The following is a 57,671-nucleotide window of genomic DNA, read 5'->3' on the forward strand; positions in this document are numbered from 1 at the left end:
CAACTTGCTCGACAACCGACAATTTAAAAGCGAGTGAGTAATCCTTTTGAGTTCGTTTAGTGGTTGATTTCATGATGCTCTCCAATTCATTGATTGAAAAGTGTCAACCTTATTTAGGACGGGTCATTGACAAGCAAAAAAGGGTTAACTGTTGTTAACCCTTTTTTATTATAAAAAATTTAAATCTTTAGTTTAAAACTTGCTTTGCTGAGCTGATAAATTAAGTAGCTGAGCAAGGTCAAAATAACGCGGCTTTTGAGTCGATAATTTTATGCTACCACCTTGCTGATTGAACTTAGCAACACCTTCTTTATACCAAGTGGCCAAGCCAGGCGGTAAAAACTTGTCTGCTTGTAAACCAAGCATAACTAATGCTTGTACTGGCATACTCAGCATTAATAAAAATACCGTTAATGCCTGCGCTAAAATTTCGTAACTGCCCAGATAAAGCTGGAAAATCAGGGTTACTAAAGCAACTGCCGGCATATGGCGGCATACTAAACGGCTGGTTTGAATGGTTCGATACTCGGCGAAGTAATTGGCTAGCTCTGCCCTTTCAGGCCAAAGCTTTTGATATTTCCTGCCAAACTTAATCAACTGTACAACATTTAACTTCATAAATTGAATATAGCAAGGATTGCCAGTGGATAAAAGTTTGAACGACAAATAGCGCGAAAATGATCATTTAATGATCGAAGACAAAAGCCAACGATCGTCACTCTATTTACTTTATAAGATCAATAAACTTTTAATAAAATCGTTAATATTAGCGAGATAATTAATTCTTAAAGCATACTTGAATCACAAACTTGATGAGTTAAAGATATTCATTAATTTGTTGATTTTTGTACAAGCGATAAAATGTGACAAAAAACAACCTATCAAATATTTTTATAAATTTTAACAACTTAAACATATACACAAGTATTGCTAACAAGGTTATCCACAGCTTTTGTGGATAGTCGACCTCTAAAACATGTTAGTTTTAGTAATAACTAGACAAGTAAACCATAGTTTTTAAGTGATTTAACATGAATTTTATAATAAACACTTAAAAATTAAAATTTCATTAGTTTTACCTTGATTACAGAGTACTAGTGCTAGAGTTAAGTTTATGAAAACGATATAGTTATCAACTTATTACTATAAGGTTGGTAAAAGATGGCAAAACTCACGTTAAAATTACTCGATGAAACCTTTGCAATTCACAGCTTGGCGGTCAATAGCCCCCTGCCACAAGCAGTGCTAGACGCACCAATATACTTTATTGCAAAAACGTATGAAGAAGTCTCTATTGTCGCCCCTGAGCATGTTAAAATTAACAGCGACGATGTAGAACCGGGTTGGCAAGCGCTAGAAGTTGTTGGGCCATTAGACTTTACCCTAACCGGCATACTTGCCAGTATTTCAACAATACTGGCAAACGCGAAAATTAGTATCTTCGCAATTTCAACCTTTGACACTGACTACATCTTAGTGAAGCGTGAGAATATTGATAACGCGATTTCAGTGCTCAAAAACAATGATTACCAGGTTATTCAGTAAATGGGAATTACTACTATACCCAAGTATCCTAAAGTGGCTGGGTATAGCTCCAGATACGGCTAACAAAAAACAATAATTCTATAGAGTGAACTATGACGACTATTTACGGTATTAAAAACTGTGACACTGTTAAAAAAGCGCTGAAATGGCTTGACCAAGCAGGTGTTAATTACACCTTTCACGACTTTCGCGTACAAGGCTTTGACCAAGTACTATGGCAAGAGTTTACTGCTAAAATCGATTGGCAAAACCTGATTAACAAACGCAGCACCAGTTACCGAAATTTGGACGATGAAATTAAGCAAAACCTCAATATCGACAACGCAACCGAAGCAGTGCTTGAACAACCAACCTTGATCAAACGTCCAGTGCTGATTCACAACGCTCAATTACACCTTGGCTTTAAAGCTGCTGACTATCAGGCGATTTTTGCCTGAGTTGTTTAATTTTCTATTTAATCAAAGAGTATTATCATGACTTCACCCGTGCTCAAACTTGCCAAAGAACTTATTAGTCGTCAGTCTGTAACCCCCGAAGATGCAGACTGCCAACTGCTGATGTCTGAGCGTTTAGCCAAGCTAGGTTTTGCCAATGAGACCATGGTGTTTGAAGATACCACGAATATGTGGTCAAGACGCGGGACAGAAAAGCCAGTGTTTTGCTTTGCCGGTCACACTGATGTTGTACCCGCAGGTGACTTGAGTTTGTGGCAAACACCACCGTTTGAACCAACCGAAATCGATGGCATGTTGTACGGCCGCGGCGCAGCCGATATGAAAGGCAGCTTAGCGGCAATGATCGTTGCAACAGAGAAGTTTGTAAACAATCATCCAAACCACATTGGCTCAATCGCATATTTGATCACTAGTGATGAAGAAGGCCCATTTATCAATGGTACCACGCGTGTTATCGATACCTTAGAAGCCCGTCAGGAAAAAATCGACTATTGTATCGTTGGTGAACCGTCAAGTTCTCACCTAATCGCGGATGTTGTCAAAAATGGCCGTCGAGGTTCTATCTCTGGTGAGTTAAAAATCATTGGTAAACAAGGCCACGTCGCCTACCCTGATCACGTTAAAAATCCAATTCACTTTGCTATGCCAGCGTTGGCAGAACTGAGTCAGCAAGTTTGGGATCAAGGCAACCAGTATTTTCCACCAACCAGCTTTCAGCTCACTAATATTCACGCTGGCACCGGTGCTACCAACGTTGTTCCCGGTACTATTACCGCATGGTTTAACCTCCGTTACAGCTCAGATTTAAACGATCAAGTTATCGTCGAAAGAGTCGAAGCTATTTTAGCCAAGCACGAACTCAACTACGAAATTGAATGGACCTATAACGGTAAGCCATTTATTACCGAGCCTGGCGTATTACTTGACGCGGTCACTCAAGCGATTCTCAGCACCACTGGCCGAGAGACCGAGTTGTCGACTTCTGGCGGCACTTCTGATGGTCGTTTTATCGCGCCAACCGGCGCTGAAGTGATTGAATTAGGGCCGAGTAATAAAACAATTCACCAAGTCAATGAGTGTGTATCAATAGCAGACTTAGAGCAGCTTGTTGATATTTACTATCAGGCCATGGTCAATTTACTATGCCCGACATCAGCATAGAAATATTGTGCGGTCAGACGACTCAGCACCTGAGTGCAATCGACCAACGTCATGCGATGCACCCAGAAGCACTGGCTGCTTATCAAAACATGCAAGCGGCGGCAGAAAAAGACGGCATTGATTTAGCACTAGCCAGTAGCTTTCGAGATTTTAGTCGCCAACTCGCTATTTTTTCTGGTAAAGCAAACGGTAACATTGCAGTTAAAGACCAAGCGAACCAAGTTGTTCCCTTATCTGAGCTGTCTGATTGGCAAAAGTTACAAGCTATTTTGCTATTCTCAGCGTTGCCCGGTACCAGCCGACATCACTGGGGTACTGATATTGATGTTTACCAACCCTCTGCTCTAGGCCAAAATCAGCTACAACTAGAGCCTTGGGAATACCAAAAAGGTGGTCCATTTGTTCAATTGAGCGAATGGCTGGGTGACAATAGTAAATCATTTGGCTTTTATCTTCCCTACGACCAGTATCGCGGAGGGGTTGCAGAAGAGCCTTGGCACTTGTCTTATTATCCAGTTTCAGAGCAATATCAAGCTCAACTGACGATTGAGCGTTACATAAAGGTTATTCAAGAGCTGCACTTGCCGTTAAAAAAGACTATCGTCAGCCATATAGAAGAAATATTTCAACGCTACGTCACTAATGTAGGACGTTTTGAACACTGAGGAAACAGTAAGACATGAGTACAGAGACTATTGCGATTATTATCGTTGTTGTCATTATTCTTTTTCTTATTGGCAATTTTAGCACGGTACAAAAGTCCGCTAAAAACCCAATGAGAAAACAAGGTTTAAATGATCTAAAAGAAACCCTCCCCCGAACCAACAAAACCAAGCACCAGTTACCCACTGTCGATAAAAAACGCTAACTAACCTGAGTTTTGGTTAAGAGATGAGTTAAGTGATTGATTTTAAATAAAACTAATACTTGGTCTCTTTACAGTTAGAAATTTTCTTTGATAACAAGGCAAATTTACGCGTCAATAGCTTGTCTATTGCAAGTGAATTTAACGCTGTTAGCGATGAAAATAGCTACTGTAAAGCCATTTATTATCCAAAACTCAGGTTAAAAATGTCTTTCGCCCATAAAAAAAGCCTACAGTAAACACTGTAGGCTTGAACTCAAATGGGGATTGAGAAGCAGAAATTGGTTAACGCTTAGCTGTTAATGCGTTTTTGAGCTGCAGTTGTTAATTCGTCAGCCGTGATTGTTGATAACAAGCTTTCAACTTTTTTCTTTGGCAATTTGTTAATCATTAACGTGCCAGTTTTAACAGCACTGCGGCTAGCAGCAAAAGCAAGCAAGTTTTGACCGTTACACTTAACACCATCGAAAATAGAACGAATTTTTAACTTGTTGCTTTTTAAATACGTACGAAGACGTTTTTTGTCATCAACAGCAACATATTCACAGATTGCTTGCGCTGAATCAGCGGCTTGGGCAGCTGGCGCAATAGTTGATACAGATAAAAGTGCAAAAGTTAATGCAGCGTGAAATTTTTTCATGGTAGTGACTCAAGTCTCAAGTTAGTAAATAAATTGGTTGAATTTAAAAGCTAATTGCGAGGTCACAAATGAGGCATACGAATGTATAAAACCTATCACAGGTAACTCCGCTGTCATAGGCTTATGCCCTTAGACCGGTAGCTTTGCGTAACACCCTTTCGAATGTCTTGCCTTTATCTGGTTGAGAATTATACAGGAGCAAATATGACGAAACAATGACAAGACGAAAATAATTTGCATAAATATTATTCGGCTGTCATAACTTCAAGCTATAAAATCAATTTTTTTAATCGTATTACTCTATAATAAAGCAACGGCTGCCAAATAAATGCTTCTTGATAACAAATTCAGTTAAACTACACCTCCATTAATAAAGCCAATAACATTAGAAACCATGACCGAACAAAGCATGCACTATTTGGTTGAAATCGAAAACCAACCAATTGAACTATACAAACTGCTAAAAATCGCGAACCTAGTCGCAGGTGGTGGTGAAGCCAAAATAGTGATTAGTGAAGGTTATGTTTATCTCAACGATGAAATTGAAACGCAAAAACGGAAAAAGGTCTATTCGGGCGATCTTATTGCATTTAATGGCGATTTCGTCGAAGTACTTTGTCATAACCCACCTCAAGAGCAACAGAAGAAAGCTGTAGTGCCAAGTGAGTCAAGCAACTCAAGTACTATGGATAAGTCTGAAAAAAGCACAGGACGAGTCAATACATCAAATAAAGGTCGAACCGCTAATAACAAGCGCATTGGTAAGCCAAACTACAATAAAAATAAAAAACAGAATACTCAACGTAAAAAAGCGACGTCAGATAACGCGCAGAGCCAGAATGTGGGTAAACGCCGTCCGATTAATTTCTAAATAAAAGTTGTATCACGATGAAAAGCAAAGCCATTACTAAACATCTAACGTCAATCCCAGTCGCTTTAATACTCTTGTTTTCGACACTCACGAGTACCATCGCCGAACCGACAAGCAGCCATTCAAAGTCTGCCTCGGCACTCATGCAATTGCCTGAGCCGGTTAGTAATAACGCTGTTGCGCACATCAAGCTCAACCAACAAGACTACTTATTGTCATTCTCTGGTCTTGGCCAAAACAAAACTTTCCGTGATGTACACAACAAAGCATTTGCCTATCACTGGCAAGGCAATCGTTGGCAAACTATTGAATCGGTGCCTATCGCTAAGCCGGTCAATGGTCTAATTGGCAGGCTTGCCAGCACTGCAGTAGGCATAGGCGAACACGCATATGTGTTCGGCGGTTACACTGTTGCCAAAGACCATTCAGAAGTCTCTGTACCTGACGTATATCGCTACGAGCTCAGCACAAATAGTTACCAGACGTTAGCACCAATGCCGGTGCCCGTTGACGACAGCACTGCGCTTGCATACAAAAATCGGTATATCTACTTAGTGAGCGGCTGGCACAACGATGGCAACGTTAATTTAGTGCAAGTCTACGACAGCCAAACCGATACTTGGCAACAAGCCAGCCCTTTTCCGGGTGCTTCTGTATTTGGTCAAGCAGGGGCTATTGTTGACAACAAAATAGTAGTTTGCGACGGCGTCAAAGTTGACTATCACACTAACAAGCGCCGAACCTTTAGCGCTGAAGCCGCTTGTTATATTGGCACAATTAACCGCGATAACGTCGCTAAAATCGACTGGCGCAAACTGAAACACCCAACCGGTGTTGCTCGCTACCGAATGGCCAGTGCTGGACTTCAAAACGCAATGATTTTTGTTGGCGGCAGCGACAATCCATACAACTACAATGGCATTGGCTACAACGGTGAGCCTAGTACTGCCAGTAACCAGCTGTGGCGCTTGAATTTAAAAACCCTTAACTGGCAAGTAAAAGAGCTACCAATTGCGACAATGGATCACCGAGGTTTGCTGATTATTGACGATGCAGCAGTCACCCTTGGCGGTATGGACTCCAGCCAAAAAGTGTTATCGAGCATTAATGTTTACCCAAGTATCATCAACTAACGCTTTTACCGATTGGATTTTATTTAAGAGCTGAGGGCGTTTCGCATCAAAATTGCGCAGTTTTCAATAGTAGGTAAAGCTTGGAGTCATCAAAACAATATTTATCTAAATATCAACATCTAGCGCTTTTACCGACTACTCTGCCCTGTTAGAATGTCGCGTCAAAATTTAAAATTAGAATTTTTGTTAGTAACAAATCAACGGAATTAATCATCAATGCGTACAAGTCAATACTTAGTATCTACTTTGAAAGAAACCCCAGCTAACGCCGAAGTTGTCAGCCACCAATTTATGCTGCGCGCCGGCCTTATTCGTCACTTAGCATCAGGTTTATACACTTGGTTGCCGACGGGCTTAAAAGTATTGAAAAAAGTTGAAAATATTGTCCGCGAAGAAATGGAACGCGCTGGTGCTATTGAGGTACTGATGCCAATGGTGCAACCGGCAGATTTATGGCAAGAGTCTGGCCGCTGGGAAGATTACGGCCCAGAGCTGCTGCGCTTAAACGACCGTCATCAACGTCCATTCGTGCTTGGCCCAACTCACGAAGAAGTCATCACTAAGCTAATCAGCCATGAACTGAGTAGTTACAAACAGTTGCCGATGAATGTCTTTCAAATTCAAAGCAAATTCCGCGATGAAATCAGACCTCGCTTTGGCGTTATGCGCGGCCGTGAATTTTTAATGAAAGATGCCTACTCATTCCACTTAGGCGAAGAGTGCTTACAAAAAACTTACCAAGTGATGTTCGACGCTTACTGCCGTATTTTCGAACGCTTGGGTTTAGACTACCGTCCAGTACTTGCCGATACCGGCTCAATCGGTGGCGACGCTTCTCACGAATTCCACGTATTAGCTGAGTCAGGTGAAGACGATATCGTTTTCAGTGATGGCAGCGACTTTGCCGCTAACATTGAGAAAGCTGAAGCGCTAGCACCACAAGGCGAGCGCCCGGCAGCAACACAAACACTTGAAAAAGTGTCAACACCAAACGCCAAAACCATTGAGCAAGTTGCTGAATCTTTAAATATTCCGGCAACTCAAACGGTAAAAACACTTTTAGTTCAAGGTATTGCTGAAGAAGGTCAAGCGGCGCCAATTATCGCATTAGTGCTACGTGGTGATCACCAGCTCAACGAGATAAAAGCAGAAAAACTACCACTTGTCGCAAGCCCACTAACTATGGCAACCGATGAGCAAGTGTTAGCCGCAAGTGGTGCTAATCCGGGTTCTGTTGGTGTAGTCGGTATAGATATTCCAGTGATAGTTGATCGCAGCGCGGCGCACCTAGCTGATTTTGTTTGTGGTGCTAACGAAAACGACTTCCACTTCACTGGTGTTAACTGGGACCGCGACTGCACTAACTATCAAGTAGAAGATATTCGCAACGTGGTCGCTGGCGACCCAAGTCCTTGTGGCCAAGGTAAGCTTGAAATTAAACGCGGTATTGAAGTTGGTCATATTTTCCAGCTTGGTAAAAAATACGCAGAAGCAATGAATTGTGGTGTCTTAACTGAGTCTGGCAAGCACGAAGTACTCAACATGGGTTGTTACGGTATTGGCGTATCTCGTATCGTTGCCGCGGCAATTGAGCAAAACCATGACAAATATGGTATCAAATGGCCAGAAGCAATCGCACCTTTCCAAGTTGCTATTGTACCAATGAACATGCACAAGTCGGCACGTGTTCAAGAAACTGCAGAAGCACTCTACAGCGAATTACAACAAGCTGGTGTTGAAGTGCTATTTGATGATCGCAAAGAGCGCCCAGGTGTTATGTTTGCCGACCACGAGTTAATGGGCACGCCACTGTTATTAGTTGTTGGTGAGCGCAACTTAGACAATCAAGAAGTCGAACTTAAAAACCGTCAAACTGGCGAGAAATCGATGATTGCCATTAAAGATGTACTGAGCTTGTTTGACAAGTAAGCTCTTACCTAACACTACCAAAAAGCCGCGTTAAAACGCGGCTTCTTTAATGACTTAACTACATTGCCTAAGCGTTACCTTAAAACTAGCAAACTGACTGCTAGGAAATTTGTTAGTGAGTAAGTCAACGTATATGATTTTTCGAGCCATTAACTCAGATTTTAATACTTCACTGATGCAAATATAGTGTTTGGACAAGTTAACGTATTTAGCTTTTTGCACTTGATAGTCATCGGCAGACTTATCAATACCTTCGATGGCGATATCAAGAAATACTCCGGTTGTTTTGACATCAATGTAGACTAAACTGGATATTTCTGGCTGGTCAGCTGCAATCAATTGCATATCGTTTTGCAACTGGCCTTGATTCGACATCGAATTAACAACGCCATAGATAGTTGTCGCCATAAATAAAACAGCCGCAATTAAAATTCTGTACTCTTTTATTGACCTTTTTTCACTTTGCATTGTTAAATCCGAATATATATTGTCTAGTTCAAAGTGTAAGTATGCTCATCAAGACAAACTAAATGTTACAGATAAAAAAAATACCGAGTAGTAACCTACTCGGTATTTTATGTATAAAGACTAAAACTGCTATTCAGCCAGTTCTTTTAGTACGTCATCTTTTAATTCTGACCACAATTTACCAGACTCAATACCGTAATTGCGGACCGCAAAAACCGCTTCGTCAAACTTGCCCGCTTCGGCAAGTTCAATCAAGCTTTCGTAATACTGGCGAGAAATTTCACGACCTTTAGGATGAGCAAAGTAGAGGGTACCTAAACGAGAATACAAACCTCTAAAGCCGTTAAGCACCAACAAATAAATAGGATTACCCGATGCAACAACTAGCTCTTTGTTAAGTCTGTAGTCAAACTCAGCAAAGGCTTCGCCAGTATCTTCAGTATCGCGGTAAGCGTTCAACAGTTCAATGGTCTTTTCTGGGTTGTTTTTAATCGCACCACGCACGTAAATTGCGCTGATATTAGTGCGTGCTGACATTAAGTTATCAACTAAGTCTGGAATGCCATCTTGATCAAGCTGTGCCAATGTTTCAAGAATGTTGAGGCTAGAAGTGTCCCAAAAATCATTCACCTTGGTCGGCTTGCCGTGTTTAATGGTTAACCACCCGTCGCGCGCTAGACGCTGCAGTACTTCGCGCAAGGTGGTACGAGTAACACCGATAAGCTCTGATAATTCACGCTCAGCTGGCAAAATTGACCCAGGAGGAAAGCCGCCATTCCAGATAGATTCAACAATATATTGTTCAGCAAATCCCGCTGGACTTTGTGCTTTAATAACCATAGCGCCCCAATAATTTATCATTCGATGGTAGTGTTACAACTGATTGTACCAGAAGAATACGCGGGTACAACTAAAGAAAAAACTAATCATTAAAATTTTTTACAGTAAGCGCTTAAAACTGCTGGAAATATTGTGCTATATTGCTGAGCGCAGATATTTAGAGATTGTCATATTCGATATCAAATCTGAACTTGAACAATTATCACACACTAATGGATAAAGGTTAGTTATGCAGCAATCATTTGTGAGCGCTTTTTATAAAAACTTCCTTGGCAACTCGCCAGAGTGGTACAAATTAGCAATTATTGCTTTTTTAGTTATCAACCCGCTGATTTTCTTTTTTGTCAGCCCTTACGTCGCCGGTTGGGCACTCGTGTTAGAGTTTATTTTCACCTTGGCAATGGCATTAAAATGTTACCCTTTACAACCAGGTGGTTTACTAGCGATAGAGGCCATCGCAATAGGCATGACCTCGCCCAAGCAAGTAATGCACGAAGTTGCGATTAACATTGAAGTTATTTTACTGCTCGTGTTTATGGTAGCCGGCATCTACTTTATGAAGAATCTGCTGCTGTTTTTATTCACTAAAATCATCACCAAAGTCAGATCAAAAACCACCGTTTCAGTGCTATTTTGTTTCGCCAGTGCCTTTTTATCGGCATTCTTAGATGCGTTAACCGTTATCGCGGTTATTATCAGCGTAGCCGTTGGCTTTTACTCTGTGTACCACAAAGTTGCTTCAGGTAAGCATATTAACCACGATCACGATCACACCTGTGATAGCGGCGTTGCCGAGTACTCACGCGATGAGTTAGAAGCATTTCGCGCCTACCTTCGCAACTTATTGATGCACGCTGGTATCGGTACTGCTTTAGGCGGCGTTTGTACCATCGTTGGTGAGCCACAAAACTTAATTATTGGTCAGCAAGCCAACTGGCAGTTTGTCGAATTTGCCATCCGTATGGCACCAGTCACTGTCCCAGTGTTAATTGCCGGCTTGTTCACTTGTTTCTTACTAGAAAAAGTAAAATGGTTTGGTTACGGCGCTGAATTACCAGAAAACGTCCGTCAAATCTTAATTGATTTCGACAAAGACCAAACGTCGAAGCGCACTAAAAAAGACAACGTCAAGCTTGTTATGCAAGGTCTTGTCGGTATTTGGTTAATTATTGCTTTAGCGATGCACTTAGCCGCTGTTGGCTTAATTGGTTTGAGTGTTATCATTTTGGCGACATCATTTACCGGTGTCACTGACGAGCATCAACTTGGCCATGCCTTCGAAGAAGCCCTGCCATTTACCGCCCTACTGACGGTTTTCTTCGCGGTAGTTGCCGTTATTATCGACCAACAACTATTTACGCCGGTAATCAACTGGGTACTGACTTACGAAGGCAATATGCAGTTAGTGATGTTCTACTTGGCTAATGGCTTCCTTTCTATGGTGTCAGACAACGTCTTTGTTGGTACCGTTTACATCACCGAAGTCAAAAAAGCGCTATTGGCAGGCCAAATTACTCGCGACCAATTTGACTTATTGGCGGTTGCCATCAACACAGGTACTAACTTACCGAGTGTCGCAACACCAAATGGCCAAGCTGCATTCTTGTTCTTATTAACCTCGGCCTTGGCACCGTTAATTCGCTTGTCATACGGTCGCATGGTAGTAATGGCCTTCCCATACACTATAGTCCTAACCATTGTTGGTCTAATTTCAATTTATTCAGGCCTACTTGAGTCTAAGACACAAGACTTATACGAGGCTGGCTTAATTCACCACCATAAAGTGATTGAAGGCAACGACGCCGAAGGCCATCATTAACCCTGAAAAATAAATAAAAAGGCACCTCAGGGTGCCTTTTTCGATTCACCACTTCAAATAGAGTAACAATATTTTGAAATTCATCAGTCAACTCGCCGTATCACCCAGAGCTTGGTTACTACTTGCGATTAGCGCGCTGGGATTAGAGCTTGCCGCGCTATACTTTCAGTACGCAATGGACTTAGCGCCATGTATTATGTGTATCTACCAACGCGTTGCGATCTGGGCAATATTTTTTGCCGGCGTCACGGGTTATTTTACTTCAGGACTTATCATTGGCCGCATTGTCGCGTTTGGCTTGTGGGCGGTTGGTGCCATTTGGGGCTTAATCATCGCCTTAGAGCACGTAGAGATGCAATCGGCCAACCAAGGGCCGCTGTCATTTTTATTTAGTTGTGACATTGTGCCTAACTTCCCGAGTTGGGCGCCGTTACACGAATGGATTCCTGCGCTGTTTGAAGCTTCAGGTGATTGCGGTGAAATTAGTTGGCAGTTTTTGGGTCATAGTATGCCCGAGTGGATGGTTGTCGTTTACAGTGTTTACACAGCACTTTTTGCTGCAGTGCTTGTTGCTCGCCTAGTGGCGACTAAAAAGCCATAAAGGCTAATAGCGGTTAAACGAGTATCCATTCAGCCAACAACAAATTCATTAATTCAGCGCAAAGCGGTAAAATAAAATTTAAGATAAACGAGGCAACAGAGCTTTTTCTCACCTTAGGCATGTTATTGTCTCGTTTTTTGTAGATTAAAAAGCGTAAAAGTTAGAACGTTTAAATATTAGAAAGCCCAGAGAACAAAATGACCAAGACAATTTCGGTCGCAGCTGTCCAGCAAGCTAACACCAGTAATTCGCAAGATAATTTTAATCACAGCTGCCAACAAATTGTTCGCGCAGCTGAGCAAGGCGCGCAATTAGTGGTATTACAAGAGTTGCACAAGTCACTGTATTTTTGTCAGCAAGAAGACACCGACCAATTTGACTTGGCTGAAACCATCCCGGGCCCGAGTACTGAGGCCCTATCTGCGCTTGCCAGTAAGCACAATATTGTTATTGTTGCCTCCCTTTTTGAAAAGCGCGCGACAGGCTTATACCACAACACTGCCGTGGTTATCGATAGCGATGGTTCCATTGCCGGTAAATACCGCAAAATGCACATTCCAGACGATCCTGGTTTCTACGAGAAGTTTTATTTCACACCCGGTGATATTGGTTTTGAACCGATTGATACTAGTATTGGCCGCTTGGGTGTATTAGTGTGTTGGGATCAATGGTTTCCTGAAGCCGCTCGATTAATGGCAATGGCGGGTGCTGAAATACTGATTTACCCCACAGCCATTGGCTGGGACTTAGCTGACAACAAGGCAGAACAACAACGTCAATTAGACGCTTGGCTGATTAGCCAACGAGCGCACGCTGTTGCCAACGGCGTGCCGGTAATAAGCGTCAATCGCACCGGTTTTGAAGCTGATCCTAAAGCGACTGAGCCAAGTCACGGCATCCAATTTTGGGGCAATAGCTTTATCGCCGGGCCACAAGGCGAAATACTCGCTCAAGCCGATCAAGATAGTGAGCTTGTTTTAAGCGCTGTACTCGATATGGAGCGCAGCGAACAAATTCGCAGAATTTGGCCATATTTACGCGATAGACGAATTGATCACTACCAAGATCTCACTAAACTTTATCGCGATTAAACTAATCGAGCGCTTACCACGTTAAACACGACTTGCCGTTTATCAACGATATTGGGCTTTAACGCGAGCAACATCCGAATTTAGTCACAACTAAAATGTCATCAAACAAGCGTCAGTAGCGCCATTAAAAGATTATTATGAGTCAAGTAACACCGTTAACTACACCAATTATTCACACAAACTCGTCAAACAACGGCGCAGCAGGCGACCGTAAATATTGGGCTAACTTACACGGTAGCAGTAGCAGCCTTGCGTTATACCAAGCAGCGAGACAGGCACAGGTGCCTTTTGTCTTAATTACTCACGATACCCCGAGCGCACTTAAATACGAACAAGAATTACAGCAGCTCAATCATGATCAGTTAACAATTTGTTTGTTTCCCGACTGGGAAACCCTGCCATTTGACAGCTTTTCACCGCATCAAGACATTATTTCTCAGCGGCTAGCGACCTTATATCAATTAACAAATCTCAAGCGCGGTATTGTGATTGTGCCTATTTCAACACTGTCACATCGTCTCGCCCCTAAACAGTACCTCAAGGCCAATAGCTTGATGGTAAAAGTTGGCGACAACAAAGATTTACATCAGCTGCGTCAGGACTTAGAAGCCAGTGGTTACCGCCACGTTGACCAAGTGATGGAGCACGGTGAATTTTCAGCCCGAGGTGCAATTCTCGACTTATTTCCAATGGGCAGCCAGCACCCGTACCGCTTAGACTTTTTCGACGATGAGATTGATGAAATCCGAGTGTTTGACCCTGATAGTCAACGCTCATTAGAAAAAATCACTCAAATAGCTTTACTGCCGGCACACGAATTTCCAACCGATAAAGACGGCATTAACCTGTTCCGTAGCCAGTATCGTCAACTATTCAACGGTAGTATCGATAAAGAATCGGTCTATCATCAGGTCAGCAATGGCGTGATGCCAGCAGGTATTGAATACTATTTGCCACTGTTTTTTGAGCAAACCGAGACCTTATTTGATTACTTACAAGCCAGCTGTCAAATCGTCATCAGCGGTGACATTGATCACGCCCTCGAACAATATTGGCTCGATATCAATTATCGCTATGAAGATAGGCGCTACGACCCTACTCGTCCTCTGTTGCCGCCAGAGCAATTATTTTTATCCAGTGAACAGTTATACACGGCATTAAAACCGTTTAACCGCATTAACCTGTTAGCGGCAACCGACCAAAGTAAGGCCGACAAAACCAACACCTTGAGTTTTGATGTTGCGCCATTGCCTGAATTAACAGTAAATCATCAACTCAAGCAACCTTTTACGCTACTTGATCAATTTTTGACGACCAACGCCCCTAACAAGGTACTCTATATTGCCGAAAGCCAAGGGCGGCGAGAAAGCGTGCTTGATTTACTCAAGCGCAACCAAATTAAACCAATTGAAGTCGCCAGTTTTGACCAGTTTATTAGCGGCGATGACAACCCGGCGATTTTAGTCAGTAGCCTCAGCCACGGCTTTACTTTTACTTTAAACGGCCAACAGCTGGCAGTAATCACCGAATCTGAACTACTTGGCGACCGAGTCAGACAAAGCCGCCGCCGGGGTAAACAGCAAGAATCAGCGGGCGATGTCATCTTTAAAAACTTGGCTGAGCTCTCAATTGGCCAACCCGTGGTTCATTTAGAGCACGGTATCGGTCGCTATTTGGGGTTGCAAACGCTAGAAACGGGCGGTTTGAGTACCGAGTTTTTAATGCTCAGTTATGCCAATGACGCCAAGCTCTATGTGCCCGTTTCTTCACTGCATTTAATTAGTCGCTATTCGGGCACTGATGGCGATAGCGCGCCACTGCACAAACTCGGCAATGACACTTGGTCGAAAGCCAAGAAAAAAGCTGCGGAAAAAGTGAAAGATGTCGCCGCTGAGTTACTCGATGTCTATGCAAAACGCGCCAGTCATCAAGGTTATGGTTTTAATATCAACGAAGCCGAACAACAAGCCTTTGCCGACAGTTTTGGCTTTGAAGAAACCACCGATCAAGAACAAGCCATCGCCGCCGTGCTCAAAGATATGCGCGCGCCAAATGCGATGGACAGATTAGTGTGTGGTGATGTTGGCTTTGGTAAAACCGAAGTGGCAATGCGCGCGGCATTTACCGCGGTTAACGACGGCAAACAGGTGGCACTGCTGGTGCCTACTACCCTATTGGCACAGCAACATTTTGAAAACTTCCGCGATCGCTTTGCCAACTGGCCAGTCAACATTGAAGTACTATCGCGTTTTAAAACGCCTAAAGAGCAAAAGGCCGTGATCAGTCAGGTTGAAAATGGCCAAGTCGATATTTTAGTCGGCACCCATAAATTACTGCAAAGTGATATTCGTTATCACGATCTCGGTTTGTTAATTGTTGATGAAGAACATCGCTTTGGCGTAAAACAGAAAGAAAAAATCAAAAAGATTCGCGCCAATGTCGATATCTTAACCTTGACTGCCACACCGATTCCCAGAACCTTGAATATGGCCATGGGTGGCATGCGTGATTTATCGATTATCGCAACACCACCGGCCAAGCGACTGGCAGTAAAAACATTTGTTCGTGAACGAGAAGACGCTTTGATCAGAGAAGCCATTTTGCGTGAAATATTGCGCGGTGGTCAGGTTTACTTCTTACACAATAATGTCGATACCATCGAAAAAACCGCACTCGATATTCAAGCCCTAGTGCCTGAGGCCAAAATCACCACGGCTCACGGTCAAATGCGCGAACGAGAACTTGAGCGCGTTATGAGTGACTTTTACCATCAGCGCTTTAACGTGATTGTTTGTACAACCATTATTGAAACGGGTATTGACGTGCCAACCGCCAATACCATTATTATGGACCGAGCCGATCACTTAGGTTTAGCTCAATTGCACCAGTTGCGCGGTCGCGTTGGTCGCTCGCATCACCAAGCATACGCGTATATGTTGACGCCACATGAAAAACGCATGACCAAAGACGCGAAAAAACGCCTCGACGCCATTGCTAATTTAGAAGACTTAGGCGCGGGCTTTATGTTAGCGACTCACGACTTGGAAATTCGCGGTGCTGGTGAGCTCCTCGGTGAAGAGCAAAGTGGCCAAATGAGCCAAATCGGGTTTAGCTTGTATATGGAAATGCTCGATCAAGCGGTCACGTCATTAAAAGAAGGCAAACAGCCATCGCTAGACCAGCTAAATGCCAAGCAAACAGAAGTCGACTTGCGTATACCTGCACTACTGCCAGATGACTATATTTTTGATGTCAGCTTGCGCTTAAGCATATACAAGCGCATTGCCAGTGCCAAAGACAATAATGCTCTTGACGATATTCAAATTGAACTTATCGACCGTTTTGGCTTATTGCCACAGGCAACCAAAAATTTAGTACAGCAGGCTAAATTAAAACTCAAAGCGCAAACCTTGGGCATTCGTAAAATTGAAGCGGGCCCAGAGTCAGGCGCGGTTGAATTTAGTGATAACACCACGGTTGATCCCACTCAGATTATTGGTTTAATGCAAAAACAGCCGAATGTTTATAAAATGGAAGGGGCTAATAAGCTTAAATTTATCAAGCGCTCTGACGATGCTAAGAGCCGTTTTACCTTAGTAACGGGTCTATTAAATGAGCTAGCCAAACGCTAGCTCATACCCTGCCGCTAGCTATTTTACGTTAACGATGGGTAAATTAAGCTGGTAAAAATTTAAAACAGGTGCACAAGTATGGCGATTACTCGAATCAATCGATTTCAAGCAGCGGATGAAAACTCTACCCCGTTGAAAAATCTACTCGAACAACTGGTGCCGATAATTAAGAATATCGATGGCTGCATTGATTGCCAATTACTTTGTCACTATCACGATTGTGACCACTTTTTGATGATTGAAACTTGGCAAAGTATTGAGGCACATCAACAGGCAATAAAGCATATCCCCCAAGAGCAATTGCAATTGGCGATGAAGTTACTCGGAGCACCACCCAAAGGCGATTACTACCACATAAGTTAGTTTCACTCACAAAACACCACAAAACGTAATTGCTTTTGATTGTTATTTACAATAACCTATAAACTCCAATGCTTTGATAGTTATAATCTAACTACAACATTTACTACAAGGAAGTCGAGTAAGTAATCATGCATTTTGCCCATTTCATTGCCCTTCCTTATTTGCAATTTACTAAACGGACGAACAATTATGAGAGCAATCCCATTATTTTGCGCATTAACTATATCTTTAAGTTCAAGTCTAGCACTTGCTGAAGTTAATCAGCACACGCTAGGCATAGGCTATGAAATAGGCACCGCGGATGTTTCACAAGACAGCGACGTTGACAACATCGATTTTGATATTGGTCAGGTAAACCTTGTTTATAACTATCATTTAAACGAAAACTGGGCACTTCAAACCAACTACTTAATTGGCAGAAGTGACTCTTTCAATTTGACATTTGGCAATATATTTAGCGATAACAAGGTTGATTACAACAGTATTGCTATCAGTGTCAGAGGCGCGCTACCAATCTCAAGTAGTTCAAATATATATGCTGCAGTTGGTGGTCATAGATACGACTACGAAGTGACTGACAAAAGTGCGAGCAACATTTTATCAGACGACGATGGCTTTAGTTTTACTGGTGAATTAGGTCTAGAAGTAAGTTTTAATGACAGCTTTGGTGGTTTTATAAATTATCGGTACATGAAACTAGGCTCAGAATTAGAATTTAATGCAATTGGCGCAGGTGTCACTTACAGTTTTTAGTGCGCAATTGATGGTTGATCAAGTTACCTTCACAACAAAACATCCTGCCGTGGTAATTTGATCAACAAAATTGACTTAGTATTTTTTTAGCCTCTTGCCACAGCGGATTTTGAGCAAGTTTGTCATAACTGATTTGATTACTAGCTAACAGTTTTTGAATACGCTGGCTACTGGCTTGCTCAAGTGTCAGATTAGCTCGGTCGAGCACCTCAATTAAACCTGCGCGGTTATTACACACTAATAACATGTCACAACCAGCTTGCTGCGCAGCTTCAGTGCGCTCTACGTAACCGCCAATTCCTGCCGCACCTTCCATCGAAAGATCATCGCTAAAAATCACACCGTTAAAGCCCAGCTGTTTGCGCAGTATTTCTTGCAACCAATAGCGAGAAAAGCCAACCGAATGTTGATCAACATCAGGGTAAATAACATGAGCTGGCATCATCGCCGACAGCAAATCATCGTCAATTAACTGTTGAAACGGCTTGATGTCATAGCCAAAAATTTCAGACTTATTTCGCCCGTCGATCGCCGCCGCAATATGAGAATCAGCCTTAACACTGCCATGACCCGGAAAGTGTTTGCCAGTGGCAGCCATTCCGGCTTTGTTCATGCCTTGTATTAAACTTTTAGCGAGAATTTTTACCTGTTGTGGCTCAGCTGAAAATGCGCGATCGCCAATCACATCACTAATGCCGTTAATATCAAGCACTGGCGCAAAACTAATATCAATGCCAACGGACTGCATTTCAAGTGCGATCAAAACCCCACAATGAAATGCTAACTGCTCTGCTACCGCTATTTTGTTACCAGAGAGAGAGTATATATCTCCCATGGCGGGAATGGCGCTAAACTGCTCTCGAAATCGTTGTACTCGGCCGCCTTCGTGATCAACTGCCAGCAAAATTGGCGTCTGAGCCGCTAACCTAATTTGTTGGCATAGTTCACTAATTTGTTTCGGGGATTGGTAATTTCTGGAAAATAATATTAAACCGCCAACTTTAGGATTGGCCAACAGTTCTTTGTCTTCTGATGTCAGCTCGGTGCCAGCAATGTCCATCATCACTGACCCAGTTAAGCGTTTCTTAGTCATTTACTCTCTATTATCAATTTACTATTTACTATCAATTTACAAGGGCGCGCCAACACCGGCGGCTATATATGGAATAACTTGTTTGATAACACCAGCAATATCGAGATTCTTATTGAAGTCGTTTTGGGCGATATCCATTAATGCCTCACTCGATGACATAGTAAAAACAATTGTCCCCATAGTGAAATGCAAGCGCCAAAACATTTGTTCAGCAGTCAGTTCAGGATAAGCTTTGTGGACAGCGCTGACAAAGCGTTCGATAACACCCGGATAGCGCGTCGTCATGAACCAACGCAAAAAGCCCTGACTATCAGTGTACCCTCGGCCGAGCAATTGTAAGAAAATTGACGTACCATTTTCTCTGAACTCGTTAAGAGAAAGCAAAGGTGCCAAAAACACTGTAAAGACATCATTAAGATCAGGCTGTTGGTCACTGTTGATCAACTCAACTAATGCTTCTTCAAGAATTGGCGATAACTCGTCCATGTAACGAGACATCACTGCTTTAATTAACTCTTTTTTCGAACCAAAATGGTAATTAACCGCCGCCAAGTTAACGTCGGCCTGACTCGTTATTTCACGTAATGATGTCCCATTGAAACCATTATCTGCGAACAATTGTTCAGCAGCGTTAAGTATTTTTTCTTTGGTGCTGTTCATTATTTTAGTTATTCACCGTTTTTTGTCTATTTGAACCCAGTTTAAACAGTCGTTTTAAAATATACAATAACTTGTTAAAGCATTTTTAAGCGGCTGGATATAGCAATTTAAACAGCTCAGAATTATCTGTCAATTTAAGTAAAATAAATTGAACCTTTTTGACACTTTTTACGTCTTAATAACTACAAGATACTTAACTGGCGCAACGCACAGTTTGTCTTACCCTAACTCCCTTACTCAGAGGCCTGATCTGTCACCCAGTCTCTGAGTTTTTTTTGCCTGATTTTCACTTCTTATTCCTATTAGACAATAAACAAAACTTTTCATTATAACCAGTTTGGTTATACTAGCCTGCGACCCCATTCATTTGTTAATAAAATATAATAATCATGAAAAATTTATTAAAAGTATCTGTGATTGCTGCAATAGTGTCAGCATCATTGGCCGGTTGTAACCAAGAACAACAAGCCTCAACAAACAGTGCGGCAAACACGCAAGCCACTAAAACACTAACGTCAAAAGACGCGGAAAAATTTCTCGCTGACGTAGAGAAGGAAAGCGTCGCATTAAATCTAGAAGGTGCTCGCGCCGCATGGATTTACGCTAACTTCATTACAGAAGATACCGCTGCTCTCGCCGCCGCTGCAGATCAAAAATCGACAGAAGCTGGCGTGCGTTTTGCCATGGAAGCAGCAAAGTTCGACAGTGTAGATGTAACCGCAGACCAACGCCGCAAACTTAACATCCTAAAGCAGAGCTTAGTGATGCCAGCACCGCAAGACTCTGAAAAGTCAGCTGAACTTGCAAAAATTGGCGCCGACTTAGGTAGCATGTACGGCAAAGGAACTTATACCACTGAAGCGGGTGATAAGCTCAGCCTTGGCGATATGACTGCTAAAATGGCAACTTCGCGCAACTACGATGAATTACTAGAACTATGGCAAGGCTGGCGCACTGTTAGCCCAGAAATGAAACCTTTATACGAGCGTCAGGTCGAGCTTGGCAATGAAGGTGCTCAAGGTTTAGGTTACACTGATTTAGGTGCTATGTGGCGCTCTAATTACGATATGACACCAGACGAATTCGCAACAGAGTTAGATCGTCTATGGGGCCAAGTTAAACCACTATATGACGATTTACACTGTTATGTACGCGCCGAACTAGGCGAACAATACGGCAATGACAAAGTACCACAAGATCAACCTATTCCTGCACACTTGTTGGGTAATATGTGGGCACAAACTTGGGGTAACATTTACGATGTTGTTGCACCAGAAAACGCTGACCCTGGTTACGATGTCACTAAACAACTCGCTGCCCATAACTACAGCGAAATTGACATGGTAAAAGGTGCTGAGAAGTTTTTCACTTCACTGGGCTTTGATCCGCTACCTGAAACATTCTGGACCCGTTCACTGTTTACTAAACCTGCTGACCGCGACGTTATTTGTCACGCTTCTGCATGGGATTTAGATGCGAAAGACGATATTCGCATCAAAATGTGTATTCAAAAAACAGGGGAAGAATTCTCAGTTATTCATCACGAGTTAGGCCACAACTTCTACCAACGCGCCTACAAAAACCAACCGGTTTACTACCAAAACAGTGCTAACGATGGTTTCCACGAAGCAATTGGCGACACCATTGCACTGTCAGTTACGCCTAAGTACCTAAAAGAAATTGGCTTAATTGATACGATTCCTGATGAGTCAAAAGACATCGGCTTATTAATGAAGATGGCACTGGATAAAGTTGCCTTCATTCCATTTGGCCTATTAGTTGACCAATGGCGTTGGAAAGTGTTTTCAGGTGAAGTTACACCAGAAAACTACAACCAAGAATGGTGGAAACTACGCGAGAAATACCAAGGTGTTAGCGCACCAGTTGACCGCCCTGCTGATGCCTTTGATCCAGGCGCCAAGTATCACGTGCCTGGTGGCGTGCCTTACTCGCGTTATTTCTTAGCACACATTCAACAGTTTGAATTTCACCGTGCACTCTGTGAAATTTCGGGTAACACAGACCCTATCCACCGTTGTTCAATTTACAACAACAAGGATGCGGGCAAAGCGTTGAATACCATGCTTGAAATGGGCTCTAGCCAACCTTGGCAACAAGCGTACAAGGTATTAACTGGCAATGAGCAAATGGACGCTTCAGCTATCTTAGACTACTTTGCACCTTTACACGTTTGGTTAAAAGAGCAAAACAAAGGCCGTCAGTGTGGTTTTTAATAGCTAAGTAACCAATAAAAAATGGCCTAGTGTAAACGCTAGGCCATTTTTGTTTATAAGCGAGAAAAATAAATAAAAAACAACTAAAAGTAAGGATGAAAATTAATCAACTGAGCCACCGTCTGAGCTTGCACCTAGGCCTGATTCTCCTGCGTGAAATTCTGAGCCTGAATCACTCAACGAATCAAAAAAATCATTTATTCGTTTAGCTTTGAGAACACCTGCCATATCAGAGTCTACCGATATTTCTTCATCGGTACGGTCATCTATGTCTTCCGACAAAAGGAGCGCTCTAATATCTTTTCCAAGAAGCTTTACTACTTTATTGAACCTATCAGGATAACGCTCTCGGTCGATATTTTTAAAGACATCAACGAGCTCTTCGTAGGAATAACTATCGTAGTCAGGTTCATATGACATTATAAAGTCCTTTTCGTACCGTTAAAGGGAACACTGCGCCTTAATTGCCGAACGCATTGATTTTAGAAGCAATACCGACATTAACAGTGCGAACAAGTTAATTGTTATAGAAACAGTGTCAATTGACCAAGAGATATGCAAACTAAAACCAAGCAACAATGAAAAAGCCCATTCTGATGTCTCAAAGCCAACTATTTGAGCAATATAGAGCCACAAAACGTATTTGATGAATTTTAAATTACCTGTATATATTTTATATGCGGCAAATAAGTTAAACGCAATAGCCACAGGGATAAGTAACATAAATACTAAATTTATGCCTGATGTTTCCGAGAAGTGTTCAAAAAGCCCAATAGTTACAACTAGACTTAATATTGCAGCCACAATCAGTGCAATTGCGGCAGCTTTTATATACTTATTTCTGTCCATAAAAAGACGTTTCCTTCTAAAAACGCGCCTCCACATTAAAAGGGTATAAATACTTGGGTATGTAACGAAATGGAACCGAACCAAGCTTTTTGGCGGCACCGCTTTAACAGTTTGTTATAATGATTTATTGCATACAAACTCGCTTTTACTAAACTCAGAAAATTCAATGAACTTCTTAATAGACTCAATGCTATAAAATTCATTTTTCTCGATTTCACAATCGATGCATGAATAAGAAATATCTATACGTGCATCATGGTCTTGCGTAAAACCATTGTGGAAGCCAACCCAAAGGTATGGTTTATCGCCAAGTTCAGAGTAAGGAACTCTACTGATAAATGCACCTTCTCCATTAACAAGATAATCAATAGTGACACTAGATGCTTGCCAACGTTTGTCTATTACCTTGGGATAATTCAAAACCACCATTTGATTATCTTTTGACGATACATAAAACCCATGACAAGCGGCAACTTGTGGAGTGACAATATTTACGCGGTCTGGCATTGTCGCCAGAGCAGAAAAAGAAAAGGTTAGAAAAATAACTAATACTAATTTCATACACTGCCCTCGCGAATCATAACAACGCCCATTAAACGCTTGTTAGCGAGTACCTAGCTAATGAGAGACCTTTTACCAAAGTTTTAATAACTGTTTCTCGTCTTTAAGATGTAGGGCTTGTTCAAATAATTTTTCAATTTTTTCAGAGGGAATGCCCGAAATATCACCATGAAACTCTATACAATGCTTCCAGCCAATCTTTTGGCTTTGACAAGTTCTAAAATACATTGCGCCATCACTCCAGATAGATAACCTTATTTGGATTGGCGGGGTATTAGATACTCACAATCAATATTTAAACGCTCATATCCCTGATCGTACTCATTGGTACAAGTTAACTTACAACCACGATGCTTTAAAGTTTTGCTTCGCTTATTAAACGCAGAAATAACTCCATTTAATAAATTGCTTTCAATATTCACCAAAACCTCTTGGTATTGTTAACGCCCTGTTATAGGGCTGATAAATGCTTGGCTATACTTATGGATCGAAGCGAAACCAAGCCAAAAACTTTAGCAATCCCGCCTTAAACAGCTTGTTATATACGAACTACGACAGTCTTACCAATATAGTCGTGAAGAGCTCTGCGCTTATCATTAAACAGCATGGTTACAAATTCAGATATTCCCCACAGCATAGCTAAAATGCCAAAGCCAAGTACTGCATAAGATAACCCCTCAGAGATCGTACCTGACAATTCTATTGAAATTGCTATTACTAGGATGATTAAGACCCAAGAAATATTTAAAGCTAAATTAACTGACTCTCTACGCAGTGCTTGTTTAACGGTTATCTCAGTCTCCGTGTCATGGTTTAGGACTTTAACATCCATAATCATTTTTCCAATAGTTTGACCAAAATAACCATGCATAAATATGGCATATATTGCTAATTGAACACCGTTTAAAGCTTGAAGCAATTTATCTTGAGTACTGTATTCGACACCAAAGATTAAGCATTCAACATATAAAATAATAGCGAATATAATTCCATCGATTGTAGCAGCCCAAAAGCGAGGCCAAAATGTTGAGTATTTACTTATTTCTTTCTGCTTCTCTATCTCTTCTTTTATGTCTGGGTCTTTCATTTTACTTGAAATAGCTAAGTCTATTTCTTTTGCTCTTTCTGGGTACTGCTCTTTGTCAATATGATTACGAACATCTAAAAGCTCTTCTAGTGTGCAGTTATTATAGTTGGGACTAGAATCCATGTGCTTGGCTCTCTTTTAGTACATAACGCCCCAATAAGGGGCTGATAAATGCTTGGCTATACTTATAGAGCGAAGCGGAACCGAGCCAAGCTTTAGCCGTTCCACTTTTATTGGCTTGTTAGGTGTGCGTCAATTCGGCATCCACGCATTATCCATTTGGCGACGTCTTAGTCCTTTTTCTATTTTTTCTCTTTCGGCTTTGGTTTTGCCAACAGACTTATAAGCAGTGCTTTCAATTAAATTTGGTAATTTTCTAATCTTTTCCCAGTATTCAATTCGAACATCTTCATCGACGTTTACAGTACTCGAAAATAGCGAGTCATTGCCATCTTTCCGTGGCGAAGAAACCCAAAAGTCTTCAAATGAACTTTCATCAAAATAATTAGCTTTCAAAGGCATTCCTTTGTTCTTTTGAAATACCCTATTTTTATAATACAGATTGCTTCCTGATTTAGAAAACTTGACCAAGCCAATGCGACCTTCACCACGCAAACCATCGGTCTTTAATTCGATGTACATAATTTTTGATTGCACGATACTCTCCTGTACACCTAACAGTTTACTATGTAGACATCTCAGTAATACTCGCCTACGACTATCTCATTAAACTACCATAAACCTCATTTAATTCAATTTGTTACCAAATAGATGTAAGTACTTATTTTCCTTTATCTGGATATTATTAACACTTCATACTAATGCCTTTTTTAATTACTATGTTTTATCCAATAATTTCATATTGTTAGTGAAAAATGAGAGCATCTTGACGTTTTACAGAGAATTATCAGTAATACCTTGGTCTATGCCCGTTTCTTGTTCTTAGGCGTACTTCTCAAAAGTGCCAATAGCAGAAGATGAAATAGTTAAGGTGCCCATTCAAAAATGGACACCTTGTAAACTATATAAGCGAAGATATATTAAAAATTCTATTAAGGTAACTGACAAATTTCTTCGTCTTTTTTATGATAATAATCAGCAGTTAAACCAAGTAGTTGTGGCACTGTGGCCGAAATAGCTGTTGATGAAAACGTACCGACTAAAATTCCCGAAAACAATGCAATAGCAAAGCCAGATAATGACTCCCCTGCAAAAAACCATATCGCCAAAATAGTGGCAAGCGTTGTGCCAGAGGTTATCAAGGTGCGAACGATTGTTGATTTAATTGCGAGATTAATAATTGCCTCTATCTTGTCTTCCTTATTTCTTTTCATAATTTCACGAACTTTGTCACCAACAATAATTGAATCATTTAACGAGTAACCAATAATGGCGAGTAAACTTGCGAGAATGGTTAAATCAAATGAAAGTTCAAACCATGAAAATATGCCAAGCACGATAATAACATCATGAAAAAGTGCAAGAACTGAGCCCGCGGCCAAACGCCATTCAAACCTAAAGGACAAATAGAATAAAATGACAATTACCGAGGTCAATAATGCCAACCCTCCTTGATCAATCAACTCATCGCCAACTTGGCTACCAATGTATATTGCATCTTGAGGCATAATGGTTAGTCCACTATGCTCTGAAAATTCAGTTAGCCATGTTTTTCCTTTCAGGCTTCTATCATTATCAACCTGTTGCACACTCCAATACGTACCGTTTTCAGCTGAAGACAACTGAAATGTATCTGGCAAAAATGACGTTAATAAACCTTCCATTTTGTTCTGAGTTATCGATTGCTGAGTTGTAAACTCGGTAAGGTATCCACCAGTAAAATCCAAGCCAAGATTTAGCCCTTTAAAAAATAGGCTGAATAAAGCAAGTAATGTGAATATTGATGCAAAGTAAAAGCTGGCAAGACGGAATTTACTTAGAGCTTCAGTTTGTTTTAATAACAACGCGTTCATAGTTTCACTCCAAGTAGTTGAGATTTGTTTTCACGGATAGTTAGGTTAGTTAGCGCTTTGGAGACAAATACTCCAGTAAACATACTGGTTAAAATTCCTAAACATAGGGTGAGAGCGAAGCCTCTGACTGCACCATAGCCGATAGAGTATAAAATGATACCAGTGATCATCGTGGTGATATTGGCATCCAAAATTGTTGAAAACGCACTTTTGTAACCATTTTCAATTGCAGAAAGAACATGTCGACCACGTTTTAATTCTTCTTTAATTCTTTCAAATATAAGTACGTTGGTATCAACTGCCATACCTACGGTTAGCACCAAACCAGCAATTCCAGGAAGTGTTAAAACGGCACCAGGTAGGAGTGACATCAAACCAAGTAAACTCACTAAATTTGAGGCTAGCGCTACATTTGCGATAACACCTAAAGCTCGATACCAAAACGCCATGAAAAATAATGTGATCGAGATTCCAACAGTTAACGCTTTAATGCCGTTATCTATATTGTCAGTACCAAGCGTTGCTTCGATACTTCGCTGTTGAACAATTGTCACTGGGGCAGTTAACGAACCAGCCCGAAGCAATAAAGCAAGATCTTGTGCCGCCTGAGGGCTAGACATATTGGTAATACTAAACTGCGAACCTAAATGCTGCTGAATTGTGGCAACATTAATGACTTTGCTCTTTTTCACGGTTTCATTATTGGCATTGCGATAAAACTCAGAGAAGACTGTTACCATGGGTTTGCCAATATTTTTCTTTGAAAATGCAGACATTTTCTTACCACCAACGCTATCTAGCGTTAAGTTGACCAAAGGCATGCCCATTTCATCTTGACCAGAGCGAGCATTTTTAATGCTGTCCCCTGAGAACACCACTTTGCTATTCATCTTCAATATTCGCCCGTTCTCATCAGTCATTTTTATGATACCTGCTGAATGCGAGTTCTCGGCCAATTGATAAAAATCTAGTGAAGCCGTAGCGCCAATAATCCTTCTGGCATCTTCAGGGTTATGAACACCAGGTAATTCGATGCGAATTCTATTTTTTCCTTGTTTTTGGGTAACGGCTTCGGTAATACCTAATTCTTCTATGCGCCCCCTTATCGTTTTTAGGGTTTGTTTCATAGTTTCTTGTCGGAATTTAACTTGCTCTTGTGCGGAGTACGCTAAAGTAATTTGATTTTCACCTAGCTTTTTTTGCGTTAACTCTGGGTAGCTTCGCTTGATTTTTGTCGACAAATCTTTGTAAGCATTTTGTTGAGAGGAAGGATAACTAATCACGATTGAATAATTGTTTTCCTGTTTAACTTTAGTTAGACGAATGCGTTTTTCTCTAGCCAACGCCTTTATTTCAGAAGCGATACCTTTGGTCCTATCGGACAATGCTCTTTCGGTATCGACATCAAGTACAAATAACACACCGCCACTGAGATCCAAACCTAACTTAATCGGTTTTCCATTCAAAGATTTTAACCACCTAGGCGCATCACTTACCATTGAGCTACTAAATGAGAAGTATTCTCCATATTCTCGTTTCAGTAGATTTTCGACCGAATGTTGGTCTGTTTTATTTTTTAAAATAATAGTGGTGCCAGCTGAGGATGATTTTACTTCATCCGCAACGAGGTTGTGATTAGCTAACAGATGATTGATCTGTTGAGGAAATATTTGTTCGTTTTGGCTGCTGTTGTTTTCGAGGTGAATAATCACCTTGTCTGAGTATAAGTTGGGTAATGCGCTAATAAGCATAAATAACAATATGATAGCGATAATTACATGTCGCCATTTAGCATGTCTTGCATACGCAGTTGTACGTGAGTTCATCATAAAATCTCTAAATAAAAAACCACAATAATTGCGTTAGCCCTATGGCTATAAAGCAAATACTGTGAGTAACCGACAAATTAATATAGGTATTGAAAAAGGATAAATAGTTGATTTGTACAGTGCAGAAAATAAGAACTTACAATTTTACTGAACTGTTAGCTGATGAATTAACTTTGATAAGTGATGCGAGATGAATATAAAAAATTCCCGTCTTTCCAGCCAGAAAGTCGAGATGAGTTAGTATTGTGACTTAATTGTTCAAACCATTGAGGAGTTAAAGGAGGATTGGTTAGATTTTTGAACACCCCAGCATTCAATTTAACTTTAAAAAACTCTATCACTAACACGTAATTGGGTGTTGTTTGTATTTCAGCGGCAAACAACGAAGGACTCACTCTATTTAATCTTGGCAGATTAAATAAATCTTTCGGTTCATCGTTATCAAAATTTGAAACATTTAGCTGTACGGCTTGAGCAAAAGAGACGTGTTTGAAAGAGTCTTTGTCATAAACCTCAAAGCTCGGCAAGGCGTTAGCCGCTTGAGCTAATACCAATAAAAATAACATGAGAGTTAGTTTACGCCACATGAAAATAAAGACTCCTTGAAGTTATTAAATCATATATGGATTTTTATCGAGAATTCAATAGCTTTATTGTGTTCAGTGAATATTGAGTTGTCTAATGACATATTTAAGCGTTGAGCTAAAAGAAAGCCACGATGTTGCTAACCTTTACCTTCGCCTTCTACATCACGCTGATAGCCGCCAGTAAGACTATTAGTCAACACTGCGGCTCGAATGAGATTTACTTCCGCCGTAGTGAATGGCAAAACGCTATAGTTTGATGTTTAGTAAAAAAACGTAACTAAACACACCATTTAAACAGCGATGTATCTATGTCTCTAGTGCTTTATTCAAAAGCTCTTCCTCTGACCAATTTAAACGTTCAAATACGGCAAGCCAATTTGAATCAAATGACGCTTCAATTGTCACGTTTTGCTTGGTAACTGGGTGTTCAAAGTTCAATTTTTGAGCGTGTAACATTAAACGCTGCAAGCCAAAATGTTCGGCGAAAAACGGGTTTTGTTTGTTGTCACCGTAGTTAATATCGCCAATAATTGGGTGACGTAAATGGGCTAAATGTCGCCTAATTTGGTGGCGCCGGCCAGTTTTGGGTTCTACTTTTACCAGTGAATAACGCACGCTAGGGTACTTGCCAACAGCAATTGGCAGTGATGCTTGAGCCAGGGTTTGATAAGAGCTCAGCGCTGCTTTTTCTTCTTGCTGCTGGTTGGCGAACTTATCGCCAATTTTGTCGAGTTTTTCTTTTAATGGATGGTTTATCTCGCCAGCGCCATTTAAAAAGCCTCGGCACAAAGCATAATAAGTTTTCGTGATTTTACGTTCACTAAATAGTGTATTCATCGCTCTGGCAACCTCTTCTGTTAACGCGAACAGTAAGACGCCAGATGTTGGCCTGTCTAAACGGTGAACCGGGTAAACATATTGCCCGACTTGGTCTCGCACCAATTGCAAGGCAAAGTACTTTTCGTGACGGTCGAGATAACTGCGATGAACAAATAAGCCCGATGGCTTGTCTACCGCCACCAAATATTCGTCTTCATATAAAATCTTAAGCACAGGTTTGTCGTCAAACTCGCACTCGGTTGAAGGCTTACCAGCAGTATCGTTAACAAGTGATGTCATCTTAATTGGCTTTGGCTATTGGCTGGTGAATTAGACGTCACGCGATATAGCGTTTGCTGACGCTGACCGCTGAGTAATTCGTCGATATCGGCAATCACATTAATCATATCGGCAGCGTCGCTACCAAGCGCTTTAAAGGCTTCCTCAGCCATCGGGCAAAGGGCAATATTTTCAGGCAACGGATGATTTGCGCCAATCATTATTTGCATTCGCTCGATAAAAATAAATTGTAGCCACTGTTCAAAGCGCAAAGTATCAAGACAAAAAGGTTGTTGGCTAGCCAATGCCGCTTGCGACGGTTTATCGAGCTGCCACAAATCGAGCTTTTTCAGCTGGTGGGTTAAATTGAGCAGCTGTTGTGATAGAATTTCAACCTTTGTCGGCACACAAATCTCCTGTGTAATACCAATTCATATAAATAAATCCGTATTAATAATTGGTTTTTATCGAGTATTATCTGAGTAAGTATATCTTAATCAGCGTTAAGACAGTAGATTTATAGCTTTGTAGAATAAGCATTAGCACGCAACCATTAGAGTTTTTATGGACACCATTGATACCATCTCAGAATTATTAGCCATTTCTCATTGCCAGTATCGCGTATTCGATATTGGCCGCAAAATTGACAAAATTACCAAGACTGATTTTGAGAAAATCGAACACAATCAAATTCCTTACCCTACGCCATCTCAGGGCCACGCCTTTTTAGCCATCGCCTTTTGGCAAAAACAATCAAGCCAACCTTATTTGTGGTTTGTCAAACTGCCGTTAGACGAGCGTGGTTTACTCAATCAAGGCGCGAGAAACCACTTTATTGCCATTATCGTAGAAGCGCTGGGATCAGATTTATCGGTTGATCCAACCGAACAACAAGAAGAGTTACTCAAAGCTAACCCATACCACTTTACGCCGGCCCAATACAAACTGGCCAGTTTAAACAGCCAGTTAAAAATTGAGTTAAAACAGAATTTAAGTGCCCATTATGAGCATTGCCAGCATTACCTTTCAGGCGCGCTTGGCTGGGATCAATGGCACAGTGTTGCCATTCAAGGCATTAGTGACTTTGCCTGCTGCATCGGCGACCACGACAATCAAAGTGCTTTTATTGCAGCGTTACCAAATTTACCACTAGAGGTATTGCAACCGCTTACCAGTGCGCTTGAGAATCAAACACTTTCAGTTGATGCTATTAACGCGATACTCGCTTATTACCCAAAGGCTGACAGTGTTATTAAACAATTTTTGTTGAGAAGCCTAGCCTCTAGTTGTCAGCATCCTTATGTCATAAGCTTTATTGAGCAAGCATTAGTTGCCCAAAGCTTTAATGCCGAACAAGCTATTTGCTTAGCTGGTCGTTGTTGGCAAGTATTTGATAATAGTCAATTGCTCATGCTATTTTTGGAGCAAGTCGTCGCTATCGACGAACAAGGGTTGTTTGCCGCAATTTTTAAAGACTTAGTTGCAGTGCCGAGTATTAGGCCATTGCTGTTCCAATGTATGCGTGAGCCTAATCGCAGCCAAGCGTTAGCAAAAGAAATTGGCGCGCTATTTCAGGCCAATAGTTAGTAAAAAAGCCTTACAAGCATTAAATTGGGCGGTGCTTGGTGCTCGCCCTTAACCATTATAATCAACAATAAATTACAAGATCAGGTGCTATGCTTTCCGATATTTATATTCTCCTCGCCGTTGCCTTAGTCTTTTGGTATTTCATTTATTTACGCAAAATTGCCGAAATGGGCAAAAAGCATGCAGCTGGTTACTGTAAACAGAACAATTTGCAACTACTAGCAATTGCAAGGCGAAGCAGCAGATTGCGTTTCAACCAAAAAAACGGCCTGCACTGGTCGAGTATTTTTGATTTTGAGTTTAGTGGTGATGGTGAATCACACTATCAAGGCGTGCTCACCTTAAAAGGGTTGAAACTTGAAGACGTCGTGTTACCCGCGTACCGCGTTTAAATAGGTAAATACCAAGGCTATGATGTCGTTTATTCATTCTCTGTTTTGTCGCCATGGCGCAGATAATCGTCAGCGCTATTTTCTGATTAATCTCGCAGCTGCGTTTGCCTTTGCTTTAACCGCGCTAGTGTTCAAGCAATACCCAGCGATTCAAATACTTTTTCTAGCTGTTTTGGCAAGTGTGCTTACTTTTTCAGGTCTGCGCAGGCTGCGCGATGCCAGCAAAAACAATTACTGGTTGTTATCTTCCGTCTTGTTGTTTGTGCTCGTTGGTTTGTTAATCATCGTCAGTGACAGTTTATCCAGTGTTTGGTTATTAATCGCACCTTTGCTTTCTTCAACGATTTTACTGACATATCCAAGTACTCATACCGCAAGTAGTGCCGCTGCAAACTATATTTTGGGCTATAGTGGCCCTGTTGACCTGACCAACTTTCAAAAGCCAGGTGTGCAGTCTCGACGCCGCGTTGAACCGGTTATCGAGGGCGAACAGCTCAACAACCCGGCTCACTCTATCAACCATGAATCAACGGTCGTTGAAACCGGGTTGGTGTCACCAAGGCAAGACAATGACTTGGGTACCAAATGCCGAACACTGCTCGATTCAGGTCTGCGCCAATTAGAAAATAAATTAAGTATATCTCGCCCGCTTTTGTTAGGTGCACTATTGGCAACTGTGGCAATATTATTAACGATTATTGGCTTATCGACCAGCTCTTGGCTTTCTCATAATGATAGTCAATCAAGTGATTCAACTTCACCTAATCAAAGCGCATCAATCGACAATGACCAAGATCAACAAATTGACCAACTGCTATCCTTTGGTCAGATGGATTTCCAACACCAAGTCACCCTACCCGACAACTTTGACCTTGCAAGTAATCAGTATCAAGGCTTAGCACTGCTCTGGCAAGGTGATAATAGCGACCAACAACAGCTCTGGCATATCGCTACCGCCTCTGGTGATAAAAGCTGTCAAGAAATCGCCTTTAACAACAAAAAGCGCTTTCGTACCGTCAGTGTTTCTGTCGACCAATATGGCGACTATACAGCGTTGTTTTCGCCAATCGATCGTTCAACACTGGTAAAAGCACTTGCTAAGGCTGGAAGTTTTGAATTATGTGGTTATCGCTTTTCGTTGAAAGGTAGCCAAGCGACGCTGGGTAAACACAACTACTATCAACAATTTTTAAATTGATATCAGTAAGAAAGAAGCAACAAAGCCATAAGTAAATAATGGTTTTGGCATAGATACTGCTAAATAACCTGCGACGAAGGTTTTTTCGTCAAAACGTCAATAAACTGATGATGTAGGTTATTTATGCAAACGCTTAATATTTTTGATAAAAAAATTGCTGAATATAGCTATTTAGGGCCCGTAAGCCAGCAACATATAGAAGACGACCACGCCAAACGTGGCTTAGCGCTATTGGAACAGCTGCAAACAACCCTTGATATCAATAAATTATTAAACATCTTTGCCATGGAAGCGGCAAAATATGTCGACTTTGCCGGCTTGTACTTTCAAGCTAACGACCTAAAATTTGCCATTCGCGGCAGTAAATCGGCAAAAGCCGAGCGCAGATTCGAGTTAAAAGTACACAACCAATTTATTGGTAATATTACTTATGCGATTAACAGCCCGATTAGTTTAAGCAACTACAAAATCATCGAAGAATTACATCAATACCTCGTGCACCCGTTGCACAATGCCTTGCAATATCAGCAAGCGTTGCAGCTGGCAATGGAAGACGCATTAACAGGCTTGGGCAATCGTCGATATTTTGACGAGCAGTTATCGAGAGCAATGAAACATGCCGACCGTCAGCAAACGCAAGTGGGCTTAATTTTGGCTGATCTAAATAAGTTTAAGCCAATTAACGATGTTCACGGTCACGATATTGGCGACCGGGTACTAAAACATTTTGCTGATGCGTTAAAACTGAGTGTTCGCGATTCAGACAGTGTTTTTAGATTTGGTGGAGACGAATTTGCTATTTTGGTTGAATGCGCAAGTGGTCAAGCCCTCAACCAAATTGAACACCGCATCAAACACGCGCTTAGCCAAGATGCCTTGTTAACCAAGTATAAAGTTAGCTGTAGTCTAGGCAAAACGTTCATGGACCGTGCCGATACAGAGAAAAGTTTTTTCAAACGTGCCGATAATGCACTTTATCGAAACAAGATGGGCAATACCACTCCCCTATCAATCGTTTCTTTGTAACGATAACTTCACTCAATTAGCTGATGTTTTATTGACTTTGCTCAATAAAGCATCGCTTTATCGTGATAGTCTAGCGATATATATATCGAAAAAAGGACTATGACGATGACAAATCACGGTATTTCAATAGGTATTTCCCGCTTAGACAGCGAATTCATTTTAACCCTAACCCTTGCTGGCACGCTTAACCACCAAGATTTTCAGTGTATGCCGTCAATGCTACGCAGCGCACTGGCAGAAGTTGCCAGCCAAACAGTCAAAGCTTTTATCAATACAGAGCACCTTCAGGGTTTAGAGTCTCAATCGAGCTGGTTTGACTTTTCACTGACTGAACACAATACCGAGTTTAGTCAAATGGCAGTTTTGACCAATGATAGTAATTTAGCGGTAAGTCAACAGGTCAGCCATTGGCTTAACAGCAGTGATATTGCCTATTTTACCGATCACGAAAGTGCACTTAATTGGCTAAAATAACTAGCCTGTGCTCTGGCCTTTTTGATAAAGCGCACAACTGGCACCGGCGGGATCTTGAATCACAACAAATTTATCCGCACCCATCGCTTTAACCTCAGTTAAGCATTTGCCGCCGTTTTGTCTGGTTTGCTCTACCGCGGCATCAAGATCTTCAACTAAAAAGTAAGGTAGCCAAACCGCTGGTAAATCTTGGTTTGGCCCTTTTGCGTGACATATGCCGGCAACTGCATCATCCGTCTCCGATGGCATCATAGCAAAATCACTATACTCGCCCATGTCGACTTGATGCTCGCGCCAGCCGATAACCTGCTGGTAGAAATTTTTGATTTCAACCGCATTGTTCACCGTAAGGTCAATCCATGCCAGTTGTCCCGACTCATTTTTAGCGTCAGTCATTAGTTAGCCCTCTATAGTTAATGATATTAGTCACTTTGCAATTTTGGATTTTTCGGATAGTAGCGCTCAGGCAGACTACTTATGTGTTCGAAAAATCGGGTATCCTTATAAGGTAGCTTCATAAAGCCGGAAATACCTAATCCGTTAATCAGCGGCAACAAGCTAAGTAATTCCGCTAAACAATCGGTAAATTCTTGCGCTTTTTCATGATTTAATAACATTAAATAACTGTGAATTTTCAAATGGGTTGGCAATACTTCAAAAATAATACAGCCGGTGTGGTGAATAAGGTTGAGGCGAGCTAGTACCGCCATCACTTCGTCGGGCAAATACAAGTATTCGTCAGGATCTTTCCCGTCTTCAAAATATGAATGCAGGCGAGTTACGTCGTCGACGTCTGGCGTATCGCTAATATCAAACGGAATTGCGTCATGGGGTCTAGCGCTAAAGGGCTGTTCAGCATTATCGCGATAAACATGAAGCGTGTTACGAGCGTTAAACAAACAACTTTTGAAAACGCCAACCCGATGAATACCTCTAGCCAAGCTAATCATATTGTTAACAGCACTGGCGAACGAGCGTCGATAGTTATGATCGAACAAGGTTAAGTTGGAATCAATATAGACGCCCTCTTTCTCCCAGCGAATGGCTAAGCCGCCAACCACAGGGAAATTGCCCAATCGACTCAATGCCGCAACAAAGGCTTTTTCGTTGTCGCCCATGCCCATTAAAAAGTTTTTGTAGTACTTCTCAAGCTGGGCATCGTCAATACCGCGAAGTTCATCATAATCCGAACGTTCTCGCAAAAATGACTTACGAGAGCCGTAAACAACGGTGTCTATCTCGTCATCAGTATCGCGCACCCAAACAGGGATAACCGCATCAATTGCCTGATATTGATGGTTTGCAGCCAGTACGGTATTGCGTAGTAACGGCAAGTGATTAAAAAAATAATCGCCAGCACGCTGACGTGTTTTAACATCATCGCTTAGCATACCGTCGAGAATATCCGCCAACATCTTGGGTAAACCTAGCGCTTTAGCGGGAATAATTTTGTGACCATAACGACAAGACTGGCCTGATGCCAGTGCATAAAGCGTCGCTGCCAAACCTTGTTCATCAAAGCGCGGCGATGACAAACCGCCATTGAGTTGCTCTGGCCCAATGAAATAAACATCGCCAAGCCTTGCGTTGGTGTGCTGTAGATCACTGCTCATTAAGTCCATCACATTATTGGCGGTCGATTGTCCATCAATATCGAGTTGTGCATTAACCGCCGAGCCCCAATCAATCAAATGTACCTGCCTACCGCCTTGCTCGTAAACCAAGTTAGACGGCTTGATATCACCGTGAACATAGGGCTTGTTTTTAAGGTGTTGATTAGCGTCGCGCAGATACAGCAAAATATCAGCCAGTTGCAGAGCGAGTTCAACAATTAACTCAGGCGCTAGCGGGCCTTTTTGCAGAGAAAGCTGCTCTAAGTCGGTACCTGGCGCTCGAGTCATTTGCAAAATAGCTTGACGCTTAATTCGGTGAAACTCAATCACCTTGGGAATTTGAGCGTGGTTGAGCTGACTTTGCAGTTCTGCTTCTTCGGCTAGCCTATCTTGAACGTGTTGAGGTAAATTAATCCGTGAAAACTTAAAGACCAGTGCTCTATTACTGTTATCGGTAGCGGCAAAAACAAAGCCGTAAGCACCTTTGCCAATCAAACTAATATCGCGATAACCGAGCTGTTTTAATTGCTGCTGACAAAGTGTTACCCATTGCTTTAACTTAGCCGCATCTTGGTGGCTAAGTAGATAAATAGATTGCTCTTCAGCAATATAAAAGTGCTTGAGCTGTTGCTCATGAGACTGAGCACTGGTTGAATGGGTTGGAAGCAAATTTAGCTCGCTCAGTGACCAATTATTGATACGAATTCATATTACGATACCACCAAAACCTTGTGTGTAGTAGCCCATATCTGATCTTAAAGTGTCTATGAATAAGATTGGGCTTCACCTGACAGACGGCTATGAGCGAGGAGCGGAAGTTTATGTTTGGGCTACTAGAAAATAGTTGTTTCGTAATTAGGTGCTCATTGATACTAATCAGAACATGGTTGTATAGTAGTCACTAAACAAATAAGAGTTTTAGAAGTTCATGGAAGATAGAAACTTAATTCGTCTAAATTTTTGGGCTAACAAAGTTGCACTTATGGCCGGAGCTTTGTGGTTTCTGTCATTATTTTTCAACGCATTGATTCTGTACAATGATGATTCCAGCTTAGGTTTTGAAATACTATTGACTGGCTGGTTAGGTCCGTTAGTAGGTAACTTCGCTTGGTTTGGTAATCTTTTTTTTGTTTATGCTTTTCTTAAGCAAACTATTGGAAGCAAAGCTGCTTCAATACCTTCCGTCATTGCATTGGTACTATCATTAGATGTAATACGCTTTCATGAAGTTATGCTAAGTGAAGCACCTACTTATTCTCCTGTTTATGGTTATGGAATAGGATTCATATTGTGGTTTGCTTCTATTTGGTTACTTTACCTCTCAGTAGGCTTACGCCAAATGGGGGCCATAGATAAGAAAAATAAGAATGCAGGTAAAGGTAATTGTCTGATTGCTGCCTTTGGCTTAACACTGTTTTTTATATTTATATTATCAAAAGCAGTAACAGATAGAATTTATGGTAATAAACCAGAAAACAAGATGTTGGCAAAGCACAATATCGTATTTAAACGCGGTACTATTTGTAGCGATGAAATTCAAATACCAAATTATAAAATCAATTTGACTGGCCCGTTAGAGCTTATTGGTGATGTTGACGAGTATCCATTTGACATTGAGTACATTTTAAGTTGGGGAGTTCCAAAGGTCAGGTTTGGCGATTATGATTACTTTTTTACAGGGCCAAAAGGCTCTTATACAATAACCGCACAGAGAAAAACAGGGAAAGCGTCTGGTAATTTATTTATTACAGAAAATAAAGGCACTGTTCATTTAGAACTCATCGACAATAGCAATAACAGCCAAATATTTGAACAGAAATGGTCTCCAGAAATCAATTATTACAAGTGCCCTAGATATAAGCCAAAACAACTATTAATAGACTCAGTTAATAGTGATTTATCTCCTATACATTCAAATTTAATTAATAATTACAATGTAAACACCCATAAAGCACAGGTTGTGTCTATTAAAGAAGAGATATTTGAAGAAAGTATGCTATCGAATGTCAATATCTGCTCTTCAATGAAAGGCACTGCTTTTATTGAATATGAAAACTCCAACAGAGAAATAGGTTTCGTTGGTTATAAACAGTCCAAAGAAGAGTTTGGTAAAGCCAAACCTAGCTCTACCAAACCTTTTAGGGCTTTTGACCGCTATTACTTTCTAAGACATGGTAGTAGTCATATGTCAGGTACTTTATGTCAGGATGGTTCTATTTATCTATATAACCTTAATAATAAAGCTGACAACTTATCTATTTCACTCCAAAAAAGAAATGGTGAAACATTTTTTCGAAATTGGAGAGTTTATTTTAAAGTAAGTGATATAGGTAATGAAATTTCAGTCAGGAACGTATCAATATCCATCTTGGAAGATAATGGGAGTAATATTGAATTAAGGTTAGTAGACAAAGAGCTTAAAAAGTCATATCGAGTAAAAGTTGACCTCTCAAATAAACAAGGAGGTTAGGTAAAAATGTTTACTTTGAAAATATTCAAGTAACATATGGTAGCGTTCATATATTAGAAACTCCTAATAGACCGCTAATGGCACAAATGAGACTGTCAGTTTAGATTAAGTCCTGCTAATTGGGTCTGACAGTTCAAGTTAAGGCTTATTCAATTAACAACTAAGTCCTTGAACCGAAAGCTTTGCCATACACAAGTAAATCTAGCTGTTGTTGTCACACTCGTTGTGACAGTTTAATGACAAATAACCACTGTCATATTTGAGTCATAAAACCAAACTAACCTAGCGGCGTATTAACTTACTTATGCCTCCCTAGGTACTTTAGTCGGTTCTATCATGAGATTGGCTTTCAGTTTATTCATGGTTCTATTTAAGTCGACATTTCCCGTAGCCCTTCAATTGAAGGGCATTTTTTTATCCGATTAATAGGGAAAAGTCGGCCCTAGCTCATATGCATCAGCATATTACTTGGGTTTTCAAGCAAGGATTTCCATAAATTATTAAAGCGCGCAATCGTGCCACCATCGATAATTCGATGATCGCCCGACCAGCTTACCTGCATGATACTACGCGCTTCAACGTTGCCGTTTTGGTCAAACCTTGGTAATTGCTGAACTTTACCCAAAGCAACAATCGATAATTCAGGCTTGTTGATTATTGGCGTTGCAACTGTGCCACCAATGGCACCTATGTTTGAAATAGAGATAGTGCCTCCTTTCAAATCTTCGCTGGCAACACGGCCACTACGTGCACTTTCAGTCAATCGCATCACTTCTTTGGCAACATCGATCACCGACAAGTTTTGTACTGACTTGATATTGGGAACCAGCAAGCCGACCTTAGAGTCAACCGCCATACCGATATTGTGATCATCAAAATAAGTTAACTCGCTGCAGTCGTCATTGACCTGAGCATTAATAATTGGGAACTCTTTTAATGCCAGTGACATCGCTTTAACAAAAAATGGCATCATGGTTAACTTGATACCTTGCTCAGCATAGCTCGCTTTAAGCTCCTGACGTAGCGTGATAAGTTTGGTTAAATCAATTTCCTCGCAATAAGTAAAATGTGGGATTGTTGAGACCGATGCAACCATAGCTTTCGCCATTGCTGCTTTTACCCCTCTAATTGCTTCAGTTCGTGTATTCCCTTGAGCTTTTACCGCAAGTTCTGTCGAACCTACAGTGCTTGGGCTAGCACCAATTTTAGAGCTGGTCTGTTCTACACAGCTACCTATTTGACTAAAGGCAATAACATCATCTTTGTAAATGCGACCTTTTTTACCACTGCCCGGCACTTGGTGAATATCAATATTTAACTCACGCGCCACCCTGCGCACAGCTGGACTGGCAATTGCTTTGCGATTAAGTGTTTTTTGCCCTTGCATTTTTTCTTGTGGTAAAACACTTTTTTGAGGTATCGAAGTAACTTTGCTTGGTGTTTGAGTTATGTTACTTGCCACACTGGTCACCGACTTTTCTGTACTGACCACTTGAGTTGTAGTGTTTGTAGCAGCGTCACGAGCAATAGCAAACAAAGGTGAATGCACCTTAGCAATATCGCCTTTATTGTAATAAAGTTTAACTACTTTTCCTGCGTGCATGGCTGGGATTTGCACTAGCGCTTTGTCGGTCATCACATCAGCGATGGGTTGATCTTCCTCAATTACATCACCTTCAGCAACTAGCCATTCAACCAATTCACACTCAACGATCCCTTCACCAATATCAGGTAAAATGAAATCTTCAACGAGCTGGTCGCTCGCATCACTTGCGCTGATTGGCGCAGCTGAAGACGTCTCTTGCTCTGATATTGTTACCGTTTCTTCGTCTATTTGCTGCTCAAATTGTTCCTCATGGACTTGAGTTTGTGAATTTGAGCTTTCACTGATGCCGTCATCATCTACCATCATTGAGAACAACGGCTGATGTACTTTCGCAATATCACCTTGCTGATAATACAATTTCTCGACAACGCCGTTGTGCATTGCCGGAATTTGTACTAGCGCTTTATCAGTCATTACGTCAGCAACTGGCTGATCTTCTTCAATACGCTCGCCTTCTTTAACTAGCCATTCAACCAGTTCACATTCAACAATACCTTCGCCAATATCAGGCAAAATAAAATCTGTTACAGCTGTCATTTTGCCTCCTAAAACTCAATGCTTTGCTTAATGGCCTGATAAACTTTTAAGTGATCTGGCGCATATTCTTTTTCTAGCGCCAGTGGGTACGGCGTATCTAAACCGCAAATTCGTGCAATTGGCGACTCCAAATGCAAGAAGCACTCTTGTTGAATTGTTGCGGCAATTTCTCCGGCAAAGCCAGAGGTTAACGGCGCTTCATGGCTGATAAGTAATCGGCCGGTTTTCACTACCGACTGAGCGACTGTTTCAATATCCCACGGCAAAATAGTGCGTAAGTCAATAATCTCACAAGAAATACCGTCGTTTGCTGCCATACTCGCCGCCTTTTCGATGATCTCCATTTGAGCGCCCCATGCCAGCAAAGTAATATCGCTACCGGTCTGAACCACTTCGGCTTTGCCCAACGGCAGTTGATAATCTTCTTCAGGCACTTCACCACTTGATGCGCGGTATAGTCGCTTAGGTTCAAAGAAAATAACGGGGTTGTCGTCTCGAATAGAGGCCAGTAACAAGCCCTTAGCTTGGTATGGATTGCGCGGTACCACCAGTTTTAATCCAGGAGTATGACTGAAGTATGCCTCTGGCGATTGACTGTGGTACAAACCACCGGCAATACCACCGCCGTATGGCGTTCTAATGGTCAGCTTGCCAACATCAAACTCATTACCACTGCGATAGCGGAATTTAGCACTTTCGTTAACAATTTGGTCGAATGCTGGAAAGATATAATCAGCAAACTGAATTTCGGCAATAGGCGTACTGCCCTGCGCAGCTAAGCCATTGGCAAAACCAATAATGCCCTGCTCAGTAAGCGGTGTATTGAAACAACGGTCTTTGCCAAACTTTTCTTGTAAGCCACTGGTTGCGCGAAAAACACCACCAAAATGGCCAACATCTTCACCAAAACACAAGGCAGAATCATTTTCAGCCATCGCAATATCAAGCGCGTTGTTAATTGCTTGTAGTAGGTTCATCTTGGCCATTATTTAATTCTCCCTGCCGTTACTGGGTAAGCGTCTGGGTACTGCTTAATATGTTGCTTGAGTTCTGTTAGTTGTTTTTCTAAATGCGCTGGCACTTGGTCATAGACATCTGTCACTAAATCTTCAACCGGCGGTTTATCAATTTTTTCAGCGACCTTAACCGCTGCTAGAATTTGTTCGCGCAATTGCTCGAATAATGCTTTATCTTGTTGTTCGTCCCACCAATCTTGCTTCACTAAGTAGTGTTTCATCCGTAAAATTGGATCGTGCGCTTGCCATTTGGCCTCTTCTTCTTTGGTGCGGTAGCCCGACGGATCATCTGACGTTGAGTGCGCCCCTAAGCGATAAGACATGGCTTCAATGATCACAGGCTTTTGCTTCTCAAGAGCGTATTCACGTGCTAACTGAACTGCTTTCATAACCGCTAATATGTCGTTGCCATCAATGCGAATTGTTTTAATACCGTAGCCAACACCACGTGATGCGATACCATTGCCAACGTATTGTTCGTCGGCAGGTGTTGAAATCGCATAGCCATTGTTTCGACAAAAGAAGATTACCGGAGCATTGTGAACCGCGGCCATATTTAAACCGGCGTGGAAGTCCCCTTCAGATGCGGCACCTTCGCCAAAATAACAGATAGTAACGGCGTCTTTACCCTGCAATTTCTGGCCATAGGCATAACCGGTCGCTTGTGGTATTTGCGTGCCCAGTGGCGAAGAAATAGTCATGTAGTTTAATTCGTTTGAACCGTAATGAATCGGCATTTGACGGCCTTTACCAAGGTCGTGCTCGTTACTAAAGAGCTGATTCATAATGTTCTCAAGACTGAAACCGCGATAAATCAAAGCACCTTGTTCGCGGTACTGAGCCATGATCATGTCTTGTGGTTCAAGCGCCGCTGCCCCACCAACAGTGGTCGCTTCCTCCCCTAGCGCCGCCATGTAGAAACTAATGCGGCCTTGCCGTTGCGCCGCCACCATACGCTCATCGAGTACACGATGAAAAGCAAGTGCGCGATACGCTTTTAACGCTGAAGTTTGGTCAATGTTTGGCAAATCAGCGTTGGGGTAAACACTACCATCCTGTTGTAAGATTTTAAGCATTGGAATTTCAACACTGTGACCATCGATAAATGTCGCTTGATGCACGACAGGTCCAGTTGGGTAAAGTTCGGTGTTCATAGCACTCTCTTAATTATTTTGTCGCGACTTGGCTTGATATTAGTTAGCTTGATATTAGCTCAAGCGAAGTTGCGACAAGGCATATTGACGAAAATTAACGCGTAGAATTTTCACTCGTTGGCGACAAAATCCGATATCAATATGCTGCCCATTGTCATTATTTAATTTGTAGTTTTTTATACTTTTGAATTTACCTTTACGTAAACTGAAGTTCAAGAAACGGGCTTGTAGAGTGATGTAGCTTAGTATGGCAAGGTGAACAGTTAAGTTTACAGGTTATAAATAACCAAGTTAAATCAATAGGCTATAAACAAAAAAGAGTAAGACAGCTGAGCTATCTTACTCCTTCAAAAGTTGGTGTATTCGCCAAGTTTACAACATGGCTCTAAGCATCCAAGCGGTTTTCTCGTGCTCTCTCATCCGATCAGAGATAAGCGCTGCCGATGACTCATCTTCGGCTTCTTGTGCAAGTTTTAACGCTTGACGACAGGTTCTCACTACCGCTTCGTGGCTTGCTGTTAAAATGACAATCATTTCATTGGCTGATGGCACACCATCTACTTCTTCGATTGAACTCAACTGAGCAAACGCCTTGTACGTGCCAGGCGCAGCAACACCTAAAGTTCTGATGCGCTCTGCAATATCGTCAACCGCGGTTGCAAGTTCAGTGTAATGCTCTTCAAACATTAAATGCAATTCGCGAAATTGTGGCCCAGTGACATTCCAATGAAAATTATGGGTTTGCAAGTACAAGGTGTAAGAGTCAGCCAGTAAGTGCTTTAACCCTTGAGCAATTTCAATACGCGCGTTTTCTTCGATACCAATGTTAATATTAGCCATGTTACTTCTCCCAAAAATTTATACATCGCTGTGCTTGATTGGCAGTTATAATATCTAAGGCTTTTATTCAAATAAAACGAATAAAAACTATATTTACAATCGTTTTATTTGATTTAACTTTTATCGTGTTCTTGCTGCGCTTTCTTCCTATAAATAAATTAATCGATAGTTGTTGGTATTACCGTTAATAAAGCGCGCTGGCCTATCGCAACTTGTGCATTAGGGAAAATGATGGCTTCGCCCTGTGTCTTAGCTCTATGCTCAATGTTGCCATCGGTTGCCAACAAGTCACCTATGTTAAATTCGGTAAAGTTTTCAACGTCATCGGCAAAGTGCAAGGCAAAGTCTTGATGATGACGATCAATGATTTGGTCGATGACAAAAAGGTTGAACTCGTCTTCTACAAACTCTGCTAAGTTAAGCGCCTGATCGCTAATCAAGTTTGCCAAGGTTTGACGAGTCGCGGCAAAGCTCGCTTGATCGTTTTCACCAAATGGCTTGACCTTACCCAATTCAACGGTAAACGCATGGGCACCAAACTGACGACTTGAGAAATAACTAAACGTTGTCGTAGGTGATTGCGACAACAAAAAGGTTTCAACACCACACGCCTTTAAGAAACAAAACTGTTCTTTGTCGTATGCTTTACCGTGTAAAAACGGATATACGGCAAATTTTTCGTGTTTAGAACCACGAATAGCAGTGTGTAAATCATAGTGATAACGAGTGCGCGTTTGGCCGTGTTGTTCACTGAGTGCTTGACCTTGGCCAAAAAACTGTTCGACGGTTTGCTCTAGTAATAATGCGCGCTCACGCTCTTTGTTAATTAAACCTAGTCCTTGACTATGAGCACCAGAGAATAAGCGATTCATGTTCTCTTCAACAAAACGCTCGCCGATATTAATCGCCGCAGGATTGCCAAAAATAAATAACACTCGTTGCGCTAAGTCGAGTGTACCGTTCAATAACTGTTGTACTAAATCGCGACATATTTCGATTGGCGCTGTTTCATTACCATGAACCGCACAAGACAACACAATGTCTTTGGTCGTAGTACTAATATTTGCTGGCTCGAAGCTAATCAAACCAGTATCAATAACTGCCACGTTAATCGTTTGACCGCTAGCATTAGTGACATCAAATTGACTCGGGGCAAGTGAGTTAGGATGTTGGCGAGTTAGGCTGAGAAAGTCGCCTTCGGACATTAGGGTCTGCAAGTAATAGGTCATGGCATCACATCAAGATAAAATTTGACCGTAGTTTACCGAAAAGGCAGCTAAAATAAAGTGCTGGCTTAGCGGGTAACATAAGTTTAACTAATTGAAAATGTAAGAAATTACTGACGACTGAATAGTTATTTGAAGATCATGATTGAACACTCAACGCTGTAGTTATTAAGCAAATAGTTATTCAACACGGCCAAAGACAAAATAAATATAAAAAGTGGTGAAATTTGTGGAGAGTAGCTTGCGCACTCTCCATTTGTTAGCCATGAGTGACGAGTTTTACTTTTGGCTCAGTTACAAGCCCGCATCGGTAAACGCAGTTGAAACAATTTGCTGAGCTTCGCTAATAATACGTTCAAGGTGATTGTTATCAATAAAGCTTTCGGCATAAATCTTATAGATTTCTTCAGTGCCCGATGGCCTTGCTGCAAACCAGCCGTTTTCGGTCACCACTTTTATCCCGCCAATAGCCGCGTTGTTACCCGGCGCATGGCTTAACACTTGTTCAATTTTTTCACCCGCTAAAGTATCTGCGGTAATTGCGTCGGCGCTCAGTTCGGTTAACACTTTCTTTTGTGTAAGATTAGCAACTGCTTCAACCCTACCATAACAAGGTTGTCCTAACTGCTCCGCTAGCTCCAAATAATATTGGTATGGGTCTTTACCCGTTACCGCCAAAATCTCAGCAGCGAGTAATGTCATAACAAAACCGTCTTTATCTGTGGTCCAGCAACTACCATCACGCGCTAAAAACGAAGCGCCCGCGCTTTCTTCACCGCCAAAAGCGTATTCACCGCTGTGCAACCCATCAACAAACCACTTAAAACCAACCGGTACTTCCGACAACGGTCGTTCGATATGCTTAGCTAAACGGTCAATTAAAGAGCTTGAGACCAAGGTTTTGCCGATTTTAGCTGTTGCTGACCAATCGCGATGGGTCATTAAATAGTGAATGGCGACCGCTAAATAATGGTTTGGGTTCATCAAACCACCCGATTTAGTAACAATACCGTGACGGTCAAAGTCTGGATCGTTACCTACAGCAACGTCAAAATCATCTTTCATCGCAATCAAGCCGGCCATAGCATAAGGCGATGAACAGTCCATGCGAATTTTGCCGTCTTTATCCAAAGGCATAAAGGCAAAACTAGCGTCGACCACAGGGTTAACAACGGTGAGATTAATCCCGTATTGCTTAGCAATAACGGGCCAGTAGTGAATACCTGAGCCGCCAAGAGGATCAACACCAATGTTAATACCAGCTTTGGCGATAGCATCAAAATCTATCGCTTGGTTCAACTCATTACTATAAAAGTGAATAAAATCGCGCTTAGTTAACAAAGATGATTCAAGCGCTTGGCTATAGTCTAGGCGTTTAACATCGCGCAATTGGGTGGCCATGATTTCATTCGCACGCCCTTCAATTTGCTTGGTTATCTCACCTTCAGCCGGGCCACCATGTGGTGGGTTGTACTTAATACCACCATCGGCTGGTGGATTATGAGACGGCGTAATAATTAAGCCATCGGCTGCGTCATCACTCGATTTATTGTGATCGATGATCAAACGAGAAATGACTGGTGTTGGCGTAAAGCCTAAATCATCTTGAACAACAAGGTTAACCCCGTTAGCAATCAAAACACTGACAACATCGGCAAAGGCTGGCTCAGACAAAGCATGAGTATCTTTACCTAAAAATAACGGGCCAGTGATGCCTTGTTGCTGGCGATATTCAACGACCGCTTGTGCAATAGCGACAATATGGGCTTGATTAAAACTGAGTTTGCTAGCACTACCGCGGTGTCCTGAAGTACCAAAACTGACCTTTTGCTCAACAACATTAACATCCGGTGTTTGTAAAAAATAATCACTGACAAGGCGGCCAATATTTATTCTATTTTCTGGTCTGGCTGCTTTACCGGCATGAGGGTGCACTGACATTTTGTTTCCTTTTAATGTTTGTTGTTTTTATTCAATTGGATTTTTATCGCTCGACAATAGTAACTCGACAACCCAATTTAACCGTCTGACAACTGACTACAGAAGTTCTCTAATTTTTTCTGCATCAGCTTCGTTGTAACCCAGCGAATTTGCGACTTCAGTTAACATCATCTTTTTGCGGGTGGTGTTTGAGTTAGTAATGACCCAAAACGGACTGTCTGGAATTTGTCTTGGCTTGGTACTGCTGCCGCTTTCAGCCAATTCTGATTCAGAGCGCGCGAAATAAAGTCGGTCACGACCACGGATATCGGTTACTAAGCCAAACTCTTGCTGATGAACGCGATAAAGTGCTGCCAAGATAATTAAGAAACGACCAACGGCACCGCGCTGAATCGCTAATTCTTCTTTGTTGATGTAATCAAATACCGAGTCAGTTGAAGCTTTTTTATTACTAGTTTTGACACTTTTAACTGCTTTTTTATTACTAGTTTTGACACTTTTAACTGCTTTTTCACTACTAGTTGTTTTACCTACTTTTTTAGCTTTGTTGGGCGCTGACGAAGGTTTAGCTTGTGCTGGGGGTTGCTGGTCAGCATCAGGTTCGCTTGCTTTTTCTGACACATTAACGGTTACAGTATCGTTAGCTACTTGTTCGCTTTGTTCAAATGCTAATAAACGACGCAAGATACTTGACGCGCTCTCGCCAATAAATTGAGTATTACTGGCAATATACTGATATAGCGCATCATCTACTTCGATTGTTTTCATGAATAACCCTGAAAAAGTTCAATAACCTCATGATTATACTGCGGCAAATTAAAAGCTTCTAGAGCAATAACAGAAACCTGCCAAATTATTTCTACCATTTTGATCATTGCGCAAGTTTGATCGGGAATGGCCTTGCAACCCCCGACAAAAAACGTAAAATTCTCGCTCTTGTCAGCTAATTAACTAATCACACGAGGCAACAGCAATGACATTGCTCAACTTTCAGCAACGAGGTTCCGGTCCAGATCTGATTTTGATCCACGGCCTATTGGGCAGTTTAGAAAACTTGGCAATGATCGCCAAACCGCTGAGTGAGCAATTTACCGTGACCAGCGTTGATGTGCGCAATCACGGCAGCTCTTTTGCTGAAAATAATATGGATTATCAAGTATTAGCCCAAGATGTTATCAATCTAATGGACTATCTCAACATTGAAAAATCTGCTGTTTTGGGTCATTCAATGGGTGGTAAAATAGCGATGCAACTCGCCTTAAACCGCAGCCATCGAGTTGAAAAATTAATCGTTGCGGATATCGCACCTGTCGAGTATCCAGCACATCACACTCACATTTTAAACGGTTTGCAATCGTTAGACTTAAACCAGTTAACGAGCCGCAGCCAAGCTGACAAAGCGCTGAGTGAATATGTTGAAGAAGCAGGTGTTCGTCAATTTTTGTTGCGTAACTTAAGTGTTGAACAAGGCAAATTGCGCTTCAAATGCCATCTAGACAATATTGTTAACTGTTACCCACAAATTATGACGGCCTATCAGGGCAGTGAACAATTCACAGCGCCAACTATCTTTATCAAAGGTGGCAATTCAGATTACATTCTAGCCGAGCACAAAACTCGTATTAATGAGCTCTTCCCCAACGCTAAAGCAAAAATTATTCAAGGTGCCGGCCATTGGCTGCACGCAGAAAAAACAGTTGCCTTTAATAAAATTGTACTCGACTTTTTACTGAGTTAATGCAGATATAAGTGAGCCTTTTAAGCGTTAGTACAAACATTAGTAAAAGCATTTTTTGACTTGAATTAATAAAACAGACAAAAACCCACTGAATACGAACCATTTTTAATAGAAAGCTAGCCTAGTGATATGCTATAGTGCCGCCAGAATTTTTGAGGCACCAACCAACCGCATTATATGCTAGCAGAATACTTAGAAGTCATTGAGGCCATTGGCCTTAACTTATTTTTCGCATTTATTTTTATTTTCATCGGCTTATCTATTCACGATGTGATGAAGAAAAATGATGTTCCGAAAATGGGACAAATAGTTGTTTACTTCGTACTAGTATTAGGTTGCGTTGGTTTTATTGCTAAAGGCGTGATTCAGTTTATTTGGGAAAGTCAGGGTGTTGGCTAACGCTAACAAACGAAATTAAACCATGGCGAAAGAAATAGCAGATATCACGACCATTGATTTATTCAATGATGAAAAAAGACCGGGACGCCCGAGAACTAATCCACATTCCCGCAGTGTTCAGGTCAAAATAAACAAGCGCAACCAAGTAAAGCGTGACAAAAGCAAGGGCCTTAAGCGAGTCGAATTTAAAATTCATATCGATTTGTTCGAGCAACTCGATCAAATGGCGGTAGAGCAAAACGTTAGCCGCAGCCAGTTGATTGAATCTATGCTGACCACGTGTTTAAAGAACAAAGACAATTTATCAATTAGTAAGTAAAAGGTTAACGGTAAATGGCAATTGTAGGTTTATTTTTCGGTAGCGATACAGGTAATACCGAAGCAGTTAGCAAAATGATCCAGAAAAAGCTGGGCAAAAAGCTAGTCGAAGTTAAAGATATCGCCAAAAGCACTAAAGAAGAAATTGCAGAATTTGATCTACTTATTTTAGGTATTCCAACATGGTACTACGGTGAAAACCAATGTGACTGGGATGACTTCTTACCTGAATTAGAAGAAATCGATTTTAACGACAAGCTAGTGGCAATTTTTGGTTTAGGTGACCAAGAAGATTACTCTGAGTACTTCTGTGACGCAATGCAGCCACTGCGTGATATAGCAGAAAGCAAAGGCGCTATTTTAGTTGGTCAGTGGTCAACGGAAGGATACGAATTTGAAGCATCTAAAGCATTAGTTGATGAAAATACTTTTATCGGCTTGTGTATTGATGAAGACAGACAGCCAGAGTTAACCGAAGAGCGCGTTGACAAATGGGTAAACCAAATTTATGACGAGATGTGTTTAGCAGAGTTAGCTGACTAATATCCGCTCTGATTTCACATCTTAATGCTTTTTTGAGTGCCGACCTTGTTGCTAACAAGTGTCGGCATTTTTATAAGTACAAGTTTATTCCTCTCGTCGACAAATAAATATTGGTAATTAAACATTGGACAAAAACGTTAATATTGGCTTTGGCGCTCAACAATTTAACTTTGCCGTTTATATAGCCAATCGCCCTAACTTAGCGGAATATCAAGACATTGGTCGCGTTGTCAGCTTACAAAAAAATGAAATTTACAGCATAGGTCAAGCGTGTGGTAATGGCTGGCGAAAGGTATTTAACGTTTACGCTAAGCTGCTATATGCTCTTGAAAGCACTAGCATCAACCAAGTGTTCGTTGACTACAGAAAAGGTTGCAGCTGTTGGCAGGAGCTTAGAGACCAACATCTATTGCAGGCCAATAGTGATAGCGCACTCTTGTTTAGCCCACCACAGCTATCGGTTAACAGCAATACAATTCACATTATCTGTGGTCGCACTTATGCCAAACAACTGATTAGCCAAGGCTTAGATACTCAGTTAAGCTGGCTCGACCAAGAATTTGCCATCGACCATCAGCAAAACATCATTGTTTGCCCATATTTTGATTATCGGCAACTCTCTAACATCAAAATCATTCGCTTGGTCGAATTGATCAAAGAACTAAGATAACCAATCAATAAATTTTAGCTGCGAGCACGCTTTTTTTTGCGTACGTACAGTACTCGATTCAACTTAGCGACAACATCGCCCTGCTCGTCTTTCACATAGACAGGAAATTCTGGCAAATATTTATCACCGTTGGCGGTTTTCTCAATGATATCATCGAGTACGCTTTGACTAATAACAAAGTCGGCGGTCACCCGACCCTTACCCGGCTTAACATAGTCGATATCAGCACTCTTGTCCCAAACGATATAATCACGGCCCAATTGAGCGTTGAGCATCAACATATAAAATGGGTCAGTCATCGCATATAGCAAACCACCAAAGTGAACGCCGACCGCATTGCGGTTCCAAAAACTGAGCTTCATGCTGACCGAGGCCGTTTTAAAGTCTTCTGATAACGCTTTAACTCGAATGCCGGTAAATAGAAAAGGCGGCCAAATATTTAACAGTAATTTCATTACCCAAGCTTTGCGAAACATTGTGTTGAGCATTTATTGTTTAATCCACGTTCAATTCTTATCTAGAAACTGATCGTACCAGATAAATTAATACGCTATAAGTAAAAAATCTCAATAAAATTACTTGAGTAATTAACTAAGGCTTTTCAGATGGACGATAAACTTCTATACTCTCAAGCAGAATTTCGACTTAATTACTCTAAAAGAGATTATTTTCTTATGCCGGATCAAAACGAAGAGCTAAAAAGAGCTGGACTAAAAATTACCCTGCCTAGAATTAAAATCCTTGGCATTCTCCAAGATCCTGACAATCAACACATTAGTGCTGAAGATATCTATAAAATATTGCTCGATCAAAATGATGAAATCGGCTTAGCGACTGTGTATCGCGTTCTTAACCAATTCGACGATGCGGGTATTGTTACTCGTCACCACTTTGAAGGCGGCAAATCGGTTTTTGAATTGTCTCATAAAAAGCATCACGACCACTTAGTGTGCTTAAAGTGCGGCCGAGTCATTGAATTTGAAGATGATGTCATTGAACAACGTCAGTTAGATATTGCAGAATCTCACAATATTAAGCTGACTAACCACAGCTTGTATCTTTATGGTGAATGCGAAGATAAAGTAGCATGTGAAGAATATCGCACCAGCAACCAGTAAAGTATCAATATAAAAAAACCGCGTTAATCGCGGTTTTTTTATATCTGAAACACCAGCTTTGTTTATCCGGCTCATAAAGCATTTAGCGAAGAAATCCAGCTTTGTGCCTGCTCAAGGTTGGTAAATGCTTGTGACGGAAAGCTCGGCAGTACTTTCTCAGCTAAACTCTTTTGTAGATTATCTGAAACAACAACCGCAATCCCCAAACAGCCAAAAGCTTGAAATGACGCCCAGTTTTTATCAACCACCTCATATACTTTAGGTGAGCCAAAGCTGTCTTTATCCCATGTTTCTATCACATAAAACTGCTCACAAGTCTTATTTTTTATTTCGTTAATATACTTTTGCGCACAGCTCACAACGCCTTCTTCGTTAAACGGCCCAAACGCATCAACGTAAAGTACATTCCCTTGCCAGTTCAGCTCAATTAAGCCATGCCCTTGCATCATAGCGCACCTTCACCATTACAACATTATTGATGAACCAATAGATCTAATCATAAGATAGCAAGAGTTAAGTATTTTACAAAGCTAAACTGTAAACCTACTCGCCAATTGTTGCAGAGCATTGGTCATGTTTAACTGATATTTAGCTGTTTCAGCAATTTCAAATGCCGCTTTATCTGACGCTTGTGAATTTTGATCAATGGTCAAAATGTTCTGCTCAAGCTCTCTAATCGTCATTGACTGTTGCTCTGTTGCCACTGCAACAACATCAATACCGCTATTTAGGTGCGCAATCGCTTGATTAATTTGATTGAGAGAGTCTTTAACAACATTAGCGCTCTCTACCGCAGTGCCAACTTTTGATTGGCTTTGGTCTATCATCGCAAATGCTTGACCAGCGCTTTCTTGGAACTGGTGAATAATGCTTTCAATTTGTCCTGTTGATTCTTGTGTTCGCTGGGCAAGAGTTCTCACTTCATCGGCTACTACCGCAAAACCTCGGCCTTGTTCGCCTGCCCTAGCCGCCTCTATGGCAGCATTCAAGGCTAATAAATTGGTTTGTTCTGCAATTGATTTAATCACATCAATAACACTGGTAATACTGTCTGAGGCTTGATGCAAACCATTAATTTTATCTGATAATTGATTGATATCAAAAGATAAATCTTCAGTAACATTGACGGCATGAGAAACAGCCGCTTGACTACTTTCACTCAAAGACAAGGTTTGTGCAAAATCATCTCTCGCTTCTAACGTATTTTTTGAGATATCAGCTAAACTAGCCGAAAACTCTTCAACTGCTGCAGCCACCATAGCAATACTTTGTTGCTGTCCTTTAATTTGATCAGCATTGGTATCGCAAACACTTGAAGTCTGTTTGGCTGAAATAGCAATGTCTTGGCTTTTACTCAACAAATCTTGAATCACATCGGCAAAAGTCACTAAGGTGCTATTGAGTCGCCCAGCAATTATACCAAGTTCACTATTACCAGAAGTTTTTGCGCGTACCGTTAAATCGTTACTCTGACCGACCGCTTTAATCACTTCAGTAATGTCACTGACTTGTGAGCTAAGCGCTTTAGTCACCGAAGTACCAATCAAGACAATTAGTAAAAGTACAATAATAGATATTGCTATTACTAACCACAATTGCTGATAACACATGCTAATTTGCTTTGCTGTCGCGCTAATTAAATCATTTGCCAGCTTGGCTTCGGTTGCTTTGAGTGCGTTAATCCGACCGGTTGCTTGAGAGAACCAAAACTCAGGATTTTGCACTAGTTGACCTTGTGCATTGTCTAATGCGTAAGCGCGCAACCTGTTAACTTCGTCGACCGCTTTAATAGCAACCTGCTGCTGATAAAATTGTTTGTGACTATCGCTGGCACTGGTCTCAAATAACTGAAAATAGGTGTCCTGCTCAGAGACCAATCGAATAAATCGCGCTAACAAGCTTGATGAAAACTGCCCTTTGGCAAACGCGTTTGACAAAACTGCGCGCTCAACACCGGCTCTTTCTTTACCTTGTAAAAATGCCGAATAGGCATATAGCTGTTTAATCGTTTGAGGCGTCTCTGCTATCTCGATAACTAACTGAGAAACGCTCAGTAAATCTCGGTTGCGACTGGTGTAATATTTTAGTGCATCAGGTAAGGTGATCGACATTTTGTCAACCTGGCGCCTAATGGCGGTTAACTCGGCTAAATCTCTAGTTATTTTCGTGTTCAAGGTCACTAAGCGATCATCTTCAAACGCGTGTAGTAAAAGATAATCTTGTTTTGCTGCAAGCTTTTCATTGGTTAACAAACGTTGAGCGGCTAACTTGTCGCCAAATTTACTGCCATTTGAGCCAATAAAACCTGCTGTCATACCGCGCTCTTTTTGCAGCTCGTGGACCAACTCGCTATAAACGACTGAAAGCTGAACTTGTGATGACAGTCGCTCTAACCGAGTAATATCATTTAAACTACTCATTAACATTGATACGCCAAACCAAATCGAGGTCAGCAAAGGGAAAATAACGATAAGTACAATTTTCCTTGTAAAAGATAGATCCTTGAACGTCATGGTACACTCTACATGTTTAGATTAAATACACTAATAACCGCTTAAAATTTGACTATAGATGAATTATTTTTATTCATCAAACTTCAACAGTTGAAATAAATTTGTCTATATTGCTCAATTGCTATTCAAGCCTGTAAAAACGGCAATATCATTAATTTTCACCGATTCAAATATTCGCTATAATCGCCACCAATATCGCTTTTTGCCGAAATGGATTGCTTAATGCCAAGCTTACGACGAATCATCCTTATCGATACCCATTTACCTGGCGTGGTCGAACTTAAACTCGATGGCCATACCAATATTTGTGGTACCAATGCTTCAGGTAAAACCACACTCCAACGTTTAATTCCAGTATTTTATGGTGAATATCCAAGCCGGGTTGTTCCAGCCACCCGTGATAGTTTTGAGCGTTGGTATTTGCCGCGTCAATCGAGTTTTATCATCTATGAATACGAGCGTGGTGACACAACTTCAGAAGTTGATGATGCACAACTTTGCCAAGCGGTACTGTCGTCAAACGGCAATGGTGTTAACTACCGCTTTATTGCTAAAGCGTTTGAAATAAGCGATTACTTGATTGAAACCCAAGCAGGCCAGCACACCAGCGTCGGTATTAATGAATTGGTGCGAACTCACAAGCGCAACAATGTTTTCGCCACTAACTTGCTCAATACTAAAGAGTTTCGGGCAATTATCCAAAACGATCGCAGCGTCTTAAACAACTCATCCAACAGCAGAGAACTACTGGGTTACGCCCGCTTATTTAGCTTGAGCGAGCAAACAGAAAGCCTGCGTCATATCGAAAAGCTAGCAAAAGCGGTGCACTCTAAAGAAGGCAAAATGGAAACCATTAAAGCCATGATAGCCGCTATTTTAGAGGAAGACGGCGTTCAGCCGCCAAGTTCAAGCTTAAATCCAAACCGCGTTGAAGATTGGATTCGCGAATGTGGTTTGATTAAAGAATTTGACAGTATTCGCCCAGAATTTGCCAAACTTGAACAAGCAGATCACAGCTTGCATCAGACCGAACAGCGTCTGGCTGAACTCAAACAGCAGTATCAGCTCGACGCCAATCACCTGAGCCATATTATTGAACAAAGCCAAGCCCAGCTCGATGAAGCAGGTATCGAACTCAAGCATCAAGAGCAGCAGTGGTATCAATTGCGCGACCAGCTCAACCAAGAACTGTCTGCCGCAAAAGCCGATATTGACAAGTTTGAAGCCGACTTAGAGCAAGTAGAGCAAGAGTTTGATCACTGGCAACAACAAGATATTGAGAACTTGCAAGCAAACCTGCAAAAACTGCCGAGCTGGCACAGCGAACTCGATATTGCTCAAACCCGCTACAATCTGCTGACTGAAAAGCACCAAGATGTTGAATCAGCGTTTAACAAGCGCTTGGCCGACTTAGAAGAAAAGCTCAATATCAGTCTTGAAAAGTACAATCAGCTCAAACACCAATTACAAGAAAAGCGCAGCGAGCAAAAGCAGCAAGAGCAGCTCGAACTCAACCGAATAAAGCAAGAACATCAGGTTGAAAAAAATCAGTTAGAACAAAACCATCAGCAGCAGTTAAGTGAGTTGAAAATTGCTCAAGCGGAACTCAACGCGTCAGTTAAAAATGCCGGCTTTAATGAGTTTGAACAAAGCCAGTTAGAAATGCTCGACGCCAGCATAGAGGAAGCCACCCTCAGTGAAGATAGCTTGCGTGAACAACTCTATCGCCGTCAACACGATTTTCAACAAGCCAATAGCGCTCAAAAAGATGCAGCGGCTGAACTTGAGAAAATTCGTCAATCGAGCCAAGCTCAAGAGCGAGTCATTAAGCAGATTGAAGCCTTGCTCTACCCCGGCGATGGCACACTATTAGAGTTCCTGCGCGAACACAAGGCCGGTTGGGAGCAAAGCTTGGGAAAAGTGGTCAATCCTGCGCTACTCAATCGCCAAGATTTAAAGCCAAGTGTTACTGATAATCAAAACAGTTTATTTGGCCTAACGCTCGATTTAGCGGCCATCGACAGCCCAGAATACGCGCAGTCGGAGCAAGCGCTGCAAACCCAACTAGCCGATGCACAAGATAAACTCAGCAGATTAGTTGAACAACAGAATGAAGCTGAACAAAGCCTCACCAAAGCTAGTGAGCAAGTGCGCAATCTCGAATTAGCCGTGGCCAAAGCTGAAGGTGAATGTCGCCTTGCAGAAACCAATCGCAAGCGCGTACAACAAGAAAAATCACAACTCCAGCAAGAGTACCAACAAGCATTAGCACAGCGTAAACTAGAGGCTAAAAAGCGACTAGATAAAAACCAACAACAACAAAAACAGCTCAGCAATCAGCAACAATTGGCGCTGACCGAACTTGCCGATCAATTTCGCGAAGCAGAAACAGAACAGCAATTTCACTGGCAACAGTTAATTGGCGATACCGAAGCTGAGCTCAGCCAAGTTGACAGTCAAATTGACGATGCCAAGAAAACCGCCGAGCAAGACAAAATCGCTTGCCAGCGCTGGCTTGAAAACGAGCTTAACCAGCGCGGTGTCGATGTTGATGAAATTGGTCAATTGAAAAAACAGATCAAACAGCTAAAAACGGATATCGATTTTACCGAGACCAATCGCAACAAAGTTAACGACTACCAACATTGGTATAAAACCGTGTTTACCGGTCACAAACTCAATTGGCAAAAAAGCTTAGAAAGCGCCAAAAAGCAAGCGAGCCAAGCAAGCAGACAACTTGAACAACAAGGTTTGGCATTTAATCAGCAAAAAGCTCAGTTACTGCAAACCAAAACCAGTTGTGAGCAAACCTTAACGCAGTCGAGAAACCAAGAACACGAGTTGCAATCGGTCGTTAAAGGCTTAAATAAATTGCACTTACCTAAGCTCGATCTGACCAATGAACAAGGCTTTGAAGCGGTAAATATTGCTCAGCGGATCAGCGAAGGTTTAGCGAAACTGCAAAGCCGTGAACAACTATTAACCGACATTCGCGTCTACGTTGAACACTTCGACGCGCTAATTGCTGCACAAGCAGGTACGGGCTTGTCAGACACTTGGGAACGCTCGCGCGAAGAGTGTGCGACCATCAATAGTCAGGGCATTAAAACCGTTGATCACCGCCGCTTGGTCAGCCATCTCGCTCAATTACTCAA

General features: G+C 41.5%; 56 protein-coding genes and 1 riboswitch (1 of these 57 running past the window's edge). Of the genes, 28 read left to right on the forward strand and 28 right to left on the reverse strand.

The window, feature by feature from the left end; all coding sequences use genetic code 11:
- Nucleotides 1-192: 192 nt before the first annotated feature.
- Nucleotides 193-618: a terminus macrodomain insulation protein YfbV gene (gene yfbV / locus J7384_RS16210; RefSeq protein ID WP_209115582.1), complete on the reverse strand. Its 426-nt coding sequence runs from the start codon at nt 616-618 to the stop codon at nt 193-195.
- A 543-nt stretch (nt 619-1,161) separates the two neighbouring features.
- On the opposite strand from yfbV, the gene J7384_RS16215 reads away from it, so the two are divergent.
- The 5 genes from J7384_RS16215 to J7384_RS16235 all read left to right on the forward strand — a co-directional run bounded on the left by J7384_RS16215 (nt 1,162) and on the right by J7384_RS16235 (nt 4,029).
- Nucleotides 1,162-1,545, forward strand: a complete 384-nt coding sequence (locus tag J7384_RS16215; RefSeq protein ID WP_209115583.1) for an ACT domain-containing protein — start codon at nt 1,162-1,164, stop codon at nt 1,543-1,545.
- A gap of 92 nt (nt 1,546-1,637) precedes the next feature.
- Nucleotides 1,638-1,982, forward strand: a complete 345-nt coding sequence (locus J7384_RS16220) for an ArsC family reductase (RefSeq protein ID WP_209115584.1) — start codon at nt 1,638-1,640, stop codon at nt 1,980-1,982.
- Between the two features lie 36 nt (nt 1,983-2,018).
- Nucleotides 2,019-3,161 carry a succinyl-diaminopimelate desuccinylase gene (gene dapE, locus J7384_RS16225; protein ID WP_209115585.1) on the forward strand — a complete coding sequence of 381 codons (1,143 nt, stop codon included), beginning with the start codon at nt 2,019-2,021 and terminating at the stop codon, nt 3,159-3,161.
- On the forward strand, nt 3,143-3,826 hold the full coding sequence (locus J7384_RS16230; protein ID WP_209115586.1) for a M15 family metallopeptidase: 684 nt from the start codon (nt 3,143-3,145) through the stop codon (nt 3,824-3,826). The genes dapE and J7384_RS16230 overlap by 19 nt, the downstream gene beginning before the upstream one ends.
- Nucleotides 3,827-3,840: 14 nt before the next feature.
- Nucleotides 3,841-4,029 carry a hypothetical protein gene (locus J7384_RS16235; RefSeq protein ID WP_209115587.1) on the forward strand — a complete coding sequence of 63 codons (189 nt, stop codon included), beginning with the start codon at nt 3,841-3,843 and terminating at the stop codon, nt 4,027-4,029.
- Between the two features lie 289 nt (nt 4,030-4,318).
- On the opposite strand, the gene J7384_RS16240 is transcribed toward J7384_RS16235, so the two are convergent.
- Nucleotides 4,319-4,666, reverse strand: coding sequence for a DUF3718 domain-containing protein (locus J7384_RS16240; protein ID WP_209115588.1), 348 nt, complete (start codon nt 4,664-4,666; stop codon nt 4,319-4,321).
- Nucleotides 4,667-4,763: 97 nt separating this feature from the next.
- Nucleotides 4,764-4,848, reverse strand: a riboswitch (cyclic di-GMP riboswitch).
- 212 nt (nt 4,849-5,060) lie between these two features.
- Here J7384_RS16240 and J7384_RS16245 point away from each other — a divergent pair.
- From J7384_RS16245 to J7384_RS16255, 3 genes are all read left to right on the forward strand, one after another.
- Complete coding sequence (locus J7384_RS16245; RefSeq protein ID WP_247741836.1) at nt 5,061-5,537, forward strand: RNA-binding S4 domain-containing protein; 477 nt, start codon at nt 5,061-5,063, stop codon at nt 5,535-5,537.
- Between the two features lie 17 nt (nt 5,538-5,554).
- Nucleotides 5,555-6,670: a kelch repeat-containing protein gene (locus tag J7384_RS16250; RefSeq protein WP_209115589.1), complete on the forward strand. Its 1,116-nt coding sequence runs from the start codon at nt 5,555-5,557 to the stop codon at nt 6,668-6,670.
- Between the two features lie 216 nt (nt 6,671-6,886).
- Nucleotides 6,887-8,599: a proline--tRNA ligase gene (locus tag J7384_RS16255; RefSeq protein ID WP_209115590.1), complete on the forward strand. Its 1,713-nt coding sequence runs from the start codon at nt 6,887-6,889 to the stop codon at nt 8,597-8,599.
- 54 nt (nt 8,600-8,653) lie between these two features.
- Here J7384_RS16255 and J7384_RS16260 read toward each other — a convergent pair whose 3' ends face one another.
- Nucleotides 8,654-9,067 (reverse strand): hypothetical protein, encoded by a 414-nt coding sequence (locus tag J7384_RS16260; protein WP_209115591.1) that lies wholly within the window; start codon nt 9,065-9,067, stop codon nt 8,654-8,656.
- A 129-nt stretch (nt 9,068-9,196) separates the two neighbouring features.
- Nucleotides 9,197-9,907: a fatty acid metabolism transcriptional regulator FadR gene (gene fadR / locus J7384_RS16265; protein ID WP_209115592.1), complete on the reverse strand. Its 711-nt coding sequence runs from the start codon at nt 9,905-9,907 to the stop codon at nt 9,197-9,199.
- A 229-nt stretch (nt 9,908-10,136) separates the two neighbouring features.
- Between fadR and nhaB the strand changes: the two genes are divergently transcribed.
- The 6 genes from nhaB to J7384_RS16295 all read left to right on the forward strand — a co-directional run bounded on the left by nhaB (nt 10,137) and on the right by J7384_RS16295 (nt 18,166).
- Nucleotides 10,137-11,726 carry a sodium/proton antiporter NhaB gene (gene nhaB, locus J7384_RS16270; protein WP_209115593.1) on the forward strand — a complete coding sequence of 530 codons (1,590 nt, stop codon included), beginning with the start codon at nt 10,137-10,139 and terminating at the stop codon, nt 11,724-11,726.
- Nucleotides 11,727-11,799: 73 nt separating this feature from the next.
- A complete protein-coding gene (gene dsbB / locus J7384_RS16275; RefSeq protein WP_209115594.1) occupies nt 11,800-12,327 on the forward strand; it encodes a disulfide bond formation protein DsbB in 528 nt (175 codons plus the stop codon).
- 197 nt (nt 12,328-12,524) lie between these two features.
- Nucleotides 12,525-13,418, forward strand: coding sequence for a carbon-nitrogen hydrolase (locus J7384_RS16280; RefSeq protein WP_209115595.1), 894 nt, complete (start codon nt 12,525-12,527; stop codon nt 13,416-13,418).
- A gap of 137 nt (nt 13,419-13,555) precedes the next feature.
- The gene (mfd, locus tag J7384_RS16285) at nt 13,556-17,050 is read left to right on the forward strand and encodes a transcription-repair coupling factor (protein ID WP_209115596.1); all 3,495 of its coding nucleotides are present in this window, start codon (nt 13,556-13,558) and stop codon (nt 17,048-17,050) included.
- A gap of 78 nt (nt 17,051-17,128) precedes the next feature.
- Nucleotides 17,129-17,413 (forward strand): antibiotic biosynthesis monooxygenase family protein, encoded by a 285-nt coding sequence (locus tag J7384_RS16290; RefSeq protein WP_209115597.1) that lies wholly within the window; start codon nt 17,129-17,131, stop codon nt 17,411-17,413.
- 189 nt (nt 17,414-17,602) lie between these two features.
- Nucleotides 17,603-18,166 (forward strand): porin family protein, encoded by a 564-nt coding sequence (locus tag J7384_RS16295; protein ID WP_209115598.1) that lies wholly within the window; start codon nt 17,603-17,605, stop codon nt 18,164-18,166.
- A gap of 61 nt (nt 18,167-18,227) precedes the next feature.
- Here the strand turns inward: J7384_RS16295 and nagZ are convergent, their stop codons facing one another.
- Complete coding sequence (nagZ, locus tag J7384_RS16300) at nt 18,228-19,259, reverse strand: beta-N-acetylhexosaminidase (protein WP_209115599.1); 1,032 nt, start codon at nt 19,257-19,259, stop codon at nt 18,228-18,230.
- A gap of 36 nt (nt 19,260-19,295) precedes the next feature.
- Nucleotides 19,296-19,919, reverse strand: coding sequence for a TetR/AcrR family transcriptional regulator (locus J7384_RS16305; protein WP_247741837.1), 624 nt, complete (start codon nt 19,917-19,919; stop codon nt 19,296-19,298).
- A gap of 389 nt (nt 19,920-20,308) precedes the next feature.
- Here J7384_RS16305 and J7384_RS16310 point away from each other — a divergent pair, with 389 nt between their 5' ends.
- Nucleotides 20,309-22,153 carry a M2 family metallopeptidase gene (locus J7384_RS16310; RefSeq protein ID WP_209115600.1) on the forward strand — a complete coding sequence of 615 codons (1,845 nt, stop codon included), beginning with the start codon at nt 20,309-20,311 and terminating at the stop codon, nt 22,151-22,153.
- Between the two features lie 102 nt (nt 22,154-22,255).
- On the opposite strand, the gene J7384_RS16315 is transcribed toward J7384_RS16310, so the two are convergent.
- The 10 genes from J7384_RS16315 to J7384_RS16360 all read right to left on the reverse strand — a co-directional run bounded on the left by J7384_RS16315 (nt 22,256) and on the right by J7384_RS16360 (nt 30,544).
- Complete coding sequence (locus J7384_RS16315; RefSeq protein ID WP_209115601.1) at nt 22,256-22,573, reverse strand: hypothetical protein; 318 nt, start codon at nt 22,571-22,573, stop codon at nt 22,256-22,258.
- Nucleotides 22,574-22,594: 21 nt separating this feature from the next.
- Nucleotides 22,595-23,002: a hypothetical protein gene (locus J7384_RS16320; RefSeq protein WP_209115602.1), complete on the reverse strand. Its 408-nt coding sequence runs from the start codon at nt 23,000-23,002 to the stop codon at nt 22,595-22,597.
- A gap of 114 nt (nt 23,003-23,116) precedes the next feature.
- Nucleotides 23,117-23,563, reverse strand: a complete 447-nt coding sequence (locus tag J7384_RS16325; protein WP_209115603.1) for a hypothetical protein — start codon at nt 23,561-23,563, stop codon at nt 23,117-23,119.
- A 538-nt stretch (nt 23,564-24,101) separates the two neighbouring features.
- Nucleotides 24,102-24,773: an RDD family protein gene (locus J7384_RS16330; protein WP_209115604.1), complete on the reverse strand. Its 672-nt coding sequence runs from the start codon at nt 24,771-24,773 to the stop codon at nt 24,102-24,104.
- A 129-nt stretch (nt 24,774-24,902) separates the two neighbouring features.
- Nucleotides 24,903-25,307 carry a 1-deoxy-D-xylulose-5-phosphate synthase gene (locus J7384_RS16335; RefSeq protein ID WP_209115605.1) on the reverse strand — a complete coding sequence of 135 codons (405 nt, stop codon included), beginning with the start codon at nt 25,305-25,307 and terminating at the stop codon, nt 24,903-24,905.
- 395 nt (nt 25,308-25,702) lie between these two features.
- Nucleotides 25,703-26,623 carry a protein translocase subunit SecF gene (gene secF, locus J7384_RS16340; protein WP_209115606.1) on the reverse strand — a complete coding sequence of 307 codons (921 nt, stop codon included), beginning with the start codon at nt 26,621-26,623 and terminating at the stop codon, nt 25,703-25,705.
- Nucleotides 26,620-28,452, reverse strand: coding sequence for a protein translocase subunit SecD (secD, locus tag J7384_RS16345; RefSeq protein ID WP_209115607.1), 1,833 nt, complete (start codon nt 28,450-28,452; stop codon nt 26,620-26,622). The genes secF and secD overlap by 4 nt, the downstream gene beginning before the upstream one ends.
- 167 nt (nt 28,453-28,619) lie before the next feature.
- Nucleotides 28,620-29,018 (reverse strand): hypothetical protein, encoded by a 399-nt coding sequence (locus J7384_RS16350; RefSeq protein ID WP_209115608.1) that lies wholly within the window; start codon nt 29,016-29,018, stop codon nt 28,620-28,622.
- Between the two features lie 327 nt (nt 29,019-29,345).
- Nucleotides 29,346-30,158: a tRNA pseudouridine(65) synthase TruC gene (truC, locus tag J7384_RS16355; RefSeq protein ID WP_209115609.1), complete on the reverse strand. Its 813-nt coding sequence runs from the start codon at nt 30,156-30,158 to the stop codon at nt 29,346-29,348.
- Complete coding sequence (locus tag J7384_RS16360; protein WP_209115610.1) at nt 30,155-30,544, reverse strand: YqcC family protein; 390 nt, start codon at nt 30,542-30,544, stop codon at nt 30,155-30,157. Before J7384_RS16360 ends, truC begins: the two co-directional genes overlap by 4 nt.
- Before the next feature lie 157 nt (nt 30,545-30,701).
- Between J7384_RS16360 and J7384_RS16365 the strand changes: the two genes are divergently transcribed.
- The 5 genes from J7384_RS16365 to J7384_RS16385 all read left to right on the forward strand — a co-directional run bounded on the left by J7384_RS16365 (nt 30,702) and on the right by J7384_RS16385 (nt 34,814).
- Nucleotides 30,702-31,724: a DUF3549 family protein gene (locus tag J7384_RS16365; RefSeq protein WP_209115611.1), complete on the forward strand. Its 1,023-nt coding sequence runs from the start codon at nt 30,702-30,704 to the stop codon at nt 31,722-31,724.
- An 89-nt stretch (nt 31,725-31,813) separates the two neighbouring features.
- The gene (locus J7384_RS16370; protein ID WP_209115612.1) at nt 31,814-32,116 is read left to right on the forward strand and encodes a DUF3301 domain-containing protein; all 303 of its coding nucleotides are present in this window, start codon (nt 31,814-31,816) and stop codon (nt 32,114-32,116) included.
- Nucleotides 32,117-32,135: 19 nt separating this feature from the next.
- Nucleotides 32,136-33,314: a hypothetical protein gene (locus tag J7384_RS16375; protein WP_209115613.1), complete on the forward strand. Its 1,179-nt coding sequence runs from the start codon at nt 32,136-32,138 to the stop codon at nt 33,312-33,314.
- A gap of 123 nt (nt 33,315-33,437) precedes the next feature.
- Complete coding sequence (locus J7384_RS16380) at nt 33,438-34,340, forward strand: GGDEF domain-containing protein (RefSeq protein WP_209115614.1); 903 nt, start codon at nt 33,438-33,440, stop codon at nt 34,338-34,340.
- Between the two features lie 105 nt (nt 34,341-34,445).
- On the forward strand, nt 34,446-34,814 hold the full coding sequence (locus J7384_RS16385) for an STAS/SEC14 domain-containing protein (protein ID WP_209115615.1): 369 nt from the start codon (nt 34,446-34,448) through the stop codon (nt 34,812-34,814).
- Here J7384_RS16385 and J7384_RS16390 read toward each other — a convergent pair whose 3' ends face one another.
- Together J7384_RS16390 and J7384_RS16395 are read right to left on the reverse strand one after the other, a co-directional pair.
- Nucleotides 34,815-35,210, reverse strand: a complete 396-nt coding sequence (locus tag J7384_RS16390) for a VOC family protein (protein WP_209115616.1) — start codon at nt 35,208-35,210, stop codon at nt 34,815-34,817.
- Between the two features lie 26 nt (nt 35,211-35,236).
- A complete protein-coding gene (locus J7384_RS16395; protein ID WP_209115617.1) occupies nt 35,237-37,096 on the reverse strand; it encodes a protein kinase in 1,860 nt (619 codons plus the stop codon).
- Nucleotides 37,097-37,355: 259 nt separating this feature from the next.
- On the opposite strand from J7384_RS16395, the gene J7384_RS16400 reads away from it, so the two are divergent.
- Nucleotides 37,356-38,897, forward strand: a complete 1,542-nt coding sequence (locus J7384_RS16400) for a hypothetical protein (protein ID WP_209115618.1) — start codon at nt 37,356-37,358, stop codon at nt 38,895-38,897.
- 442 nt (nt 38,898-39,339) lie between these two features.
- On the opposite strand, the gene J7384_RS16405 is transcribed toward J7384_RS16400, so the two are convergent.
- The 7 genes from J7384_RS16405 to seqA all read right to left on the reverse strand — a co-directional run bounded on the left by J7384_RS16405 (nt 39,340) and on the right by seqA (nt 47,985).
- Nucleotides 39,340-41,040, reverse strand: coding sequence for a dihydrolipoyllysine-residue acetyltransferase (locus tag J7384_RS16405; RefSeq protein WP_209115619.1), 1,701 nt, complete (start codon nt 41,038-41,040; stop codon nt 39,340-39,342).
- Between the two features lie 8 nt (nt 41,041-41,048).
- Entirely contained in the window at nt 41,049-42,026 is a 978-nt protein-coding gene (locus J7384_RS16410; RefSeq protein ID WP_209115620.1) for an alpha-ketoacid dehydrogenase subunit beta, read from the reverse strand.
- On the reverse strand, nt 42,026-43,132 hold the full coding sequence (locus tag J7384_RS16415; RefSeq protein WP_247741841.1) for a thiamine pyrophosphate-dependent dehydrogenase E1 component subunit alpha: 1,107 nt from the start codon (nt 43,130-43,132) through the stop codon (nt 42,026-42,028). Before J7384_RS16415 ends, J7384_RS16410 begins: the two co-directional genes overlap by 1 nt.
- A gap of 450 nt (nt 43,133-43,582) precedes the next feature.
- Complete coding sequence (locus J7384_RS16420) at nt 43,583-44,050, reverse strand: Dps family protein (RefSeq protein WP_247741838.1); 468 nt, start codon at nt 44,048-44,050, stop codon at nt 43,583-43,585.
- Nucleotides 44,051-44,208: 158 nt separating this feature from the next.
- The gene (gene astE / locus J7384_RS16425) at nt 44,209-45,255 is read right to left on the reverse strand and encodes a succinylglutamate desuccinylase (RefSeq protein WP_209115622.1); all 1,047 of its coding nucleotides are present in this window, start codon (nt 45,253-45,255) and stop codon (nt 44,209-44,211) included.
- A 315-nt stretch (nt 45,256-45,570) separates the two neighbouring features.
- A complete protein-coding gene (gene pgm, locus J7384_RS16430; RefSeq protein WP_209115623.1) occupies nt 45,571-47,217 on the reverse strand; it encodes a phosphoglucomutase (alpha-D-glucose-1,6-bisphosphate-dependent) in 1,647 nt (548 codons plus the stop codon).
- A gap of 96 nt (nt 47,218-47,313) precedes the next feature.
- Nucleotides 47,314-47,985 (reverse strand): replication initiation negative regulator SeqA, encoded by a 672-nt coding sequence (seqA, locus tag J7384_RS16435; RefSeq protein WP_209115624.1) that lies wholly within the window; start codon nt 47,983-47,985, stop codon nt 47,314-47,316.
- A 205-nt stretch (nt 47,986-48,190) separates the two neighbouring features.
- Between seqA and J7384_RS16440 the strand changes: the two genes are divergently transcribed.
- The 5 genes from J7384_RS16440 (at nt 48,191) to J7384_RS16460 (ending at nt 50,885) form a co-directional block, all read left to right on the forward strand.
- A complete protein-coding gene (locus tag J7384_RS16440) occupies nt 48,191-48,955 on the forward strand; it encodes an alpha/beta fold hydrolase (protein WP_209115625.1) in 765 nt (254 codons plus the stop codon).
- Nucleotides 48,956-49,132: 177 nt separating this feature from the next.
- Nucleotides 49,133-49,354: a DUF2788 domain-containing protein gene (locus tag J7384_RS16445; protein WP_209115626.1), complete on the forward strand. Its 222-nt coding sequence runs from the start codon at nt 49,133-49,135 to the stop codon at nt 49,352-49,354.
- Between the two features lie 22 nt (nt 49,355-49,376).
- Nucleotides 49,377-49,673 (forward strand): LexA regulated protein, encoded by a 297-nt coding sequence (gene ybfE, locus J7384_RS16450; RefSeq protein WP_209115627.1) that lies wholly within the window; start codon nt 49,377-49,379, stop codon nt 49,671-49,673.
- A 14-nt stretch (nt 49,674-49,687) separates the two neighbouring features.
- Nucleotides 49,688-50,215, forward strand: a complete 528-nt coding sequence (gene fldA, locus J7384_RS16455) for a flavodoxin FldA (protein ID WP_209115628.1) — start codon at nt 49,688-49,690, stop codon at nt 50,213-50,215.
- Nucleotides 50,216-50,339: 124 nt separating this feature from the next.
- Nucleotides 50,340-50,885 carry a hypothetical protein gene (locus J7384_RS16460; protein WP_209115629.1) on the forward strand — a complete coding sequence of 182 codons (546 nt, stop codon included), beginning with the start codon at nt 50,340-50,342 and terminating at the stop codon, nt 50,883-50,885.
- 14 nt (nt 50,886-50,899) lie between these two features.
- Here J7384_RS16460 and J7384_RS16465 read toward each other — a convergent pair whose 3' ends face one another.
- Nucleotides 50,900-51,340 carry a DUF4442 domain-containing protein gene (locus tag J7384_RS16465; protein ID WP_247741839.1) on the reverse strand — a complete coding sequence of 147 codons (441 nt, stop codon included), beginning with the start codon at nt 51,338-51,340 and terminating at the stop codon, nt 50,900-50,902.
- 219 nt (nt 51,341-51,559) lie between these two features.
- Between J7384_RS16465 and fur the strand changes: the two genes are divergently transcribed.
- Nucleotides 51,560-52,003, forward strand: a complete 444-nt coding sequence (gene fur / locus J7384_RS16470) for a ferric iron uptake transcriptional regulator (RefSeq protein ID WP_209115631.1) — start codon at nt 51,560-51,562, stop codon at nt 52,001-52,003.
- Between the two features lie 71 nt (nt 52,004-52,074).
- Here fur and J7384_RS16475 read toward each other — a convergent pair whose 3' ends face one another.
- Together J7384_RS16475 and J7384_RS16480 are read right to left on the reverse strand one after the other, a co-directional pair.
- Nucleotides 52,075-52,452 (reverse strand): hypothetical protein, encoded by a 378-nt coding sequence (locus J7384_RS16475; protein WP_209115632.1) that lies wholly within the window; start codon nt 52,450-52,452, stop codon nt 52,075-52,077.
- A gap of 81 nt (nt 52,453-52,533) precedes the next feature.
- A complete protein-coding gene (locus J7384_RS16480; RefSeq protein WP_209115633.1) occupies nt 52,534-54,423 on the reverse strand; it encodes a methyl-accepting chemotaxis protein in 1,890 nt (629 codons plus the stop codon).
- A 315-nt stretch (nt 54,424-54,738) separates the two neighbouring features.
- On the opposite strand from J7384_RS16480, the gene J7384_RS16485 reads away from it, so the two are divergent.
- Nucleotides 54,739-57,671, forward strand: the 5' portion of a protein-coding gene (locus J7384_RS16485) for an ATP-binding protein (protein ID WP_209115634.1). The gene runs 835 nt beyond the window's last position; 2,933 of the gene's 3,768 nt are visible here — the first part of the coding sequence; the start codon lies at nt 54,739-54,741; its stop codon lies off the right edge, out of view.

It is taken from the genome of Endozoicomonas sp. G2_1 (genome assembly GCF_017744155.1).
GTDB lineage: Bacteria > Pseudomonadota > Gammaproteobacteria > Enterobacterales > Alteromonadaceae > JAGHQT01.

Coding starts and splice junctions, on each gene's coding strand:
- nhaB (WP_209115593.1), top strand. CDS start 10,137: ATGCAGCAATCATTTGTGAGCGCTTTTTATAAAAACTTCCTTGGCAAC.
- J7384_RS16445 (WP_209115626.1), top strand. CDS start 49,133: ATGCTAGCAGAATACTTAGAAGTCATTGAGGCCATTGGCCTTAACTTA.
- J7384_RS16290 (WP_209115597.1), top strand. CDS start 17,129: ATGGCGATTACTCGAATCAATCGATTTCAAGCAGCGGATGAAAACTCT.
- J7384_RS16440 (WP_209115625.1), top strand. CDS start 48,191: ATGACATTGCTCAACTTTCAGCAACGAGGTTCCGGTCCAGATCTGATT.
- J7384_RS16250 (WP_209115589.1), top strand. CDS start 5,555: ATGAAAAGCAAAGCCATTACTAAACATCTAACGTCAATCCCAGTCGCT.
- J7384_RS16305 (WP_247741837.1), bottom strand. CDS start 19,919: ATGAACAGCACCAAAGAAAAAATACTTAACGCTGCTGAACAATTGTTC.
- pgm (WP_209115623.1), bottom strand. CDS start 47,217: ATGTCAGTGCACCCTCATGCCGGTAAAGCAGCCAGACCAGAAAATAGA.
- J7384_RS16365 (WP_209115611.1), top strand. CDS start 30,702: ATGGACACCATTGATACCATCTCAGAATTATTAGCCATTTCTCATTGC.
- fldA (WP_209115628.1), top strand. CDS start 49,688: ATGGCAATTGTAGGTTTATTTTTCGGTAGCGATACAGGTAATACCGAA.
- J7384_RS16255 (WP_209115590.1), top strand. CDS start 6,887: ATGCGTACAAGTCAATACTTAGTATCTACTTTGAAAGAAACCCCAGCT.
- J7384_RS16310 (WP_209115600.1), top strand. CDS start 20,309: ATGAAAAATTTATTAAAAGTATCTGTGATTGCTGCAATAGTGTCAGCA.
- seqA (WP_209115624.1), bottom strand. CDS start 47,985: ATGAAAACAATCGAAGTAGATGATGCGCTATATCAGTATATTGCCAGT.
- J7384_RS16410 (WP_209115620.1), bottom strand. CDS start 42,026: ATGGCCAAGATGAACCTACTACAAGCAATTAACAACGCGCTTGATATT.
- J7384_RS16330 (WP_209115604.1), bottom strand. CDS start 24,773: ATGGATTCTAGTCCCAACTATAATAACTGCACACTAGAAGAGCTTTTA.
- J7384_RS16370 (WP_209115612.1), top strand. CDS start 31,814: ATGCTTTCCGATATTTATATTCTCCTCGCCGTTGCCTTAGTCTTTTGG.
- J7384_RS16215 (WP_209115583.1), top strand. CDS start 1,162: ATGGCAAAACTCACGTTAAAATTACTCGATGAAACCTTTGCAATTCAC.
- ybfE (WP_209115627.1), top strand. CDS start 49,377: ATGGCGAAAGAAATAGCAGATATCACGACCATTGATTTATTCAATGAT.
- fadR (WP_209115592.1), bottom strand. CDS start 9,907: ATGGTTATTAAAGCACAAAGTCCAGCGGGATTTGCTGAACAATATATT.
- secD (WP_209115607.1), bottom strand. CDS start 28,452: ATGATGAACTCACGTACAACTGCGTATGCAAGACATGCTAAATGGCGA.
- J7384_RS16375 (WP_209115613.1), top strand. CDS start 32,136: ATGATGTCGTTTATTCATTCTCTGTTTTGTCGCCATGGCGCAGATAAT.
- J7384_RS16380 (WP_209115614.1), top strand. CDS start 33,438: ATGCAAACGCTTAATATTTTTGATAAAAAAATTGCTGAATATAGCTAT.
- J7384_RS16220 (WP_209115584.1), top strand. CDS start 1,638: ATGACGACTATTTACGGTATTAAAAACTGTGACACTGTTAAAAAAGCG.
- J7384_RS16475 (WP_209115632.1), bottom strand. CDS start 52,452: ATGATGCAAGGGCATGGCTTAATTGAGCTGAACTGGCAAGGGAATGTA.
- J7384_RS16350 (WP_209115608.1), bottom strand. CDS start 29,018: ATGTTATTTTTATTGGTATTAGCTCAAGCGGCTAACGCCTTGCCGAGC.
- J7384_RS16260 (WP_209115591.1), bottom strand. CDS start 9,067: ATGCAAAGTGAAAAAAGGTCAATAAAAGAGTACAGAATTTTAATTGCG.
- J7384_RS16465 (WP_247741839.1), bottom strand. CDS start 51,340: ATGAAATTACTGTTAAATATTTGGCCGCCTTTTCTATTTACCGGCATT.
- fur (WP_209115631.1), top strand. CDS start 51,560: ATGCCGGATCAAAACGAAGAGCTAAAAAGAGCTGGACTAAAAATTACC.
- J7384_RS16390 (WP_209115616.1), bottom strand. CDS start 35,210: ATGACTGACGCTAAAAATGAGTCGGGACAACTGGCATGGATTGACCTT.
- J7384_RS16385 (WP_209115615.1), top strand. CDS start 34,446: ATGACAAATCACGGTATTTCAATAGGTATTTCCCGCTTAGACAGCGAA.
- astE (WP_209115622.1), bottom strand. CDS start 45,255: ATGTCCGAAGGCGACTTTCTCAGCCTAACTCGCCAACATCCTAACTCA.
- mfd (WP_209115596.1), top strand. CDS start 13,556: ATGAGTCAAGTAACACCGTTAACTACACCAATTATTCACACAAACTCG.
- truC (WP_209115609.1), bottom strand. CDS start 30,158: ATGACATCACTTGTTAACGATACTGCTGGTAAGCCTTCAACCGAGTGC.
- J7384_RS16280 (WP_209115595.1), top strand. CDS start 12,525: ATGACCAAGACAATTTCGGTCGCAGCTGTCCAGCAAGCTAACACCAGT.
- J7384_RS16235 (WP_209115587.1), top strand. CDS start 3,841: ATGAGTACAGAGACTATTGCGATTATTATCGTTGTTGTCATTATTCTT.
- J7384_RS16400 (WP_209115618.1), top strand. CDS start 37,356: ATGGAAGATAGAAACTTAATTCGTCTAAATTTTTGGGCTAACAAAGTT.
- J7384_RS16480 (WP_209115633.1), bottom strand. CDS start 54,423: ATGAGTAGTTTAAATGATATTACTCGGTTAGAGCGACTGTCATCACAA.
- nagZ (WP_209115599.1), bottom strand. CDS start 19,259: ATGACTAAGAAACGCTTAACTGGGTCAGTGATGATGGACATTGCTGGC.
- J7384_RS16245 (WP_247741836.1), top strand. CDS start 5,061: ATGACCGAACAAAGCATGCACTATTTGGTTGAAATCGAAAACCAACCA.
- J7384_RS16230 (WP_209115586.1), top strand. CDS start 3,143: ATGCCCGACATCAGCATAGAAATATTGTGCGGTCAGACGACTCAGCAC.
- yfbV (WP_209115582.1), bottom strand. CDS start 618: ATGAAGTTAAATGTTGTACAGTTGATTAAGTTTGGCAGGAAATATCAA.
- J7384_RS16315 (WP_209115601.1), bottom strand. CDS start 22,573: ATGTCATATGAACCTGACTACGATAGTTATTCCTACGAAGAGCTCGTT.
- J7384_RS16240 (WP_209115588.1), bottom strand. CDS start 4,666: ATGAAAAAATTTCACGCTGCATTAACTTTTGCACTTTTATCTGTATCA.
- J7384_RS16320 (WP_209115602.1), bottom strand. CDS start 23,002: ATGGACAGAAATAAGTATATAAAAGCTGCCGCAATTGCACTGATTGTG.
- J7384_RS16295 (WP_209115598.1), top strand. CDS start 17,603: ATGAGAGCAATCCCATTATTTTGCGCATTAACTATATCTTTAAGTTCA.
- dapE (WP_209115585.1), top strand. CDS start 2,019: ATGACTTCACCCGTGCTCAAACTTGCCAAAGAACTTATTAGTCGTCAG.
- J7384_RS16420 (WP_247741838.1), bottom strand. CDS start 44,050: ATGGCTAATATTAACATTGGTATCGAAGAAAACGCGCGTATTGAAATT.
- J7384_RS16405 (WP_209115619.1), bottom strand. CDS start 41,040: ATGACAGCTGTAACAGATTTTATTTTGCCTGATATTGGCGAAGGTATT.
- secF (WP_209115606.1), bottom strand. CDS start 26,623: ATGAACGCGTTGTTATTAAAACAAACTGAAGCTCTAAGTAAATTCCGT.
- J7384_RS16415 (WP_247741841.1), bottom strand. CDS start 43,132: ATGCTTAAAATCTTACAACAGGATGGTAGTGTTTACCCCAACGCTGAT.
- J7384_RS16325 (WP_209115603.1), bottom strand. CDS start 23,563: ATGAAATTAGTATTAGTTATTTTTCTAACCTTTTCTTTTTCTGCTCTG.